Source organism: Pseudolysinimonas sp. (assembly GCF_057350545.1).
In genome coordinates this window covers 1-51322 of the sequence record NZ_JBMRCP010000103.1, presented here as the reverse complement: position 1 = coordinate 51322, position 51322 = coordinate 1, and the positions used below count along the sequence as shown (strand labels likewise).

57 protein-coding genes and 2 tRNA genes are annotated in these 51322 nt (G+C 71.3%); 21 read left to right on the top strand and 38 right to left on the bottom strand.

Features of this window, described 5'->3' with window-relative positions:
• The 4 genes from ACO1X9_RS14300 to ACO1X9_RS14285 all read right to left on the bottom strand — a co-directional run.
• On the bottom strand, positions 1–116 hold a 116-nt coding region (locus tag ACO1X9_RS14300; protein WP_486351517.1), incomplete at its 3' end, for a DUF3145 family protein.
• Between the two features lie 121 nt (positions 117–237).
• Positions 238–816, bottom strand: a complete 579-nt coding sequence (locus tag ACO1X9_RS14295) for a GNAT family N-acetyltransferase (protein ID WP_486351516.1) — start codon at positions 814–816, stop codon at positions 238–240.
• A gap of 43 nt (positions 817–859) precedes the next feature.
• Positions 860–2494, bottom strand: coding sequence for a bifunctional 3'-5' exonuclease/DNA polymerase (locus ACO1X9_RS14290; protein ID WP_486351515.1), 1635 nt, complete (start codon positions 2492–2494; stop codon positions 860–862).
• Between the two features lie 131 nt (positions 2495–2625).
• Positions 2626–3498 carry a DUF1684 domain-containing protein gene (locus ACO1X9_RS14285; protein ID WP_486351514.1) on the bottom strand — a complete coding sequence of 291 codons (873 nt, stop codon included), beginning with the start codon at positions 3496–3498 and terminating at the stop codon, positions 2626–2628.
• Positions 3499–3609: 111 nt separating this feature from the next.
• Between ACO1X9_RS14285 and ACO1X9_RS14280 the strand changes: the two genes are divergently transcribed.
• Entirely contained in the window at positions 3610–7332 is a 3723-nt protein-coding gene (locus ACO1X9_RS14280; RefSeq protein WP_486351513.1) for an SCO7613 C-terminal domain-containing membrane protein, read from the top strand.
• Between the two features lie 54 nt (positions 7333–7386).
• Here ACO1X9_RS14280 and ACO1X9_RS14275 read toward each other — a convergent pair whose 3' ends face one another.
• Positions 7387–8709, bottom strand: coding sequence for an HNH endonuclease signature motif containing protein (locus ACO1X9_RS14275; RefSeq protein WP_486351512.1), 1323 nt, complete (start codon positions 8707–8709; stop codon positions 7387–7389).
• Between the two features lie 148 nt (positions 8710–8857).
• Between ACO1X9_RS14275 and ACO1X9_RS14270 the strand changes: the two genes are divergently transcribed.
• Positions 8858–9298 (top strand): PGPGW domain-containing protein, encoded by a 441-nt coding sequence (locus ACO1X9_RS14270; RefSeq protein WP_486351511.1) that lies wholly within the window; start codon positions 8858–8860, stop codon positions 9296–9298.
• Between the two features lie 16 nt (positions 9299–9314).
• Here the strand turns inward: ACO1X9_RS14270 and ACO1X9_RS14265 are convergent, their stop codons facing one another.
• Entirely contained in the window at positions 9315–9530 is a 216-nt protein-coding gene (locus ACO1X9_RS14265; protein WP_486351510.1) for a hypothetical protein, read from the bottom strand.
• Positions 9531–9579: 49 nt separating this feature from the next.
• Between ACO1X9_RS14265 and ACO1X9_RS14260 the strand changes: the two genes are divergently transcribed.
• The 3 genes from ACO1X9_RS14260 (at position 9580) to ACO1X9_RS14250 (ending at position 11688) form a co-directional block, all read left to right on the top strand.
• Entirely contained in the window at positions 9580–10041 is a 462-nt protein-coding gene (locus ACO1X9_RS14260) for a MarR family winged helix-turn-helix transcriptional regulator (protein WP_486351509.1), read from the top strand.
• Positions 10042–10094: 53 nt separating this feature from the next.
• Positions 10095–11285 carry an LCP family protein gene (locus tag ACO1X9_RS14255; RefSeq protein WP_486351508.1) on the top strand — a complete coding sequence of 397 codons (1191 nt, stop codon included), beginning with the start codon at positions 10095–10097 and terminating at the stop codon, positions 11283–11285.
• Between the two features lie 64 nt (positions 11286–11349).
• Entirely contained in the window at positions 11350–11688 is a 339-nt protein-coding gene (locus ACO1X9_RS14250; protein WP_486351507.1) for a YciI family protein, read from the top strand.
• Between the two features lie 9 nt (positions 11689–11697).
• Here ACO1X9_RS14250 and ACO1X9_RS14245 read toward each other — a convergent pair whose 3' ends face one another.
• The gene (locus ACO1X9_RS14245; RefSeq protein WP_486351506.1) at positions 11698–12405 is read right to left on the bottom strand and encodes a hypothetical protein; all 708 of its coding nucleotides are present in this window, start codon (positions 12403–12405) and stop codon (positions 11698–11700) included.
• Between the two features lie 24 nt (positions 12406–12429).
• Positions 12430–12876 (bottom strand): DUF6326 family protein, encoded by a 447-nt coding sequence (locus ACO1X9_RS14240; RefSeq protein ID WP_486351505.1) that lies wholly within the window; start codon positions 12874–12876, stop codon positions 12430–12432.
• Between the two features lie 194 nt (positions 12877–13070).
• Between ACO1X9_RS14240 and ACO1X9_RS14235 the strand changes: the two genes are divergently transcribed.
• The 4 genes from ACO1X9_RS14235 (at position 13071) to ACO1X9_RS14220 (ending at position 16144) form a co-directional block, all read left to right on the top strand.
• Positions 13071–13703 (top strand): DUF2306 domain-containing protein, encoded by a 633-nt coding sequence (locus ACO1X9_RS14235; RefSeq protein WP_486351504.1) that lies wholly within the window; start codon positions 13071–13073, stop codon positions 13701–13703.
• Between the two features lie 20 nt (positions 13704–13723).
• A complete protein-coding gene (locus ACO1X9_RS14230) occupies positions 13724–14845 on the top strand; it encodes a sensor histidine kinase (protein ID WP_486351503.1) in 1122 nt (373 codons plus the stop codon).
• Positions 14833–15501 carry a response regulator gene (locus tag ACO1X9_RS14225; RefSeq protein WP_486351502.1) on the top strand — a complete coding sequence of 223 codons (669 nt, stop codon included), beginning with the start codon at positions 14833–14835 and terminating at the stop codon, positions 15499–15501. The genes ACO1X9_RS14230 and ACO1X9_RS14225 overlap by 13 nt, the downstream gene beginning before the upstream one ends.
• A gap of 109 nt (positions 15502–15610) precedes the next feature.
• Positions 15611–16144, top strand: a complete 534-nt coding sequence (locus tag ACO1X9_RS14220) for a hypothetical protein (RefSeq protein ID WP_486351501.1) — start codon at positions 15611–15613, stop codon at positions 16142–16144.
• Positions 16145–16150: 6 nt separating this feature from the next.
• On the opposite strand, the gene ACO1X9_RS14215 is transcribed toward ACO1X9_RS14220, so the two are convergent.
• From ACO1X9_RS14215 to ACO1X9_RS14205, 3 genes are all read right to left on the bottom strand, one after another.
• Positions 16151–16224, bottom strand: a tRNA-Ile gene (locus tag ACO1X9_RS14215).
• 40 nt (positions 16225–16264) lie between these two features.
• Complete coding sequence (locus tag ACO1X9_RS14210) at positions 16265–17437, bottom strand: glycosyltransferase (RefSeq protein WP_486351500.1); 1173 nt, start codon at positions 17435–17437, stop codon at positions 16265–16267.
• Between the two features lie 61 nt (positions 17438–17498).
• A complete protein-coding gene (locus ACO1X9_RS14205) occupies positions 17499–18428 on the bottom strand; it encodes a DMT family protein (RefSeq protein WP_486351499.1) in 930 nt (309 codons plus the stop codon).
• Between the two features lie 40 nt (positions 18429–18468).
• On the opposite strand from ACO1X9_RS14205, the gene def reads away from it, so the two are divergent.
• Together def and ACO1X9_RS14195 are read left to right on the top strand one after the other, a co-directional pair.
• The gene (gene def / locus ACO1X9_RS14200; RefSeq protein ID WP_486351498.1) at positions 18469–19035 is read left to right on the top strand and encodes a peptide deformylase; all 567 of its coding nucleotides are present in this window, start codon (positions 18469–18471) and stop codon (positions 19033–19035) included.
• Positions 19019–19957 carry an alpha/beta fold hydrolase gene (locus ACO1X9_RS14195; RefSeq protein ID WP_486351497.1) on the top strand — a complete coding sequence of 313 codons (939 nt, stop codon included), beginning with the start codon at positions 19019–19021 and terminating at the stop codon, positions 19955–19957. The genes def and ACO1X9_RS14195 overlap by 17 nt, the downstream gene beginning before the upstream one ends.
• A gap of 92 nt (positions 19958–20049) precedes the next feature.
• On the opposite strand, the gene ACO1X9_RS14190 is transcribed toward ACO1X9_RS14195, so the two are convergent.
• The 9 genes from ACO1X9_RS14190 to ACO1X9_RS14150 form a co-directional block, all read right to left on the bottom strand.
• Complete coding sequence (locus ACO1X9_RS14190) at positions 20050–20364, bottom strand: AzlD domain-containing protein (protein WP_486351496.1); 315 nt, start codon at positions 20362–20364, stop codon at positions 20050–20052.
• A complete protein-coding gene (locus ACO1X9_RS14185; RefSeq protein ID WP_486351495.1) occupies positions 20361–21095 on the bottom strand; it encodes an AzlC family ABC transporter permease in 735 nt (244 codons plus the stop codon). The genes ACO1X9_RS14190 and ACO1X9_RS14185 overlap by 4 nt, the downstream gene beginning before the upstream one ends.
• On the bottom strand, positions 21082–21510 hold the full coding sequence (locus tag ACO1X9_RS14180; RefSeq protein ID WP_486351494.1) for a response regulator: 429 nt from the start codon (positions 21508–21510) through the stop codon (positions 21082–21084). The genes ACO1X9_RS14185 and ACO1X9_RS14180 overlap by 14 nt, the downstream gene beginning before the upstream one ends.
• The gene (locus tag ACO1X9_RS14175) at positions 21507–22421 is read right to left on the bottom strand and encodes a sensor histidine kinase (protein WP_486351493.1); all 915 of its coding nucleotides are present in this window, start codon (positions 22419–22421) and stop codon (positions 21507–21509) included. Before ACO1X9_RS14175 ends, ACO1X9_RS14180 begins: the two co-directional genes overlap by 4 nt.
• Before the next feature lie 157 nt (positions 22422–22578).
• A complete protein-coding gene (locus ACO1X9_RS14170) occupies positions 22579–22884 on the bottom strand; it encodes an SHOCT domain-containing protein (protein WP_486351492.1) in 306 nt (101 codons plus the stop codon).
• A 128-nt stretch (positions 22885–23012) separates the two neighbouring features.
• Positions 23013–23678, bottom strand: a complete 666-nt coding sequence (locus ACO1X9_RS14165) for a response regulator (RefSeq protein ID WP_486351491.1) — start codon at positions 23676–23678, stop codon at positions 23013–23015.
• Positions 23675–24874: a sensor histidine kinase gene (locus ACO1X9_RS14160; RefSeq protein ID WP_486351490.1), complete on the bottom strand. Its 1200-nt coding sequence runs from the start codon at positions 24872–24874 to the stop codon at positions 23675–23677. The genes ACO1X9_RS14165 and ACO1X9_RS14160 overlap by 4 nt, the downstream gene beginning before the upstream one ends.
• Before the next feature lie 55 nt (positions 24875–24929).
• A complete protein-coding gene (locus tag ACO1X9_RS14155) occupies positions 24930–25289 on the bottom strand; it encodes a nuclear transport factor 2 family protein (RefSeq protein ID WP_486351489.1) in 360 nt (119 codons plus the stop codon).
• A 34-nt stretch (positions 25290–25323) separates the two neighbouring features.
• Positions 25324–26139: an alpha/beta fold hydrolase gene (locus ACO1X9_RS14150; RefSeq protein ID WP_486351488.1), complete on the bottom strand. Its 816-nt coding sequence runs from the start codon at positions 26137–26139 to the stop codon at positions 25324–25326.
• Positions 26140–26246: 107 nt separating this feature from the next.
• On the opposite strand from ACO1X9_RS14150, the gene ACO1X9_RS14145 reads away from it, so the two are divergent.
• Entirely contained in the window at positions 26247–26648 is a 402-nt protein-coding gene (locus ACO1X9_RS14145) for a hypothetical protein (RefSeq protein WP_486351487.1), read from the top strand.
• Between the two features lie 3 nt (positions 26649–26651).
• Here the strand turns inward: ACO1X9_RS14145 and ACO1X9_RS14140 are convergent, their stop codons facing one another.
• Positions 26652–27512, bottom strand: a complete 861-nt coding sequence (locus ACO1X9_RS14140; RefSeq protein WP_486351486.1) for a hypothetical protein — start codon at positions 27510–27512, stop codon at positions 26652–26654.
• On the bottom strand, positions 27509–28081 hold the full coding sequence (locus ACO1X9_RS14135; protein ID WP_486351485.1) for an RNA polymerase sigma factor: 573 nt from the start codon (positions 28079–28081) through the stop codon (positions 27509–27511). Before ACO1X9_RS14135 ends, ACO1X9_RS14140 begins: the two co-directional genes overlap by 4 nt.
• A gap of 570 nt (positions 28082–28651) precedes the next feature.
• On the opposite strand from ACO1X9_RS14135, the gene ACO1X9_RS14130 reads away from it, so the two are divergent.
• A complete protein-coding gene (locus tag ACO1X9_RS14130) occupies positions 28652–28903 on the top strand; it encodes a hypothetical protein (protein WP_486351484.1) in 252 nt (83 codons plus the stop codon).
• A gap of 21 nt (positions 28904–28924) precedes the next feature.
• Here the strand turns inward: ACO1X9_RS14130 and ACO1X9_RS14125 are convergent, their stop codons facing one another.
• The gene (locus ACO1X9_RS14125) at positions 28925–29503 is read right to left on the bottom strand and encodes a GNAT family N-acetyltransferase (protein ID WP_486351483.1); all 579 of its coding nucleotides are present in this window, start codon (positions 29501–29503) and stop codon (positions 28925–28927) included.
• A 59-nt stretch (positions 29504–29562) separates the two neighbouring features.
• On the opposite strand from ACO1X9_RS14125, the gene ACO1X9_RS14120 reads away from it, so the two are divergent.
• On the top strand, positions 29563–30324 hold the full coding sequence (locus tag ACO1X9_RS14120) for a hypothetical protein (RefSeq protein WP_486351482.1): 762 nt from the start codon (positions 29563–29565) through the stop codon (positions 30322–30324).
• A gap of 62 nt (positions 30325–30386) precedes the next feature.
• Here the strand turns inward: ACO1X9_RS14120 and ACO1X9_RS14115 are convergent.
• The 9 genes from ACO1X9_RS14115 to ACO1X9_RS14075 all read right to left on the bottom strand — a co-directional run bounded on the left by ACO1X9_RS14115 (position 30387) and on the right by ACO1X9_RS14075 (position 38156).
• Positions 30387–30459 (bottom strand) — tRNA-Asn (locus tag ACO1X9_RS14115).
• Between the two features lie 51 nt (positions 30460–30510).
• Positions 30511–31290, bottom strand: a complete 780-nt coding sequence (locus ACO1X9_RS14110; protein WP_486351481.1) for an ATP-binding cassette domain-containing protein — start codon at positions 31288–31290, stop codon at positions 30511–30513.
• A gap of 16 nt (positions 31291–31306) precedes the next feature.
• Positions 31307–32893, bottom strand: a complete 1587-nt coding sequence (locus ACO1X9_RS14105; RefSeq protein WP_486351480.1) for an ABC transporter substrate-binding protein — start codon at positions 32891–32893, stop codon at positions 31307–31309.
• Between the two features lie 93 nt (positions 32894–32986).
• Positions 32987–34846, bottom strand: a complete 1860-nt coding sequence (gene dnaG, locus ACO1X9_RS14100; RefSeq protein WP_486351479.1) for a DNA primase — start codon at positions 34844–34846, stop codon at positions 32987–32989.
• A gap of 10 nt (positions 34847–34856) precedes the next feature.
• Positions 34857–35819 (bottom strand): bifunctional riboflavin kinase/FAD synthetase, encoded by a 963-nt coding sequence (locus ACO1X9_RS14095; protein ID WP_486351478.1) that lies wholly within the window; start codon positions 35817–35819, stop codon positions 34857–34859.
• Positions 35819–36256 carry a hypothetical protein gene (locus tag ACO1X9_RS14090; protein ID WP_486351477.1) on the bottom strand — a complete coding sequence of 146 codons (438 nt, stop codon included), beginning with the start codon at positions 36254–36256 and terminating at the stop codon, positions 35819–35821. Before ACO1X9_RS14090 ends, ACO1X9_RS14095 begins: the two co-directional genes overlap by 1 nt.
• A 42-nt stretch (positions 36257–36298) precedes the next feature.
• Entirely contained in the window at positions 36299–36667 is a 369-nt protein-coding gene (locus ACO1X9_RS14085) for a hypothetical protein (RefSeq protein WP_486351476.1), read from the bottom strand.
• Positions 36664–37566, bottom strand: coding sequence for a tRNA pseudouridine(55) synthase TruB (gene truB, locus ACO1X9_RS14080; protein ID WP_486351475.1), 903 nt, complete (start codon positions 37564–37566; stop codon positions 36664–36666). Before truB ends, ACO1X9_RS14085 begins: the two co-directional genes overlap by 4 nt.
• Positions 37566–38156: a TetR/AcrR family transcriptional regulator gene (locus ACO1X9_RS14075; RefSeq protein WP_486351474.1), complete on the bottom strand. Its 591-nt coding sequence runs from the start codon at positions 38154–38156 to the stop codon at positions 37566–37568. The genes truB and ACO1X9_RS14075 overlap by 1 nt, the downstream gene beginning before the upstream one ends.
• 73 nt (positions 38157–38229) lie before the next feature.
• Here ACO1X9_RS14075 and ACO1X9_RS14070 point away from each other — a divergent pair, with 73 nt between their 5' ends.
• Together ACO1X9_RS14070 and ACO1X9_RS14065 are read left to right on the top strand one after the other, a co-directional pair.
• The gene (locus ACO1X9_RS14070) at positions 38230–39681 is read left to right on the top strand and encodes an MFS transporter (RefSeq protein WP_486351473.1); all 1452 of its coding nucleotides are present in this window, start codon (positions 38230–38232) and stop codon (positions 39679–39681) included.
• A 64-nt stretch (positions 39682–39745) separates the two neighbouring features.
• Positions 39746–40744 carry a ketopantoate reductase family protein gene (locus ACO1X9_RS14065; protein ID WP_486351472.1) on the top strand — a complete coding sequence of 333 codons (999 nt, stop codon included), beginning with the start codon at positions 39746–39748 and terminating at the stop codon, positions 40742–40744.
• Here the strand turns inward: ACO1X9_RS14065 and ACO1X9_RS14060 are convergent.
• Positions 40719–41291 (bottom strand): ArsR/SmtB family transcription factor, encoded by a 573-nt coding sequence (locus ACO1X9_RS14060; protein WP_486351471.1) that lies wholly within the window; start codon positions 41289–41291, stop codon positions 40719–40721. The genes ACO1X9_RS14065 and ACO1X9_RS14060 overlap by 26 nt on opposite strands.
• Before the next feature lie 68 nt (positions 41292–41359).
• Here ACO1X9_RS14060 and ACO1X9_RS14055 point away from each other — a divergent pair, with 68 nt between their 5' ends.
• Positions 41360–42685, top strand: coding sequence for an MFS transporter (locus tag ACO1X9_RS14055; protein WP_486351470.1), 1326 nt, complete (start codon positions 41360–41362; stop codon positions 42683–42685).
• Here ACO1X9_RS14055 and ACO1X9_RS14050 read toward each other — a convergent pair.
• Complete coding sequence (locus ACO1X9_RS14050) at positions 42682–43389, bottom strand: nucleoside/nucleotide kinase family protein (protein ID WP_486351469.1); 708 nt, start codon at positions 43387–43389, stop codon at positions 42682–42684. The genes ACO1X9_RS14055 and ACO1X9_RS14050 overlap by 4 nt on opposite strands.
• A 43-nt stretch (positions 43390–43432) precedes the next feature.
• Here ACO1X9_RS14050 and ACO1X9_RS14045 point away from each other — a divergent pair, with 43 nt between their 5' ends.
• From ACO1X9_RS14045 to ACO1X9_RS14030, 4 genes are read left to right on the top strand one after another with little or no spacing between them, the layout of a single operon-like run.
• A complete protein-coding gene (locus tag ACO1X9_RS14045) occupies positions 43433–44296 on the top strand; it encodes an HhH-GPD family protein (protein ID WP_486351468.1) in 864 nt (287 codons plus the stop codon).
• Between the two features lie 37 nt (positions 44297–44333).
• Complete coding sequence (locus ACO1X9_RS14040) at positions 44334–45734, top strand: RNB domain-containing ribonuclease (RefSeq protein WP_486351467.1); 1401 nt, start codon at positions 44334–44336, stop codon at positions 45732–45734.
• Between the two features lie 14 nt (positions 45735–45748).
• Positions 45749–46609 carry an Fpg/Nei family DNA glycosylase gene (locus ACO1X9_RS14035; RefSeq protein WP_486351466.1) on the top strand — a complete coding sequence of 287 codons (861 nt, stop codon included), beginning with the start codon at positions 45749–45751 and terminating at the stop codon, positions 46607–46609.
• A gap of 7 nt (positions 46610–46616) precedes the next feature.
• A complete protein-coding gene (locus ACO1X9_RS14030; RefSeq protein WP_486351465.1) occupies positions 46617–47267 on the top strand; it encodes a hypothetical protein in 651 nt (216 codons plus the stop codon).
• Positions 47268–47351: 84 nt separating this feature from the next.
• Here ACO1X9_RS14030 and ACO1X9_RS14025 read toward each other — a convergent pair whose 3' ends face one another.
• The 4 genes from ACO1X9_RS14025 to infB form a co-directional block, all read right to left on the bottom strand.
• Entirely contained in the window at positions 47352–47987 is a 636-nt protein-coding gene (locus ACO1X9_RS14025; protein WP_486351464.1) for a TetR/AcrR family transcriptional regulator, read from the bottom strand.
• Positions 47988–48009: 22 nt separating this feature from the next.
• Positions 48010–49056 (bottom strand): LLM class flavin-dependent oxidoreductase, encoded by a 1047-nt coding sequence (locus ACO1X9_RS14020; RefSeq protein WP_486351463.1) that lies wholly within the window; start codon positions 49054–49056, stop codon positions 48010–48012.
• 83 nt (positions 49057–49139) lie between these two features.
• Positions 49140–49625: a 30S ribosome-binding factor RbfA gene (rbfA, locus tag ACO1X9_RS14015; protein WP_486351462.1), complete on the bottom strand. Its 486-nt coding sequence runs from the start codon at positions 49623–49625 to the stop codon at positions 49140–49142.
• A 159-nt stretch (positions 49626–49784) separates the two neighbouring features.
• A partial coding sequence (infB, locus tag ACO1X9_RS14010; protein ID WP_486351461.1) for a translation initiation factor IF-2 occupies positions 49785–51322 on the bottom strand: 1538 nt, incomplete at its 5' end.

The following is a 51322-nucleotide window of genomic DNA, read 5'->3' as shown; positions in this document are numbered from 1 at the left end:
CCGAGGGCGCGACCCGCAGCCCACTCGACGTGGGGGCGCAGCGCGCTGGGCGCGGAGTGGATGTAGACCACTCCGCGTGCGATCTTCGATTGCACAGCAGCCACTTCTCTCTCCATTCGTCAGGATGCGACTTCCCCATCGACCTGTCGAATGATTCGAGATAGCTAGGGCTGATTATGCCCGAGACACCCGTGTAATCACAAGGATGTGATTCGCGTCGTCAGAGTCTCGGCGCTCTCACAGTTCCCGCGCGACGACCGCCCGGGCCGGGGTAGGCCGGGCGACGACCTCGAAGCCGGCATCCTCGAACGTCGAGAGCGCACCGTGGTAGAGCTCGTTCGACGACCGCTTTCCCGCGGCGAGATCGAACGGGTAGGCCTCCACCACGCGCGCTCCCCCGGCCCGCGCCGCGTCGACCGCCGCCGCGAGCAGCTCGCCGGCGATCCCCTCTCCGCGATACTCGCGGCGCACCGAGAAGCACGTGACCGCCCAGACCGACGGATCGTCGAGCGGCTCTCGTGACCCCGAGCCGACGATCTTCGACGCGACGATGCGCTCCTGCGGCGGACGCGGACCGACCCGCACCCAACCGGCCGGTTCGCCGTCGACGTAGGCGAGCAGCCCCGGTGCCGGATCGCCGGCCTCCACCTCGGCGCGGAGCCGCGCGCGCTTCTCGTCGACCGAGATCGACGACCACTCCTTCGCGCGGATGAGCTGCCACATGCACTGGCACGACGGCCCGTCGCCCCCACCGTGCAGCACGGTCTGGAGGTCGTCGAAACGGCTCGCATCGACGGGGACGATCTCAGGGCTCATGCGCGCCTCACTTGGCATCTCGGATCTACTTGGCATCTCGGATCTACTTGGCATCCGAGTACCTCTCCACGATCGAGACCGAGACCGCGAACTCCACCGGCACCTGCCCGAACAGCAGCCGGCCCGCCTCGGCGGCGGCCTCGCGCATCGCCGCGGCGACCTCCTCGGCGAGGTGCTCCGGCGTGTGCACGATGAGCTCGTCGTGCAGGAAGAACACGAGGTGCGGCTTCTGCGTGAGCGACCCGCCCTCGAGCCCCCAGAGGCGTCGTCGCAGCGACCCCATCCAGCACAGCGCCCACTCGGCGGCGGTGCCCTGCACGACGAAGTTGCGCGTGAACCGTCCCCACGCGGCGGCGCGCTGCTGGGTGCGGACACGTTGCACCGCCGACGCGGTCTCGTCGTGCCCGAAGCCGACCCCGGGAGGCGACGAGCGTCCGAGCCAGGTCGACACGACATCCCCGTGCTCTCCCGCCCGCGCCGCGGCCTCGACGTAGTTCATGGCCGCGGGGAACGCCCTCTCGATGCGCGGCTTCATGCGTCCGCTCTCGCCGGTCGTGCCGCCGTAGATCGCGCCGAGCATCCCGTACTTCGCCTGCGACCGGGTCTCGACGGCGCCCGCGTCGACCATCCCCTGATACATGTCGGCCGCCTGCCCCGCCCGCGCCATCGCCCGATCCCCCGACATCGCGGCGAGCACGCGGGGCTCGAGCTGCGACGCATCGGCGACGACGAATTTCCACCCCGGGTCGGGCACGACCGCCGACCGCACCTGTTTCGGCAGCTGCAGCGCTCCTCCGCCGTCGGACGCCCAGCGTCCCGTGACGACGCCGCCCGGCACGTAGACGGGGCGGAAGCGGCCGTCGTGCACCCACTCGTCGAGCCAGTGCCAGCCGTTCGCCGACAGCAGCCGCGACAGCGACTTGTACTCGAGCAACGGCTCGACCGCGGGGTGGTCGATCTCCTTGAGCTCCCACTTGCTCGTCGACTCGACCCGCATGCCGGCGTTCTGCAGCGTCTTCAGCAGGTCCTGCTGCGAGTCGGGGTTGAGCGTCGGGGCGTCGAGCAGTTCGCGCAGCCGGGCCGCGAGCCGCTCGAGCTTCGCGGGACGGCCGTTCGGGATGCGCGGGCCGAGGATCTCGGTGAGCACGCGGTCGTGCTCCTCGCGGCTCCACGGCAGCCCGGTGAAGCGCATCTCGGCCGCGACGAGCGACCCGAGGCTCTCGGCGGCGAGCAGCAGTGCGAGCTTGCCTCCGTCGTCGGCGCCGGCCACGGCATCCCGTTGCCTCCGCCACTCGGCGACGGGATCGTCGTCGTCGGGCGGCGGGTCGAGGTCGAACAACGCGTCGGATGCCGCCACGGCTCGGGAGGGGGCCGGTGCGTCCCAGGCATCCCGGTCGGCGGTCGCGAGGGCCGAGCCGCGCGTCGCCACCGCGTTGCGCAGGATGGTGCGGCACAGCCGGAGGTCGAGGCAGCGCTCGAGCCGCACTCCCGCCGCGAGCAGCTCGGGGTACCAGCGGGAGCTGTCGCTCCACACCCACCGGGGCCTGTCGGGTTCGCGCGCGGCGACCCAGGCGGGAAGGTCAGTCGGCGGGAGCGTCGTCGACCCCACGGTCTCACCGTCGTCGGTCAGCTCGGTCGCGACGACCCCGGAGGAGGTCCACTGCAGCGCGATGAGCACGCCCTCAGTCTGCCCCGCACGTGCGACGCCGGGTCGGAGGTGCCGACTGCACCGATTCGCGTCGAGACCGCGGAATCACGCAAGTGCGCTCGACGCGAATCGGTGCACTCGAGCCCCCGCGGCACCACCGCTCAGTGCAGCAGCGAGCCGTCCTTCGCGAGCACGTTCTTCTCGCCGGCCTCGATCGAGATGCCGAAACGGTTCTGCTTCGGCGGCAGCGGGCAGTTGAACGCGTACGAGAAGGCGCAGGGCGGCAGGATGGCGCGGTTGAAGTCGAGCGTGATCGTGCCGTCGGGGTTGGGCGCGAGGAACAGGAAACGCCCGACGCTGTAGGTGGAGTCGCCGTTCGTCGCGTCGGCGAACACGAGCTGCAGCGCGCGACCCGCCTTGAAGGCGGCGAGGTCGTAGTCGACGCCGTCGCGCGAGAAGCGGATGCTGCCGGGGATGACCTCCTCGCGCGGCGAGTGGGCGCCGTTCTCCTCGTCTTTGAGGTGCTCGAAGCCGAGCGTCGTGCCCTCGGGGTTCTCCTCCCACGCGGCGGTGACGATCCACGACGGGTCGTACGGGAAGGCGTCGATACCGCCGAAGTTCTGGATGGCCTCGGAGTTCGCATCCCACACGCGGAGCGCGTAGCCGCCGCCCGCCTGCGTGATGACGGCGCCCTTCACGGTGTCGCTGAAGACCACCTCGGACGGGTTCGGGTCGTCTTTGCCGCGCACGACCGCCTCGCCGTCGACGAGCACACCGTCGACGTGGATGCCGTCGGCCTCGGTGGCGATGACGCGCAGCCCCGATTCGCCCTCGGGGAGAGGCGCCCAACGACCGGGGACACCCCAGATCGGCTGCTCGGCATCGACGATCTGCGTGTTGGTGAGCGCGAGGCTGCCGAGGGGCTGCACGACGGCGAGCTCGCGGCGTTCGTGGAAGTAGGCGAGCTGCTCCTCGGCGGTCTTCTCGGTCGGCGCCGTGGTCTTCTCGGCCGGGTCCGTCGGGCTCGTCGTCATGTCGTCCATCCTCACGCAGGTCACTCACGTACAACCCGGGCGACACGGGCGAATTCCCCACACCGCCGCGGAAGGAGCGGATTCGGACCCGAGTATCCCTAGACTCCGGCCATGGCGTGGAGCGATGCGGCGGCCAACTACCTGCGCGGTTCGACCTCGTGCCCCCGGTGCGAGCGCGGACCGGTGGGCCCGGAGCACTGCCCGTTCTGCGGCGCGATGCTCGTCGGCGAGGTCGCCGACGAGCTGAAGGCGGTGTCGGCCGAGGCGGCCGAGCTGCTCACGCGTCGCCAGGAGATCATCGGGCGCCTGACCACGAAGGCCGCGCTCGCGCCGCCGCCGACGGGGATTCCGGCGGCCGCTGCGGCCTCTCCGGTCGGCACCGTCGCCGCACCCGCGCCCGTGGTCGCTCCCGGCCCCGCCCTCGCTCCCGCGCCGGCCGTCAACTCGACGGTGAGCCTGCAGTCGGTGCTCGCGGTGGCCGCTGCGGCGCTCATCGCGATCGCCATGCTCGTCTTCCGATTCTCGAACACCGGCACCGACCTCTCGATCCGGCAGCTCGTCATCGCGGGCGTCACGATCGTGTTCCTCGGCTTCGCCTGGTTGCTCGCGCGCATGAAGCTGACCTTCTCGGCCGAGGCGGTCGGCGTCGTCGCGATGGTCTTCGTCGCGCTCGACGTCTGGGCTGTCTCCGAGAACGGTCCCGACAGCGTGAGCCCGTGGGCATCCGCCGCCGTCTCGACACTCGTCGCGGCCGTGCTCACGCTCGCGATCGCCCTGCTCGTGCGGTTGCGCACGTGGCTCTGGATCGGGCTCGTCGCCCTCATCTTCGTGCCGGCGTTCTTCGGTTACGCCGTCGACGGACCGTGGTCGGCGGTCGGCGGACACGTCGGCGCGGTCGCCGTCGCGCTGCTCGGCTTCGAGATCGTGCAGCGGATGTCGCCGCGCTTCGGCAGCCCGCTGCGGGCCGACCGCGTCACCGTCGTCATCGCGGCCGCGGTCTTCGGCGGCATCGCCCTGCTCGGGCTGCTCGGCGTGAACGTGCCCGAGCACACCCCGCGCGTGCTCGGGTCGGCCCTCGTCGTGGCCGTGCTCGCGGTGCTCGCCGGGTTCGGTGCACGCACGCTCGCCCCGCGGGCGTGGAGCGCCGCGGCCGGAGTGCTCGCGACGTCGGCGGCAGGTCTCGTCGCGCTCGCGGGTGAGTTGGATGACGAGGCGTGGCGCCTCGTGCTCGTCCCCGCCGTGACGGCGGTCGCACTCGCCGTGATCGCCGTCGTGCCGTGGCCGGCCGCGTTGCGACGTGTGCCGCTGCGCGTCGGTGCGCTTATCGTCGCCCTCGCCGCCGCGACCCCCGCCCTCGTCATCGGACTCACCCAGCTGCTCTCGCCGCTCCCGCCGTTCATGAACCCCGTCGTGTGGAATCCTGATGCGGCCGAGCCGGCGCCCTTCTGGCTCGCGCCGATGGAAGACACCTGGTCGCTGTGGCCGGCCACCGTGAGTCTCGCCGCGATCCTCGGCATCGTCGCCGCCGTGGCCGGGGTGCTCGCCCTCGCCTTCGCGGTGCGGCGCGAGAACGGCGTGTGGCGCGGGTGGCTCGTATTCGCCGCCTGGCTCGGCGCGGCGGCGCTCCTGGCGGCGCCCGCGTGGTCGGCGCTGTCCCGCCCCGGTCAGGTCGTCGCCGGCATCGCCCTCGCCCTCGGCATCGGCCTCGCGCTGCTGGTGGTTCCGCGGCTGAAGACCGCGTCGTGGTCGTTCCGCACGCCGCTCCTGGTGGCCGCGCACGGCATCCTGCTCTATCTCGTCGCGATCTCGTGGGGCGACGAACGGCTCACGGTCGCCGCCGGTGCGGCGGTCGTCGTCGTGCTCGGTGTGCTCGCCATGACGGTCGCCGCGGGCGTGCGCCCGGTGTACGTCGCCGTCGGGTACGCGTACGCGCTCGTGCTGTTCGCCCGCGGACTCGACCTGCTCGGCGTCGACCTGATCCCCGTCATCGCGTACACGACCACGGTGGCGTCGCTGTTCGCCCTCGCCGTCACCCTCGTGCGGCGCGTGCGCCCGCCGCTCTGGTACGCCGTTCTCGTCGTCACGTCGGTGCCGTTCCTCGTCGGCATCGCGACGGTCATCGCCGAGCGCACGTGGGAGACGGCTCTCGCGAACGCCGCCATCTTCGCCCTCTCGCTCACCCTCACCCTGACGCGCCGCCCGGGACTCACGAGGTTCGTGCGCAGCGGGGCTGCGGCCCTGCTGCTGCCGTCGCTCGCGGTCGTCGTCGTGAACGTCATTCCGCGCATCATCGAGACGAACATCGTGCCCGCGTGGAACGGCGCCGGCGGCGCGCCCGTCACGCTGCCGGTCATCGCGACACTCGTCGCCCTCGTGCTGCCGACCACCCCGCTCGTCGCGGGCTGGCTGCGGCGGGGCGAGGTCCCCGAGCAGGATGCCGCGTCGGCGCGGCTCTGGATCGAGATCTCGGCTTTCGTCACCGGCGCGCTCGCGGCGCTCCTGTCGCTCGTGCTCGAGACGCCCGACCTCAGTACGTCGCTCATCGTCTTCGTGATCCTCGGCATCGGGTCGGCGTCGGCGAGCATCTTCGCGAAGCGCCGGTACGGATGGTGGGTCGCTGCGGCCTCCTGGACGGCGGCGCTCTGGTGCGTCTGGGGTCTCGCCGGCATCACCGACGTCGAGCCGTACGTGTACCCGCCGGCGATCGCCGCCGTCGTCATCGGCGTCGTGCTCACCCTCCGCCGCCGCAACGGCGCCGCCCTCGTCGCGCCGGGGCTCGCGATCGCGATCGCCACGTCGCTCATCGTGCTCGCGATCACCGGATCGGGGCCGGATGCGCTGCTGCCGTGGCGTGCCCTCGCGCTGCTGGCGGCATCCCTCGTGCTGCTGCTCCTCGGAAGCGCTCTCGGCCGCACCGACGGGGCACGACTCGCGGTGCTGCGGGTGCCCGCCCTCGTCGCGTCGATGGGGGCCGCGGCTGCCGGCAGCATCCAGGCGGTGCGGTACGCCACGGAGCGCGACGGCCTCGGCCTCGCGCATCCCGACGACGTCGTGTGGCCGGTGCTCGCGTTCAGCGTCACGGCGGCCGTGCTCGCCGCGTCGGCGGCCAGGTCGCTGCGCCCGACGCATCGGTGGCTGCAGACGCCGGCGCTCGTCTACCTCGTGGTCGGCCCGATCGCGGCCGTGGCGCCCGGGGTGGCGCCGATGTGGATGCTGTGGGCCCTCACGCTCGTGCTGCTCGGCATCATGCTCGTCACGGTGCTCGCCGCCCTGCGCGGGCCGACGATCATGCCGCCGACGTGGATCGTCTTCGCGGCGGCGTGGTGCACGGCGGTCGCCGGCTGGAGCGTGCGCGACCTCAACGTCGAGTGGTTCTCGCTGCCGCTCGGTCTCGCGTTGCTCGGCGCCGGTGTGCTCGTGCTGCGGCACGGCCCCGTGTCGACGCCCGGCACCCTCGCGTCGTGGCCCGTCGGCTTCACCCGCTCGTGGTCGGTGCTCGCGCCCGGCATCGTCGTGACCGTTCTGCCGTCGGTGCTCGCGACCGGAACGAACCCGGCGACGTGGCGCGCGATCCTCGTGATCGGTCTCGCCCTCGTCGCGCTCCTCGTCGGCGCGATCGGCCGGTACGCGGCGCCGTTCGTGTTGAGCCTCGTCACGTTCGGGGTCGAGTTCGCGGTCATCCTGTTCCAGCTCGCGATCGGGCGCGACATCGACCCGGTCGTGATCTGGGTGGCGTCGCTGACGGCGGGCGCGATCCTGTTCTTCGTCGCGATCTTCTTCGAGCGCCGGTCGCGCGCGGGTGCCGAGGGCGCGCGCATGCGCGACCTGCGGTAGCGGGACGCGTATGCGCGACCGGCGGTAGCGGGAGACTCGGGACGGATCTGACTGCTAGAACGGCGGCGGATCGGAGTCGCAGACGAATCCGGTCGGACTCGTCCAGGTGAAGACGCCGTCGGCTCTCTGCTCGACCCGCCACTTCGAGGCGTGCTTGCGGGTGTGATGTCGTTCCGACAGGTGACCGAGGTTGGGGCCGCTGGTGGGTCCGCCACGTGCCCAGTCGATCGTGTGGTCGAGGTCGCACCGCTTGGCCGGGATGCCGCAGCCCGGCGACCGGCAGGTGCCGTCGCGCAGCTCGAGCCAGCGCTTGAGGCCGGCGGGCGGGCGATAGGACGTGCGATCGACGTCGAGCACGGCGCTCGACACGGGATGAGTGAGGATGCGCTGGAACGACGGTGCGTGCGCACACATGTCACGGGCCGTGGCGTCGTCGATCGGGATGCGTCCGTCGAGCATCGCGGGAGCACCGGAGCCGCCGGAGCCGCCGGAGCCGCCGAGAAGCGTCAGCACGGGCACGAGTACTCCCACCTGCACGCGAGGCTCGGTCGCCGGGTCATTCCGGCCGGTGAGGATGTCACCGGTGACGTCGGCCCGGAGCTGATCGAGGGTGCGCGTCTCGCCCTCCCGCCCGGCGAGCCGGCGCGCGAGGGCGTCGACGCGCTGCCAGGCGATCTCGACGTCGGCCGCCCCCATGCGCACGCCGAACTCCGCCATGGCGTCGCGGTCGTGCTCGCACCAGACGGAGCGCGTCTCGCGCGCCGCCTCGTGGCGCTCGGTGAGCGCGATCGGATGCACACGCTCGCGGAACACCCGAAGCCGCTCGCGGAATCGTGCCGGCACGAGAGAGGCGAGCTCGAGGGCACGGGCGTCGACGAGGGCATCCGCGTCGACGTGCCGCGGCAACGAGTCGAGCGTCTGCGCGGCGGCTCGCGCGTTCGCGGGCGAGAACTCGCCCTCCCGGAACGCGGCCCACGACCGCGGTGCGCGCGTCTGCAAGGTCTCGGCCTGATGGGCGAGCGCCGCGACCGTCGTCTCGCTCAGGGAGAGCCGCGCCGCGAGGTCGCCGATCGCCGCGTCGATGGCGATCGCGAGGTCGCGCGGCGTCGGCTCATCGCGGAGGTTGACGTAGACCTCGGGGTGTCGACGGGCCTCCGCGAGTACCTCGCGGATCGCGGCCTGCTGCTCGGCGGCGGCCCGGTTCGCCTGCCGGGTCGCGAACTCGGCGCGGGCCAGCTGCCACTCGACGCGGTCGTCGGCGGAGGGCGTGTACTCGTGCGTCGCCGCGTACTCGTCCGCGTACTCGTGCGCCGCCGCGTACTCGTGCGCGTGCGCGTGCGCCGCCGCGAGCAGTGCCGAATCCCCGAGTGCCTCCATGCCCTCACACCATCGACCGCCACCGACATCCCCGCCGGTTATCCCCCGCCGCGACGCCCTCGCGACCGCATCGTTACCTTTCTGTGATCTGACGAGTCCGGGAGACCACTCCAAGCATCCCCGCAGCCGACGGCGATACGGTCGCGAGATGACCGACGCCCCCCTTCGCTACGACGCCGACGCCCCTCTTCCCGACGACGCCCCGACCCCCTCACCTGCCGCAACCTCGACCGCGGCGCGTGCCGGTGCTGCCCTCGGCCGTGCGGCGAGCTCCGCTCTCGTCGGCGGGCGGGCCGTGATCCGCAAGAACCCGACGGCGAACAAGGCCTATCGCACGGGCGTCGGCGTCGTCGGCGGCACGACCGTCGCTCTCGGCGTGGTCATGATGCCGCTCCCCGGCCCCGGATCGCTCATCGCCCTCGGTGGGCTCGGCATCCTCGGCACCGAGTTCGAGGGCGCGAAGAAGGTCAACGAGAAGGCCACGCGCGTCGTGAAGAAGGCGGCCGGGGCGGCGAAGGATGCCCTCGCCCGACGTCGTGCGAACCAGGCGGCGCAACGGGCGTCGGCCGACGGCCCGACGACGGCGTAGGTCGAGGAGGGCCCGGTCAGGCGGCGTCGACCGGACAGTGCAACCGGGTCGCGGTCGACCAGTCGCCGGCGCGCTCGACGTCATGCTCGAGCATGGAGCGGCCGCACAGCGGACACGGGCGTCCGACACTGGACGCGCGCGGGGGCTCGTCGCGCGACCCGAGCTCGGCCGGGCCCATGTACGGGTACAGCGCACGATTCAGCCGATCCCACCAGCGGACGCGATCATCCATATCGTTAGCGTACTGACTATTTCCTTCGCCCACTAACTATCCTGGAGACGTGACCTCGACCACCGCGACCTCGTCCGCCGTCGACCCGCTCGCCCTCGACCGCCAGGTGTGCTTCGCGCTCGCGGCGGCATCCCGCAGCGTCATCGCGCTCTACCGCCCCGTGCTCGAGCCGCTCGGGCTCACCCACCCGCAGTACCTCGTGATGCTCGCACTCTGGGAGCGCAGCCCGCGCCGCGCCGGCGACCTCGCCGACGAGCTGCTGCTCGAACCCGCGACGCTGTCCCCTCTGCTGCGGCGACTCGAGACCGCCGGGCTCGTCGAGCTCGCGCGCGACGCGACGGATGCCCGCGCCCTCGCGGTCTCGCTCACCGCGGCGGGTGCCGACCTACGTGCGAAGGCCCTCGCCGTGCCGGGTCAGGTCGTCGAACGGCTCGGGATGCCGATCACCGACCTCGAGCACGCGCGCGACGTGCTCACCGCGCTCCTGGAGGCATCCCGCGCGGCGCGGTGAGTGCTCAGATTCTCCCCAGGCGGCATCCAGGGCTCGGGACGTAGGGTCAAGCGATGTCCAGCCCCGCGCGCCACGGCCGCCTCACCCGCAGCGGACCGTTGAAGACGGTTCTGGTCGCCGTCGCGTCGACCCTCGCCGTCGTGTTCGTCGCGACCGCATCCGTCGCCGGGATCGCCGCGTGGCAGCTCGCCTCGAGCTTCGAGCCGGGCGTCGACATCCAGGCCGACGGCGAGTCGATCGTCTACGCCGGCCCGATCGATCGGCCCGTCAACATCCTGATCGTCGGCAGCGACAGCGGCGAAGGCAACCCCGCCTACGGCGAACGCGGCGAGAACCTCAACGACGTCAACATCCTGCTGCACCTCTCCCCCGTGTCGAACAGCGCCGTCGCCGTGAGCTTCCAGCGCGACATGTTCGTGCCGATCGCGGGATGCACCGAGGGGAATCCCGGTACGCGCAAGCTCAACGAGGCGCTCTACTACGGCGGGCTCGCGTGCGCCGTGACCACGGTCGAGGCACTCACCGGGCTCGAGATCGGCTACGCCGCGAAGATCGAGTTCGACGGCGTCATCGCGATGTCGTCGGCCGTCGGGGGCGTCGAGGTGTGCGTCGCCGAGCCGATCCGCGACAGCCAGATCGGACTCTCGCTCGACGAGGGCGTGCACAACCTCGAGGGATGGAACGCACTCCAGTTCCTGCGCAGCCGCTACGGGGTCGGCGACGGCTCCGACACGACCCGCGTGAGCAACCAGCAGCTCTTCCTCTCGGCGCTCATCCGTAAGATCAAGGCCGAGGGCGTGCTCACGAACCCGCTCACCGTGTACTCGCTCGCGCAGGCCGCGGCGAAGAACATGCAGCTCAGCACGTCGCTCAGCTCTCTCCACGCGATGGCGTCGATGGCGTTCGCACTCAAAGACATCCCGCTCGCGAACATCGCGTTCGTCAGCTACCCCGCCGGCGAGACGACGATGGGCGGGGTCGGCGGGGTCGCTCCTCGGCGAGCCGAGGCCCAAGTGCTCATGGATGCTCTCGCCGCCGACGCCCGCGTCGTCGTGACGGGCGACCCCGGGGGCGGCGCGCAGGCGGGTGAGGATGTCGTCGAGACCCCGGCGCCCGACCCGAGCGGATCGCCTTCGGCCACCGCGTCGACGCCGCCCGACGAGACACCGGTCGTCACGCTACCGCCGTCGATCAACGGTCAGGGTGCCGCCGAGCAGACCTGCACGATCGGCAACAACTACTAGCGGCCGCGGCCGCCGCCGGGCTACGGCACTTGTGAGCGTCGGCGGTTCGCGCCACGATCACGGGATGACCAAGTACCTCATCTCGTTCCCGGCCGAAGCCATGCAGCTCAGCGACGACGAGTTCGTGCAGGCCGGCATCGACTCTCGCGCCGTCGTCGCCGAGGCGAAGGCCGCCGGCGTCTGGGTGTTCGGCGGCGGGATCGACGAGTCGGTGGAGCCGGTGCTCGTGGCGGGCGACGGAACGGTGACGGCGGGCACCTACCCGGGCTCGCACCTGAACGGCGGGTGGACGGTGCTCGAGGTGGCTGACCGCGCTGCGGCCGAAGAGTGGGCGCGCAAGATCGCCGTCGCCTGCCGGTGCTCGCAGGAGCTGCGGGAGTTCATGTACGACCCGGAGAGCTGACCCGGGCCCTCACCGCCAGAAACGGATCCACTCCGCGTCGGCGAGCGATGCCTCGAGGAGGCGGGCGAGTTCGATGTCGCGCGGGCCGATCGTCCACGGGGATTGCGTCGAGCCGCTCCCGCTGAGCCAGAACCCCACGGTGGCCGTCTCGGGGTTCCAGGTGACCCGCACGTGCTCGTCGGCGCCCGCGTCGGGCACGGTCCACGCCGCCCCGAGGCGGCGGATGCCGGCACGCTCCAGCCCTTCCTCGATGAGGCGGGGGTCCGTGGCGACGGCGGTGGCCTCGAGACGGTCGCCGTCGTCGCGTCCCGCTCGACGCAGGCGGAAATGCTCGAGCCTGCCGAGCGCGTCTTCCTCGTGGCGCGGCAGGTTCAGGCCGTCGACACCGTCGCCCGTGGCCGCGTCGACCTCCGGGGGCAGGATGATCCACTCCCCCGAGCCCAGGTCGGCGACCGAGTAGCGCTGCCCCGCCGCGAACGGGCGGGTCACGCGCGAGGTGCGCCGATCGACGACGACGGGAGGCAGCCGATGCGCGAACGAGTCGGACGAGAACCCCGACGCGAAGGCCGCGCTGGTCGGGTGGAAGATCCAGAACCCGGGCGTCTCGATGGCAGGTCCGGGCAGGATCTCGACGCCGAGGAGCTCGCCGTCGTGCACGAGTTCCTGGCGCGCGAGAAGCTCCGCCTCATCGCGCGCCAGGAACGACCTCTCAGCCATGTCGCCGACTGTATCGGCGGCGAGCTACGCCCTGGAAACCTCGCGAGGCCAGGTCGCGGCGGCGCGCAGGATGTAGGCCAGGATCAGCACCTCGACGCCGATGGTGAGGGCGTAGTAGACGGCGTAGTCCGGGGTCGCTCCGGCTGCGTTGAACACCATGATCGGGATGTACAGCGACGCGATGACGAGGTTCGTCACGCGGTTCGCACGCGCCGGTAGCGCCATCGAGAGCACCACCATGAGGGCCGGGATCGCGATGACGACGAAGAAGATGCTCATCAACGTGCCGCTGATGTCGAACGCGAAGATGAAGCCTCCCCGGATCTCGTCGATCTCTCCCGGCTGGTAGAGGTGGAAGTAGTCGATGTAGATGACGAGGAACATGAGGCTCGTCCAGGCGGCAGCGAGCTTTGCTTGCACAGAGATCGCGCCGGTGGCGAGAGGGTTCCGGGTGTTCGTTCGGTTGGTCATGACTCGATCGTCGACGTCATCCCAGCGCCGGTCATCGGCGCTTCGGCCGGAATCCGATCGGCCGAAAGTACGGTTCCGATCCCATACCCCGCACCGATGCCGGCGGCGTGCGTTCCCGACACGATCGAGAGATGACCGCACCGACGACATCCGTCCGCCCGCCGACGCAACCCCGTTCGCCGAGGCAGCGCAGGGTGAAGAGCGGATGGCTCGCGATCACGGGCCTGCTGCTGCTCAGCGCGATCCCGGTGGTGGGAGGCGCGTTCAGCCTGACCGAGGGTCACTCGGGCGGCGCGAGCAGCTCGCCGCTGTCACCTGTGCCGACGATCGTGCACGTCGTGGCGATGAGCACGTACTGCCTGCTCGGCGCCTTCCAGTTCTCGCCGGCACTGCGACTCCGCAGTCGGTGGCATCGCACGGTCGGGCGCGTGCTCATCCCCGGCGGATTCCTCGCCGCACTGTCCAGCATCTGGCTGGCCGTCTCCTTCGACGGCCCCACCGCGGAGTTCCCGCAGGCCATGGTGCGACTCGGCTTCGCCGTCATCCTGATGGTCTTCCTCGTACTGGGAACGTGGGCGATCACGCGTCGCGACTTCGCCGCGCACGGGGCCTGGATGACGCGTGCCTACGCGATCGCCGTCTCCGGGGGAACCCAGGCTCTCGTCTTCATCGTGTGGGCTCTGCCCTTCGGTGAGGTCGACGCGGCCGGGGAAGCCCCGCTCGCCGCCACCGCGTTCGCGCTCAACATCGTCGTCGCCGAGTTGATCATCCTGCGACGGCGCCGGGCTTCGCGGGCATCCGGACCCGCAGCTGCGGTCGCACGCTGATGCACTCGTATCATGAGCGCGTGACCGGTCTGCTGCGTTCCGCATGGACCGCGCCGGCCGCCGTGCCCGCTCCCCCGAGGCGCGTGTGGCGGGACTGGGCGCTCGTGGGGCTCGTCGCGGTGCTCACCGTGCTCGAGGCGGCGCTCCGCACCGATCTCTCCCAGCCGCTCGTGGCCGCGCTCTTCGTGCTCGCCGCGGTTCCGACGCTGCTGTGGCGGCGCACGCGGCCGCTGCTCATGCTCCTGCTGAGCTCGGCCGCGCTGGCGTCGGCGACGCTCTTGCTCGGCGACTCCGTGCTCTATACGAGCGCCGTCGGCGTCGTGTTGATGTACTCGCTGTTCCGGTGGGCCGACGGTCGCGGGCTCGTGGTCGGCACCGGCTTCGTGCTCGCCAATCTGGCCGTGTCGGCGCTCACGGGGACTCCGCTCGGCGAACTCGTCGCGCAGGCCGCCTTCGCCGCCGGCGTGATCGGGCTCGGCCTCGCCTTCCGTTTCCGCGCCCGGGCCCGGCTGCGGGAACTGGATGGCGCCCGCCTGCTCGAGCGCGAGATGCTCGCGCGCGACCTGCACGACACGGTCGCCCACCACGTCTCGGCCATCGCGATCAGGGCTCAGGCCGGGCTGGCCGTGGTCGAGGTGAAACCGGATGCCGCCCGCGACGCTCTGCGCGTGATCGAGGCGGAGGCATCCACGACTCTGGCCGAGATGCGCTCGATGGTGCGCGTGCTGCGGGTCGGCGACGCGCCGGAGTTGTCACCTGCCCGCACGCTCGCCGACATCCGGGGGCTCGCGACCGAGGAGCTCAGCCCGTGCGTCAACGTGCGGGTCGAGGGCGACACCGACAGCATCCCGCCGACGGTCGCCGCCGCCGTCTACCGGATGGCGCAGGAGTCGGCCACGAACGCGCGACGACATGCCCGCGGCGCCTCCGTCATCGACGTGGTCGTCGAGGCGGATGCCGCCGGAGTGCGGCTGAGGGTCACCGACGACGGCGAGGCGGTGCCGATTGCGCCGCCCGGCTACGGCATCACCGGGATGGTCGAGCGCGCCGCCCTGCTCGGCGGCACGTGCCAGGCGGGGCGGGCGCCCGGCGGCGGGTGGGTCGTGACCGCGGTGCTGCCCCGGGTTGGATGGTCACCGTGACGATCGGCGTGCTCATCGCCGACGACCAGGAACTCGTGCGCACCGGGCTCAGCATGATGCTCGACGCCCAGCCCGACATCGAGGTCGTGGGCCAGGCATCCGACGGCCACGAGGCCGTGGCGCTGGCTCGCAGCCTGCGGCCCGACGTCTGCCTGTTCGACATCCGGATGCCCGGGCAAGACGGCCTGGAGGCGACGCGGGTGCTCGCCGGGCCGGGCGTGCCCGACCCGATGGCGGTCGTCATCATCACGACCTTCGACCTCGACGAGTACGTGTTTGCAGCGCTGCGTGCTGGGGCGAAGGGCTTCCTGCTCAAGGATGCCGGGGCGGCGCTGCTCTCTCAGGCCGTGCGGGCAGCTGCTGCGGGCGACGCCCTGATTGCGCCCAACGTCACAGTGAGGCTGCTCGAGGCGTTCGCGTCTGCCGCGCCGGCCGGGGTGCCTGCCGGGCCGGTCGAGCCGCTCACCGAGCGGGAGGAGCAGGTGCTTGCGGCCGTCGCGCGGGGGTTGAGCAACGGGGAGATCGCGAGTGAGCTGTACATCACGCTCAGTACCGTGAAGACGCATGTCGCGAGTTTGATGACGAAGCTGGGGGTGCGCAATCGGGTTGAGATCGCGATCTGGGCGCACGAAATGGGGCGCTCGCGCCCCCGCTGAAGGAGTAGGGCGGACGGGACTTGAACCCGTGACCGGTGGAGTCTGAGAGTGGCGTTCCACCGCAACTCTGAGGACTCCTCCGCGCGATTCGCCTTGCTATCGTGTGGCCATGTTCCTCGACGGCCTGGACGACGACGTCGAAGCCATCCGGGCCGCCCGCGCCCGTGAGTCAGTCGCTGCCGAACAGGCGAAGCGCGAGGCGCATGCCGCAGCCGAAGCCCTCGATGCACAAGCCCGACCGCTGTTGCTCGCCGTGGTCGATGAGCTCGAGCAACGCGGAATTCGCCCGCGCGACATCACGACGCGGACCCGGGTGCTCCATCTGTGGGAGCTGACCGCGACCATCGACGACCACTCGGCGACCGTGCTGCTGACGACCCGCGGCGAGCTCCCGGTTCTCGGCCATCGGTGGACGACTGTGAACAAGAACAAGTTAGGGACTGTCCGGGAAGACCACGCCGCGCTGCTCCCCTACAAGTGGCCGATGCTGCAGCTGGCTGACGGTCGTCCCGCGATCTCGCTGACGAAGCGGTTTGCCGACACGCATTCAACGCTGCTCGTGTCCCTCGAAGCGTTCCTCCGCGCCGCGGTGGTTCACCAGGTGCTGAACGCACCGAAGACCCGCCGCCCGAAATCGCGGTGACTCCTGTAGGGCGGACGGGACTTGAACCCGTGACCGACGGATTATGAGTCCGCTGCTCTAACCGGCTGAGCTACCGCCCCGTACTGCTGCTCGGTGACCGGTTCGGGCACCGACGTACTGCTAGTCGGTGACCGGGTCGGTCACCGGTTCACCACGGTACAGCGCCTCGAAGGTGTCGGTCGTCGCCTCGAGGCTGTGCTTCGCGACGATCTTCTCCGACGCCTTCTTCATCTCCGCGTACTTCTCCGGAGAGGCGGTGAGCACGGTGGTGAGGTGGCGGGCGAACTCGGTGATGTTGCCCGGGTCGTAGAGGTAGCCGTTCTTTCCCTGACGCACGAGGTGGGGCAGCGCCATGGCGTTCGCGGCGACGACGGGCAGGGCGGAGGCCATGGCCTCCATCGCGGCGATGCACTGCAGCTCGGCGCGGGACGGCATCGCGAAGACGGCGCCGTTCGTCAGGATGTCGCGCAGGGCTTCGTCGGAGATGCGGCCGTGGAAGGTGACGCGGTCGGCGATGTTGAGGTCGCGCGCCATCCGCTCGAGACGGTGGCGGTCTTCGCCGTCGCCGATGATCTCCACGTGGGCGCCGAGCGAGGCATCGAGCTTCGCCGCCGCCTGGATGAGCTCGTGGATGCTCTTCTCCTCGTCGAGACGTCCGACGAAGATGATGCGGTTGCCCTCGCGCGGCTCGTAGGAGGGCACGTAGTTGGAGGCGTCGAGGCCGTTGGAGATCGAGTGCACGCCGGTGAGGCCGGTCATCTGCTCGAAGTAGTCCGACGAGCGCTTCGTCGGCGTCGTGACCTCGTCGGCCATCGCGTAGACGTCGCGCGCGACCTTCCACTGCGTGCGGATCAGCCAGCGCAGCATCGGCGGCGGGAAGATCGTCACGTGCTGGGCGATGTTCTCGGCCATCGAGTGGTTCGTGCCGATGAGGCGCACGCCGTTCGCCTTCGCCGCAGGCGCGAGGCCCCCGCCGATGATGATGTGCGACTGGAAGTGCACGACATCCGGCTTCAGTCTCTCGACCAGCTTGCGGCCGTTCGCCTTCGCGCGCCACGGAAGCGCGAACCGCAGCCACGGGTGCGGCAGCCAGCGCCAGCTCAGCAGCCGGTGCACAGTCAGCTCGACGCCGTCGTGCACCTCAGGGCCGGAACTCGCGGGGCCGGTCGCGGAGGGGGCGACGACGTGCACGTCATGGCCGCGCTTCTGCAGCGACACGGCGAGGCGTTTGGTGAACGACGCAGACCCGTTGATGTCGGGTGCGAAAGTGTCGGCACCGATCAGAATTCGCACTCGCCGAGCCTATTCCAGGCCGGGCGACCCATCCCGCAGGCGAAGCGGTGGGTCTGACCCGTCACCGGTGGGTCTGGGGGTGGTGCTTCGCGAGCTGGAACACCCCGTAGACGGCGATCGCCGCCGCGAGGGCCCACACCGGGATGACCCACAGCGGCGCCTGGGACGCCTCACCGAGCACCGCGATGCCGATCGCGACCGCGATGAGCGGGTCGACGACGGTGAGACCCGCGATCACGAGGTCGGGAGAGCCGAGGGAGTAGGCCGTCTGCACGAAGTAGGCGCCGAGGGCGGCAGCGGCGAGGAGCGCGACGACGCAGACGATCGTGAGCCACTCGAAGTCGACCTTGCCGGCGAACACGTTGCCGAGGCGGTTGATGACGACCTTCGCGAGCGTCGCGACGAACCCGTACAGCACGCCGGCCGAGACGATGTAGAACAGGGCGCCCGCGCGCTTGCGGGCGAACGCGAACGTGAGCCCGAGGATCACGACGACCCCGCCGAGGATGCTGAGGATGATCACGAGCTGCGGCTCGCGGATGACCTGCTCCTGAGCGACGAACGCCGCGACGGTGACGAAGAGGGCGATACCGGCGACGCAGAAGCCGACGGCGCGCATCACGGCCCCCTCGAGCTTCAGCTTGTTGACGCGGGCGTTGACGATCGTCGTGATGACGAGCGCGACGACGCCGATCGGCTGCACGACGATGAGCGGCGCGAAGGTGAGGCTGCCGAGCTGGAACAGGATCGCGAGCCCGAGCATCACGGAGCCGATCACCCACGACGGGCGGGCGAGCAGCAGCGCGATCTGCTTGACGCTCAGGCCCGCCTTCGCGCCCGATCCGTGCCGCTGCTCCACGAGTTCGACACCCCGGTGCTGGAACTGCGCACCGAGCGCGAGGAACACCGCGCCGACGAGGGCGATGAGGATGCCGAGAACCGGGATTCCGCCGATCGCACTCTGCGAGGCAAGGTCGTCCAGCACGTCCACCCCGGAAATCTAGCGGACGACGGCTGGATATCCTGGCCGAATGGCCGTTCGTCCGATTCGCATCACCGGCGATCCGGTGCTCCACTCCCCCACCGCGCCGGTCGGCGAGATCGACGAATCCGTGCGCGAGCTCGTCGCCGACATGGAGGAGACGATGGCGGCCGCCCCCGGCGTCGGTCTCGCCGCACCGCAGGTCGGGGTGCCGCTGCGCCTCTTCGTGTGGTCGTGGATCGACGAGGACGGCATCCACCATCGAGGCACGGCGATCAACCCGTCGCTGCTCATCGCGCCCCTCGCGGTGGGCGAGCTCGACGACGACGAGGAGTCGGAGGGCTGCCTCTCGATCCCCGGCGAGCGGTTCCCGCTGCGGCGCTCGGTGGAAGCCGTGCTCACCGCGACCGACCTCGACGGGAAGCCGTTCGAGGTGCGTGCGACCGGATGGCTGGCCCGCATCTTCCAGCACGAGTACGACCACCTCGACGGCGTGCTCTACGCCGACCGCCTCGAGCACCCGCACGACAAGGGCGTCGCGAAGGCGATCCGCAAGAGGAGCTGGGGCAAGCCGGGCGCGTCGTGGATGCCGGGAGTGGATGACCTCGATGCGTGAGGGGCTCTTCACCACGAGCGATGGCGCGGAGCTCTACTGGGAGGAGTCGGGCAACCCCGACGCGCCGGCCCTCGTCTGGCTGCACGGCGGCCCCGGCTCCGGGCTCGGTGCGGGCGGCTACAAGCGGCGCCCCGATCCCGACCGCTGGCGCATCCTCGGCTTCGACCAGCGCGGCTGCGGGCGCAGCACCCCGCTCGTCGACGGCCCCGGGCCGGCGCTGAATGCCCTCACGACCCCGCGGATGATCGCCGACCTCGAGGAGCTGCGCGAGCACCTCGGCGTCGAGCGCTGGCTCGTCGCCGGTGGATCGTGGGGCTCCACCTACGCCCTCGCCTACGCCCAGCAGCATCCCGAGCGCGTCAGCGCCCTCGTGCTCGCCGCCGTCACGACGACGAGCCGCGTCGAAGTCGACTGGATCACCGAGGCCGTCGGGAGGATCTTCCCGCGCGAATGGGAGCAGTTCGCCGCGGCGTCCGGTCGCGAGCCGGGTGAGCGCGTGGTCGAGGCGTACGACCGGCTGCTGCGGCATCCCGACCCCGCTGTGCGCACCGACGCCGCGCTCGCGTGGTGCCGCTGGGAAGACGTACACGTGTCGCTCGCCCCGGGATGGCAGCCGGATCCGCGCTACGCCGACCCCGCGTTCGCCGTGCCGTTCGCGACGCAGGTGGTGAACTCGTGGGCGCACGACGCGTTCCTCGGGCCCCGCGGCATCCTCGACCGCCTCGACGCGATCGCGCACATTCCGGCGGTGCTCATCCATGGGCGGCTCGACGTGAGCGGACCGCTCGCGACCGCGTGGGAGCTGCACCGCGGGCTGCCGCACAGCCGGCTCGTCGTGGTCGAAGACGAGGGCCACGGCGGCGCGTCGATGAGCGACGAGCTCGAGCGCGCTTACGCCTTGCTGCGTTCGGTGGTCGAGTAGCCCCGCAGGGGCGTGTCGACTCGGTGGTCGAGTAGCCCCGCAGGGGCGTGCCGACTCGGTGGTCGAGTAGCCCCGCAGGGGCGTGTCGAGACCTAGCTCATCCATCCCAACAGCCGCAGCCCGGCGGCGACGAGCGCGGCCACGACGATCACGACGATGAACGGCACGCGCAGGGCGAACAGGATGCCGGCGACGACCACCGCGGGAACGCGCGCGTCGAGCACGAGGCCACCCGCGCGCTCGAACGTCTGCGTCACGACGAGCGCCGCGAGCAGCCCGACCGTCGTGAGGTTGGCGACCCGGGCGGGCGTCGGGCGTTCCATGAACGACTGGGGCACGAGGTAGCCGACGACCTTGAGGCCGAGCACGGCGGCCGACGCGAGCAGCACGATGTTCCAGACGGTCACTGCGGGGTCTCCCCCGGCTCGACGACCTGGCGCCCGAGCACGTTGGTGAGCCCGACGACGATCGCGACGACCGCGGCGGCGAGCACCGGGATGCCGGGCGGCAGCCACGGGATCAGCACCGCGGCGACGGCCGCAGCCGCGATCGCGACGGCGACGGGCTGACGGGAGCGCAGGCGCGGCCAGAGCAGCCCGAGGAACGCGGCCGCGGCCGCCGCGTCGAGCCCGTACTGCCGCACGTCGCCGACGAGGTCGCCGAGCAGGGCGCCGGCGAGGGTCGTGAGGTTCCAGCCGAGGTAGATGCCGAGACCGGTCACCCAGAAGCCGATCCGCTGCGTGCGAAGAGTGGGCTGCGCGGTGGCGACAGCCGTCGACTCGTCGATCGTGAACGGGGCCGCGAGCAGTCGCCGCCACCACGGGCCGCCGATGATCGGACCCATGCGCATCGAATAGAGCGAGTTGCGCATCCCGAGCAGTGCCGCGCTCGCAATCGCCGCGGGACCGGCCGCGGTGCCGCCCGAGGCGAGCACGCCGACGAGGGCGAACTGCGAGCCGCCCGAGAACATCAGCAGGCTCAGCACGCAGGTCTGCCAGACGTCGAGTCCCGCGGCGACGGAGAGCGCCCCGAACGAGACCCCGTAGGCTGCCACGGCGAGTGCGACGCTGACACTCGCGCGCACGGCGGCGGCCGACTCACGTCGTTCGACCGCCGCGGGCGCCTCAGAACTCGTCACGGGCGAGCGCCGCGGCCCGCAGCGCCTCGAAGAGAGCCTCCGGCTCGGCATCCTTGTAGAGCACGGCGTAGGCACCGACGCGCGCCGCCTCGGGCACGTGATCGTCGAGGTCGACGCCGGTGACGAGGATGACGCGCGGCACCGGTCCGAGTGCGCGCACGCGCTCATCGGCGACCAGGTGCTCGGTGGCCGCGAGACCGTTGAGCCGGGGCATCTGGATGTCCATGAGCACGACGTCGACGGGATGCTCGCGCACGAAGCGCAGCGCTTCGTTGCCGTCACCGGCCTCGCCGACGACGTCGAAGTCGGGCTGCGAGCCGAGCAGCAGCGACCAGCCCTCGCGCTGCCACAGCGAGTCGTCGACGAGGAGGATGCGCACCGGCGGTCGCGGGGTGCGGGCGGCCCGCGTGCTCACTCCGTGCCCAGACGCACGCCGTCGATGCCGTTGTGCAGGGCCGGGAAGATCGCGGTGACGGTGAACCCGACCCCCGGGGTGACGACGGCGTTGAGCATGCCGCCGTAGAGTTCCGCGCGCTCGCGCATCTCGGTGAGACCCCGACCCGTCGGAGTCTGCGTGAGCGCCGCGAGGTCGTCGTCTTGCGAGGTGACCCGGTCGCGGGCGACCTCGTCGGGGTCGAGTCCGTCGCGACGAGACGCCGATCGTGCCCCGTCATCGGACACGACGACCTCGAGGCCCTCGTCGTTCCACCCGAAGCTCACGAGCACCTCGGTGCCCTCCCCGCCGTGCGCGAGGGCGTTGGCGAGCGCCTCCTCGAGGATGCGGTAGATCGCGAGCTCGGCGCCCTGCTTGAGGTCGATGCGCTCCCCGGTCTCGCGGAACTCGACGCTCAGGCCGGCATCCCGCATGACCTTCAACAGGTCGCGGACGGTCGCGAGTCGCGGCTGGGGACCGGCCGCCGCCTCGCCCTCGCGCGCGAGAGCCATCACGCGACGGAGGTCGGCGAGCGTGTGCCGGGCCGTGTCGGCGATGACCGACGCGCTGCGCGCCGCGACCGCAGGGTCGGTCGAGGCGGCGTAGCGGGCGCCGTCGGCGTTGCTGATGATCACCGAGACCGAGTGCACGACGAGCTCGTGCAGCTCGCGCACGATGCGCAGCCGGCTGGTCTGCTCGGCGAGCGTGAGCTCGAGGTCGAGACGCTCGCGCTCGGCCGCGGTGCGGTCGAACTCGTTGCGGTCCGCGGCACGGCGCGCCCGGCGCCAGAGCACGAGCAGTACGAGCGCGACGACGACGAGCGCCCCCGCCACGCCGGCGAGCACGATCGTGATGACGTCGAAACCCTCGACATCCAAGGTGAGCTCGTCCATCGAAGTGCCTCCCGTTCCGCGGCGATGCTGGTCACCACGGCCCCGACCGATCAGTTTATCCCTCCCTCGTCAGACATCCGGACGGCCGACGGCCCGGACGCCCGCGGGGTGCGGACGGCCGGGCCGTGAGGGTGCCGAGGTCGACGGGCCGGCGGGACTAGCGAGCCGGCGGGGCGGGCGGAGTGCTGCGCAGCACCTCGAGGCGCGCGCGGTACTCCTTCTCGTCGATGTCGCCGTTCGCGTAACGCTGGGCGAGGGTCGCCTCAGCGCTGCCTGCGGCCTGCGCGGCGTGCCACGCGTGCGGCCCGCCGCCCCACATGGCGCGGCGACGACGGCCGAAGATCGCGAACAGGATCGCGAAGACGGCGATCCAGAACAGCGGGACGAGGAAGAACAGCCAGCCGAACCCCGGGCCGCCCCAGGGGTGCGCGACGGCGGCGGTGAGGGCGAGAGCGGTGAACACGAGTCACTCCGTTTCCGTGGAACCCGGGATGGGCTCCGCTGACACCAATCTCGTCGTGCGGCGCTCGGGGCGAATCCGCCGCCGGGAGCGACCCGACTACTCCCCCGGGAGTGCTCGGTGAGGGGCGGCTACTCCGACCCGGGGGTGACGAGGCCGGTCTCGTACGCGATGACGACGAGCTGCACGCGGTCGCGGGCGAGGAGCTTCGACATGATGCGCGAGACGTGCGTCTTCGCCGTGAGCGGGCTCAGGTAGAGCCGCCCGCCGATCTCGTCGTTCGTGAGGCCCTGCCCGACGAGGGTGAGCACCTCGCGCTCGCGATCGGTGAGGTTCTGCAACCGCGAGGCGTCGGGGGCGTCGCGGAGCCCCGTCGCGACGCGTTCGAGCAGCCGGCGCGTGACGCTCGGGCTGAGCAGCGCCTCCCCGCCCGCGACGACCCGCACGGCGCGGATGAGCTCGACCGGTTCGGTGTCCTTCACGAGGAATCCGCTCGCGCCCGCCCGGATCGCCTGTGCGACGTACTCGTCGAGCTCGAACGTCGTCACGACGACGACCCGCGTGCCGGCGAGAGCGGAATCGGCCACGATCTGCTCAGTCGCCCACAGACCGTCGCCGTCCGGCATCCGGATGTCCATGAGCACGACGTCGGGCTTCTCGCGCTTCACGAGCGCGACCGCTTCGCGACCCGTCGCCGCCTCGCCGACGACCTCGAGGTCGGGTTCGGCGCTCAGCAGGCTCGAGAAGCCGCCGCGGATGAGGTGCTGGTCGTCGGCGAGCGCGACGCGGATGGTCATGGATGTTCCTTCGGGATGGTGGCGGCGACCCGGAAGCCGCCGTCGGGCGCCGGGCCGGCCGTCAGGTGGCCGCCGAGCAGCTCGGCGCGCTCGCGCATCCCGAGCAGTCCGCGTCCGCCCGTCTCGCTCGCGAGGGCCGTCGGGCCGGAGCCGTCGTGGACGACATCGACGTGGAAGTCGCTGTCGTCGGACCACAGCCGCACGGTCACGTGACGGGCGTCGGCGTGACGCGTGACGTTGGTGAGCGACTCCTGCACGATGCGGAACAGCGCGAGCTGCACGGGTTTCGGGGCGCCCTCGATGCGATCGTCGAGCGTCACCTCGACTCCGCGGATACCCGCGATGAGCGCGGGAAGTCGATCGAGGCTCGGCTCGGGCACGAGGGGTGCGTCGCCGCTCCCGTCCGACCTCAAGGCACCGAGGACGGCACGCACCTCATCCAGTGCCGTCTTCGACGTCTCCTTGATGCTCGCGAGCGCCTCCGCCGCTTTGTCGGGCTGCCGCTCCATGAGGTGCAGTCCGACGCCCGCCTGCACGTTGATCTGGCTGAGCGAATGGGCGAGCACGTCGTGCAGCTCGCGGGCGATGCGCACGCGCTCCGCCTGCACTTCGCTCTGCTCCCGCTGCGTGGCGAGGCGGCGGTACTCGGCGAAGCGCTCGCGTCGGCCGCGGATGCCCTCGCCGAGGCCGAAGACGATGAGGATGCCGAGGGTCGTCGCGGCGATGCGCCCCGGCGTCCACTGCTCGAGACCCGTCCAGATGGCGAGCGTGATGCCCACGATCCAGCACGCGCCGACACTCACCCACGCCCAGACCCGGGCGCCGCGCACGATCGCGCCGACGATCGCGAAGGCGAGGGCGATGTACGGCGGACCGCCGTGCGGGCTCACGAAAAGGTCGGCGGCACCGGCGAGAGCGGTGACAGCGACCACCGGACCGGGGAACCGCCGCGCCGCGATGAGGGCGAGGGGGCCGACGATCGCGAGCCCGACGAGCACCGCGTTCTCGGCCGGACGGAGATCGCCCGTGCGGATCGTCCAGAGCGCCACGAGCACCTGCACGAGGAACGCCATCACGACGGGAATCCACAGCGTGGCCCAGCGCGGCATCCGCCAGTCGGGCGGAGGCGGGCCGTGCCACCCGCCTCCGTGAGTCCAGTCGAGGTGCGGCCCGGAGAAACGCGAGGGCCGGTGCATTCCCCGATGCTACGGCCGAGGCGTTACGCCCCGGGGAGTAACTTCGGTCGGTGGGTCAGCCCGCGACGGTCTGCTGGTACACCGCGAGGCGCCACGCCCCGTCGACGCGTCGGTAGACGCTCGTCATGGCGGCGACGAAGGGCTTCTCACCGTCGCGGTGAGCCTCGCCGCGGTACACGAGGGCGGCGGCATCCTCACCGAGGTCGACGACGCGCTCGTCGGAGAGCTCGAAGCGTGACCACGACGGCGCCTCCGCGAGGGATGCGACGACGGCATCCCGATCCATCGTCATGCCGCCCGCGAGCACCATCAGGCCGTCGTCGGTGAGGAGGTCGCCGTAGAAGGTCGCGCCCGTGCCGTCGCACAGGGAGTCCCAGCCGCGCCGCTCGAGGTCGAGGAGTTCGTCGATCAGCATGACCGCATTGTCGCGAACCGCGCTCCGAGAACGCTCAGAGGCCGTGGCGGGTGAGCCAGTCACGCAGTCGACGCGTGAAGGCCTCCGGCTGCTCGGCGCTCGGGATGTGGGCGGCACCTTCGAACACGTGGTGCTCCGACCCCGGGGCGGCGTCGGCGAGAGCGCGCGTGTTGGCGATCTCGGTCGAGAGATCTTCATCGCCGACCGTGAACAGCAGCGGGATGCCGAGCGTCGCATAGCGATCCCAGGCCGGCGGGTCGAGAGGGGTCGGTGTCGGCGACTCCGACTCCCGCGGCAGGTTCGCCAGGTTGTCGGCGTAACCGACCGCGAGGAACACAGGATCGACGTCGGCGGTGGTGCGGCGTGGTCCGACCCACCAGAGCTCGACCTCGCGCCGCAACGCCGCCTCGGCATCGCCCGCGTCGTAGAGAGCCTCGATCTCCTCGTCGATCGCCAACTCTTCCGGCGTCCCGTCGGCGGAGGGCATCCCGGAGGCGGCCGAGCCGACGGTCATGACGCCCGCGACCCGGTCGGGGAACTCGACCGCGGTGTCGAGGGCGATCGTGCCGCCGCGCGATGCGCCGACGAGGGTCGCCCGCTCGACGCCCGCGGCATCCAACACGGCGATCGCATCGGAACGGTTCGAGAACGGAACGTCCTGCGACTCGGTGCGCCCGAAGCCGCGCAGGTCGTAACGGATGACGCGGTGATCGCGGAGGAGATCGCGCCACTGCGGCTCCCACATCGCGGAGGTCGCGACGCCCGCGTGCAACAGGAGAATCGCGGGTGCGTCGTCGGGTCCGGCGACCTCGTAGTGGATGCGGGCGCCGTCATGTTCGAGGAAAGGCATGTCAGCAGCCTAGGAACGCCACTCTGACGCGTCACCCCGTTGCGAAGCGATGTGATCGGCGTGCAATGTCACCGTGCAACGTCGTCGGGAGGCGGCAGACTGCGGGCATGGCCCGCTACGTCATCGATGCGCCCGTGGCGCTGCGGCTCGCCGCGGAGCCGTCCGCGCTCCACGCCGCCCATCAGCTCGTCGCCCCGAACTCGCTGCGGTCGGAGGCGATGTCGATCCTCTACCGCGACGTGCGGGCGGGTGTGCGGTCGCGCGACGACGCCCGGGCGCTGCTCGACCCGCTCACCGCGCTGAAGGTGCGTCTGCTCGGCGACCGCGTCTCGCGCGGCACGGCGTGGCGCATCGCCGAGGAACTCGGGTGGGAGGACATCCACGAGGCCGAGTACCTTGCCGTGACTCGGTTGCAGGCCGATGCGTTCGTGACCCTCGACCCGGAGCGTGCGCGTCGGGCGGAGGGCGTCGTGCCGCTCGCGCCGTTCGAAGCGCTCGCGCGGACGTGAACCTCACTGCCCCAGACTGACGTAGAACCACCCGATCTGCGTGACGCCGTCGGACTCGTAGACGGGAACCGGGTAGCCGTCGGGATACTGCTCGCGCAGCTCGGCGACGTACTCCATGTACTCCCCCGCCTCCTCTGGATTCTGCGGCGCGGGGTAGCCGACGTGAGCGATCTCCTCGTCGTAGGCGTAGCCCTCGACCATGTTGCCCTCGTCGTCCCACCCGATCACCGCGACGAGTGTCGGCGATCCCGCGCCGTTCGACGTGCCGTACGTGTCGCCTGCGGCGTTGGTCGCCCACTCCGTTCCGCGCACGATCGCGAACTCGTAGTCGACGACGGTGCGCATCCCAGGATCGGCGACGATGTGCAGGGTCGGGTCGTCGGGCAGCTCGAGATCGAGCCACGCGACGTCGCCGACGTCGGCCGGGGCGCACGACATCGACGGCGTGTTGGTCGGATCGAAGCCGAAGCCGACGGTTCCCGCGGCGAGGCACGCGATCCGCAGCCGGATGTGGGTCGCATCCTGCGGCCGTTCGCCGAGCTCGATCGCCGCCGTACCGTCGACGGTCTGCGTGACCGGGTCGCCCAGCAGCGTCACCTGCGGAGCGCCGGGGATCACGCCGTCGGCGCCGGCGAGGCTCGAGCCGGGCTGATCGAGGTCGAGGTCGAGGTCGGGACGGTCGATCCATCCGGACGCCCACGCGCCGCTCGTGATCGCCGCTCCGGCGAGCACGCCGACGACGCCGATGCCGAGTCGGGCGACCCAGCGGGAGACTCCACCGGGACGCGGGGACTGCGAGGCCCGACGGGTCAGAGCATCCCGGATCGCGTCGGAGCGGGCGGGGTCGAACTCGGGCACGGTCATGACGTGCTCCCTTCCTCGAGCCGGAGTGCGGCGGGCGACCAGGCGTCGCGTACCCGGGCGCGGGCACGCGACAGACGCACCTTCGCCGCGTCGGTACGGATGCCGAGCACCTGAGCGGCATCGGCGATGCTCAGGTCTTCGATGACGACGAGCGCGAGGATGTCACGGTGCACGGCGGGCAGACCGCGCACGACCGCGACCAGGGAACGCTCCTCGCGGAGGGCGGCCACGCGGTCGAGGGAGGTTTCAGCGTGGTCTGCGGCGTCGGCCGGGGGCGGCAGTGCCGCGAGGAACGCCCGGTGACGCTGCAGCCCGCGGTTCGCGTTGCGGCCGAGGTTGTAGACGGTCGCGAGCAGCCAGGGCAGCACCGACCCGTCGACGACGCGCACCGCCTCGCGGCGTCGCCACAACTCGAGGAACGCACCGGCGACCAGATCCTCGGCGTCGGTGCGCGTCTCCGCGATTCTCAGCGCCGTGCGGAAGACGCGGTCGCGGTGGAGGTCCCAGAGGCGCGCGAAGGCAGCCCCGTCGCCGGCGCGACTCGCACGCCAGGTCACGACCTCATCCATCTCGCCCACACTCAGGGATGTCCGCATCCCCGCGCAAGGTAACCGCGGGCGCGGTCGGTGGAGACGCGAGGGCTACACTCGCCGGATGACGGATCAGGACGTCATCGATGACGGCAATGCCGACGAGCTGACGCGGCTGAAGCACGCCGCGTTCTCGCGGGGCGCGACCGACGCCGACCGCCGGAGGCTGTCGGCCTACCTCGCGGTGCGAGATACCGCGCCGACCGTCACGGAGCCGGCCCCCGAACCGTCCGTCCGCGTGGACCCGTGGCCCCCGCGACGCAGGGTGATTGCGGCCGCCGTCGTCGCCGCATTGGTCGTCGCGGGGGCGCTCGGGTGGGTCGTGCAGTCGGCAGATCGCACGCCCGTCACCGCGCCCTCCCGCACCCCGGCCCCGACGTCAGGTTCGGAGACATCCTCCGACTCCGGCTCCGACTCGGACTCCGACGTCGCCGACGAGTCGTCCGTACTTGCGGTGTTCGCGCGGCCCGCGACGGATTCCGACGAACCACTCGGTGACGTGGAGGAGCGCCTCAGTCTCGCGGGCCCCAGACGCGACGGATCACCGAGGTGGAGGGCATCCCGGTGTTCGCCGTCGTCGGGCTCCGCACCGACCTGCCGGACGAGCTCACCGAGAGCCTCGGCGTCGAGCAGCCGATCATGGTGTGCCTCTACTCGGACACCGAACCAGACCCGGAGTACGGCTATCCGTGCGTCTTCGTCGAACAAGTCGACAACGGCTACGTGTCGCTCCACCTGCCGAGTCACGTCGTGCACTGGGGAATGTCGGACGCCGAGCCGCTCGTCTTCGCGCGGGGCTGACCCGCCCCTGTTGTAACGCCTTCAGGCTGGCGCGACCGTCGTGCGCATGACGGTCTTGTTCTTGCCGATCCGCCGCTCGAAGGTGAAGCCCGCCTTCTCGAAGATGCCGGGCGTGACGTTGTGCAGGAACGACGCCGACACCCGCTTGCCCGGCTCGACGATGTTCGGGAACGACACCACCTCGCCCCCGCCTGCCTGCGCGATGAGGTCGAGCGCGCCCTGCAGCACCTGAAGGGTCACGCCCTTGCGGCGGTAGTCGCGGTCGACGAAGAAGCACGTGATGCGCCACGGCGCCTGGTGCGTCTCCCCTGCGTCGAACTGCTTGCGGTGGTAGATGTTCGGCAGGTCGGTCGGCGAGCCGTACTTGCACCACGCGATCGCCTGCTCCCCGTCGAACAGGAGCGCGGCGTGGGCGACATCTTCGTCGATGAGCCGTTGCTGATAGGTGGGCCCGTCGTGCTCGGACTTGACGGTGTCGGGCGTGTCGCCGTGGAAGTAACTGCAGTAGCAACCGCCCCACACCCCGTTGTGCTTCTCGGCGAGGGCGAGCCACGCCGGGTAGGTCTCGAGTGTCAGCGGTTTGACGACGTAGTCGTTCATGCGTGCATCCTGCACCCGCCCACCGTCAGTCGTCGAGGCCACGTGGCTACACTCGGCTCATGACGGACCAGGGGCCCGATCAGTCGGAGCGTTCGCGGCTGGAGCGCGCTGCCTACGCTCGCGGCGCCTCGGCCGAGGACGTCCAGCGGCTGGCTGACTATCAGGCCGCACGCGACGTCAGGAGGGCCGACGCCGACCCCGAACGGCCCGTCGATCACGGGATCGAACCGGAGCCGAGCGCGCCCGTCGACAGCCGGGACGAGGCGAGGGTGCCGCCACGTTCGCGACGCAGCGCACTCGTGCTGCTCGGCATCGGCGCCCTCGTCGGCGTCCTCGTCACGAGTGGAGTTACGTGGGGTGCCGTCGCGTTCGGCCCGTCCGACCGCGACACCGGATCGTCTGCGAACCCGACACCGAACGCGACCGAGCCGCTCACTCCAGAGACCGAGGATTCGCTCGCGATCTTCACCCGGCCCGACCTCGATCCCGGCCAGACCGAGACCTCGGAGCGCGCAGCGCTGGCGCTCGGGTTGCTGCAGCCCGAGACCCGGACCATCGGCATGTTCTCGGAGGGTGCCGAGGACGGCGCGGCCGAGGCATCCGCGCGCACCATGATCTTCGTCGGTAGCGGCGAATCGGAGTCGGGTTACCTCATCTGCCTCTTCACCGATCACCCCGGGACGTACTCGTGCGTCAGCGCCGCAGACTTCGCCCGCAAGGGCCTCGCCCTCCGCGTGAACAACATGCTGTGGCAGTGGGGCCCGATCGGAGGCATCGACATCTCGATCCTCTACGAGCCCGCTTCCGCCGCGCTGCCCTAGCTCGCCTCGGGCGCCCGCTCATGCGAAAGGCCCGGAATCGCGAGGACTCCGGGCCTTGTCAGCTCCCCGGCTTGGACTCGAACCAAGAACCTATCGGTTAACAGCCGATTGCTCTGCCAATTGAGCTACCGAGGATCGTCGTGGAGACAACCGCTAAAGACTAGCAAATCCTCGGGGGTGCGGATGTCACCGCGCCGTCGCGGCGAGGGCCTCCACGTAGGGGTGCAGCGGGTTCTCGAGAACCTCGTCGACGTGGCCGTAGCCGACGAACATCCCCTCGTGCATGACGGCGATCTGCTCGGTCATCGTGCGCAGCTCGCGCAGGTCGTGACCGATGACGAGGGCGGAGAACGCGCGCTCGCGCTGGAGATCGGCGATGACGGTGAGGATGCGGCCGCGCACGAGCACGTCGACGCCCATCGTCGGGTCGTCGGCGACGAGGAGGTTGGGCTCGAGGATGAGCGCGCGGGCCAGGGCGATGCGCTGCCGCTGACCGCGGGAGAGCTCGTGCGGCATCTTCGCCATGACTCCGAGCGGAAGCCGCACGGCATCCACGAGCTGGGCGACGAGCACGCCCGCCGTGTGGCGGTCGTACTTCTCGTCGCGCTGGTAGATCGGGGCGGCGACGTTCTCGCCGACGGTGAGGTGCGGCTCGAGGGTGGAACCGCCGTCCTGCGGCAGGTAGCCGACCTTGAGCATGAGCTTGTCGCGCCGCCGCGGCGACAGGTCGCGGATCTCGCGGCCGAGCACCTGCAGCCGGCCGCCGATGATGTGCGGCGCCTCGCGCTCCCCCGGCACCGCCTGCGCCGCGACGGCGCGCGCGAGGGTCGACTTGCCCGACCCGGCCTCGCCGACGACACCGAGGATGCCGTCGAGCGGGAGCTCGAACGAGACCCCGCTCACCGCGATGTCGTCGTCGCCGTAGCCGAGAGTCAGGTCTTCGGCACGGACCGCGACACCAGTCATGCCCTCACGCTACCGTTCAGCGCCGCAGCCGAGAGAGGTCGAGCGCATGCGCGTCGTCGAGCTCGAAGCCGGAGATCGTCGAACGCGCGAAGACGACCCGCACGCCCTGGGTGATCGGGATGGCGGGCAGCTGAGCCGCGATCGTGTTCTGCGTCTCGAGCGCCGTCGCGGCCCGCACCTCGGGGTCGAGCTCGGTGATCTGGCGAGTGAGCAGACCGTCGACCGTCGCGTCGACGTAGCCGGGGGTGAGCGTGCTCGACGAGCGGAACGGCGCGAGGTAGTCCTGGGGATCCGCGTCGGCCGGCAGCAGGCTCGTGAACATCGCCTGCACCTCGCCGGCGAGCAGTGCCGCGCTGAGTTCTTCGGCATCCGCCTCGACGACGGTCACGGAGAACAGGCCGCTGTCGTCGAGCTGGGCGGCGATCGCTTCGACCTCCTGACTTCCCGGGAAGCCGACCTCCGCGACGTCGACATGGATGGTGAGGTCGACCGGCTCGACGATACCGGCGGCAGCGAGGATCGCTGTCGCCGCGTCGACGTCGGGTCCGCCGTCTTTGTCGCCGCGGAGAGCGGAGAACACGTCGGTCGCTCCGGGGATGCCGACGGGCAGGTAGCCGGTGAGCGGCTCGACCCAGTCGGCTCCGAGGTCGTCGGCGAGCGCCTCGCGGTCGATCACGTCGGCGACCGCGCCTCGCACCGCGAGAGCGATGTTCGCGTCAGGGGTCTCGGTGCGCGTGCCGTAGGGCATGTGCGCGAAGTCGAACGCGAGGAGCCGCGTTCGACCCGACGCGGCGCGCGACATCTCGAGATCGTCATCGTCGGAGAGCGACTCGAGCGACGCCCCGTCCAACTGCCCCGTGATCGCATCGATCGTGCCGTCGCGCAGCTGCAGCGCGAGCGCCGCGCTCTCCCCCGGATGCACCTCGACGCTCGTGAACGCCGCGCGGTCGCCGCCGAACCCTCGATACGGGGTCAGCAGGAGCACCTCGCCGCGCAGCGTGCTGAGCGTGAACGCCCCGCCGAACGGCTCGGCGTCGAGGATGTCCTCGTCGGGAGTGAGTTCATCGGCGAAGAAGGCCTCCTCGTCGAGCACGAGCCCCGCCGGGCCGGCGAGCACGAACGGGAACCTCGAGTCGACCACCGTGTCGAAGCGGAACTCGATCGTCGTCTCGTCGACGAGATCGACCGAGTCGAGGCTCTGCAACTGCCGCCACGCGCCGTCGTCGGACTGCAGTGCCAGCTGACGCTCGATGCTGAACTTCACGTCGGAGCTCGTGAGGGCGTCGCCGTTCGCGAACTCGAGGTCCGGCTTGAGCACGACCGTGTACACCCCGTCCGCGGTCCACTCCGCCGACTCGGCGATCGCCGTCACCGGCTCGTCCTCGTCGGGGTCGATCGTCAGCAGCGACGGATAGATCTGCGACAGGAACGCGTACGAACCGACGGTGGCGCTCGCGGCGGGGTCGAGTGGCGGGATGTCACCCGACCAACCCAGACGGATCGGGCTCGACGCTCCGGACCCACCCGCACAGGCGGTGAGGGTCGCCGCCAGGATGACGGCGACGACGGCGGCGATCGCGCGCCTCGGCGTGCTCCGGCTCATCGGGACTCCTCGGGGTAGTGCCCCGAGACACGGGTGTGGGGCCTATCAGTCATAACACAGGCGCCCTGCGGCGCACCCCGGAAGCCTGGGAACTCAGCGCCCGAGCAGGCGTCGTCGCTCGGTCTCGAGCTCGGCGAGCTCCATCTGGATCGCGCGGGCGCGCGCCAGGTCGCCCTCGGCCGCGGCGCGCTGCGACGATCCCTGCAATTCGAACTTGCGGCGCCCGAGGTCGACGGCGACGAGTTCCGCGACCTGCGCGCGCGCCCACTTCTCGACGTTCGCCTCGCGCTCAGGGATGGGGGCGATGCCGAGCTGCGAGACGAGCCCCGCGAAGCGCGACGGCACGGCTTCCGCCACCGTCGTCACCCAGTCAGGGCGCTCGCAGTGCTCCACCGTCTCGATCGCCCCGTCGCGCACGACGGCGAGCACCGAGTTGCGCATGCGCACCGTGCCCGCGCGTTCGATGAGCTCGCGGCCCACGGCATCCGGTCGCTGCAGGATCGCGATGAGGGCGTCGCGCTCCATGCGGGTCTCGATGTCGACCGGCAGGTCGAGCAGGCTGAGCTCTCGCTCGACCGGCTCCCCCTCGACGCGCAGCTCCGGCACGGGCGGGGCGTTCGACGATCCGCGCACCGCGCGCGACACCTCGGCGGGGTCCATGCCGAGCCAGCCGGCGACGTTGCGGGCGTAGCCGCTCCGGAGCGCCTGGTCGCGGATGCCGGCGAGCACCGGCGCGGACGCCCGCATCGCGGCGACCCGTCCCTCGACGGTCTCGAGGTCGAAGCGGGCGAGCACGCGCTTGATCATGAACTCGAACATCGGCTGGCGGTTGGCGATGAGGGTGCGCACCGCCTCGTCGCCGCGCTGCGTGCGCAGGTCGCTCGGGTCGAGTCCGTCGGGGGCGACCGCGACGAAGGTCTGCGCCGCGAAGCGCTGCTCCTCCTGGAACGCGCGGCTCGCGGCCTTCTGCCCGGCCTCGTCGGGATCGAAGGTGAACACCACCTCGCCCGTGCGTCCCGTGTCGGCGTTGTCGACATCCCCCAACACGCGACGGATGACCTTGATGTGGTCGACGCCGAAGCTCGTACCGCACGTGGCGACCGCCGTCGTCACGCCCGACAGGTGGCACGCCATGACGTCCGTGTAGCCCTCCACGACGACGACCTGCTTGCCCTTCGCGATGTCGCGGCGGGCGAGGTCGAGCCCGTAAAGCACCTGGCCCTTGTGGTAGACGAGCGTCTCGGGGGTGTTGAGGTACTTGGGGCCCTTGTCTTCGTCGTCGCCCAGGAGCTTGCGGGCGCCGAAGCCGACCGTCTGGCCGGTGACGTCGCGGATCGGCCAGATGAGCCGGCCGCGGAACCTGTCGTACGCGTTGCCGCGATCGCCCGTGCTGAGCAGGCCCGAGGCGGTGAGCTCCTCGTCCTTGAAACCCTGTTTCTTGAGGGCGTCGCCGAGGGCGTTGAACGACTTGGGTGCGAACCCGATGCCGAAGTGCGCGGCGTCGGCCGCCGTGAAGCCGCGCGCGCCGAGGAAGTCGCGGCCGACCTGCGCCGCGGGCGTCGCGAGCTGCTCCTGGAACCACTTCTCGGCGGCCGCGTTGGCGGCGAGCAGCCGCGCCCGGTTGCCGTGGTCGCTCGCCTGCCCGCCGTCTTCGTAGTGCAACTCGTAGCCGAGGCGCCCGGCGAGCCGCTCGACGGCTTCGGCGAACGTGACGTGGTCCATCTTCTGCAGGAACGAGAAGACGTCACCCCCTTCGCCGCAGCCGAAGCAGTGGTAGAGCCCCACCTGCGGCCGCACGTGGAAGCTCGGGCTGCGCTCCTCGTGGAACGGACAGAGGCCCTTCATCGAGCCCACGCCGGCCGACTTGAGTGTCACGAAGTCGCCGACGATGTCGGCGATGTTGGTGCGGGCCCTGACCTCGTCGATGTCGCTTCGACGAATGAGCCCGGCCATGGGTCAGAGTCTAGGAGCGCGGCGGCGCGTCCGCCGGAGTCGCCTCGTCGCTGAGGATGGCCCGGATGCGCACGACGTCGTCGGCGAGGGCCGCGGCGAGCGACTCGAGCCCGTCGAACGCCACCATGCCCCTCAGGTACTCGACGAACTCGAGCACGATCGGCTTGTCGTAGGCGTCGACGGCGGCGTCGATGAGATGCGCCTCGGTGCGTCGCGCCGGGATGCCCTCGAACGTCGGGTTGTTGCCGATCGACACGGCGGCGCCGTACCGCTGCCCGTCGAGGTACGCCCACGCGGCGTAGACGCCGTCGGCCGGCAGGAAGCCCTCGATGTCGGGATCGAGGTTCGCCGTGGGGAAGCCGAGCTCGCGCCCGATCGCGTCGCCGTGCACGACCGTCGACCGCACGGAGGGGAGGCGTCCGAGCAGCGCGGCCGCCTCGCGCACGCGACCCGCGGCGAGGTGCTCGCGGATGCGGGTCGACGACACCCGCTCCCCGTCGACCGACACGTCGTCGAGCAGCGCGACGTCGAACCCGCGCGACTCCCCGAGCTCCCGCAGGGTGTCGATCGTTCCGGCGCCCTTGAATCCGAACCGGAAGTCGCGTCCGGCGAGCACGAGCTTCGCGTCGAGCGCCCCGACGAGCACCTGGTCGACGAAGTCGGCGGGAGAGAGCTCGCTCAGTTCGCGCGTGAACTCGAGCTCGAGGGTCGCGGCCACGCCCTCGTCGCCGAGGAGCGCCGCGCGCTGGGCGTTGGAGGCGAGGGAGACGGGGCACGCCTCCGGGCGGAACAGGGCCATCGGATGCCGGTCGAACGTCACGACGACCGGTGCGAGTCCGCGGGCGGCGGCGAGCGACTCGAGCTGCGCGATCACCCCGCGGTGACCGACGTGCACACCGTCGAACTTGCCGATCGTCACCGCGCTCGGGCCGAAGCCCTTCGGAACGGCGCGGAGGCCGGCGAAGAGGTCCATCAGGCCGCGACCGGCACGCGGCGACTGCCGCGCGCGAGGTAGAGCAGGCCGATGACGGGTAGCGCGAGCGGCACGCACAGGTAGCCGGCCCCGAAGAGCGCCCACACGGTGCCCTCGCGGCCGAACGCCCGGTCGAGCAGTTCGACGTCGCCGAGACCGATCAGGGCGGGCGCCGCGATGCTCACGACGCCGATCGCGAGCACGCCGAGCAGCTCGAAGCCGATCGCGATCCAGGCGAGGCGATCCCACCCGAACGCGAGGGCGAGGGTCGCGACGAGGTAGACGACGGCGGCGACCGCCGACAGCGAGAAGGCGACGGGCGCCTCGTCGAAGCGGTCGACGATCTGGAACGCCGAACGGCCGGTCGCGGCGATCGCGAGCACGGCGTAGACGGCGACGAGGATGCGGCCGGGGCCGCGCAGACGACGGGAAGACATCGGACCCAAGACTATTGCTCCCCGATCGGGCGTGCTCCCCGATCAGGCGAGCTGGACGTTCCAGATCTGGTTCATGCGGTACGCCATGACCGCGATGGCGAGACCGGCGACTCCGAGCACGACCGTGCTCCACCGGCTGCGGTCGGTGAGCGCCCAGGCGATCGCCGCGGGCGGCATGAGGCACGCCGTCACGAGGTAGACCCAAAACTCGCCGAGGTTTCCCGTCGCGTGGTTGCCGGTGGCCGGGGCGACGAGGGCGATGACGACCTGCGCGAGCAGCAGCGCCTCGACGACGACGACGCCCAGGATCGTGACGTCGGACGGCTTCCGGCCGACGAGCCCGAGCACGACGCCGAGCAGACCGACGAGGACCGCGACGGCGATGAGCACGATCGTGAAGACGTCGATCACGGCAGGACCTCCGAGGTCGGGAAGTTGACGAGTACGCGGGCGTTCCCATCCTGCACCGCCACGAGGCCGGCGAGTCGCCCGTCGGGCGCGATCGCCGCGACGACGGGCGCGTCGGCGGCGTCAGGGCGCACGCGCTTGCCGTGCGCGAGGGCGACGGACTGCTCGGGCGTGAGGTCGGCGACCGGGAACAGCTCCCGCGCGACGGTCGCGGGCTCGAGCATCCGGTCGGCGAGGTCGTCGACTTCGACCGCCACGGCGTCCTCGACCCCGAACGGGCCGACCTTCGTGCGCCGGAGCGCCGTGAGGTGACCGCCGACGCCGAGCGCCGCCCCGAGGTCGCGCGCGAGCGCGCGCACGTAGGTGCCCGATGAGACGGACACCCGCACGTCGAGGTCGACGAGCGCGCCCTCGCGTCGGGTGTCGAGCACCTCGAACTCGGAGACCGTCACGCGACGCGGCGTCAACTCGACCTCTTCACCCGCCCGGGCGCGATCGTACGAGCGACGCCCGTCGACCTTGATCGCACTGAACGTGCTCGGCACCTGGTCGAGCTCGCCCGTGAGCGACGCCACGGCATCCCGGATCGCGTCGTCGCCGACCCCAGACGCGTCGGCCGAGGCCGTGACGTCACCTTCGGCGTCGTCGGTCGTCGTCGCCTGGCCGAGCCGGATCGTCGCGGTGTACTCCTTGCCGAGCCCGACGAGGTAGGTGAGCAGGCGGGTGGAGCTGTCGACCCCGAGGACCATGAGCCCCGTCGCCATCGGGTCGAGGGTGCCCGCGTGTCCGACCTTGCGGGTGCCGAGGGCGCGACGTGTGCGCCCGACGAGGTCGTGGCTCGTGGGCCCCTGCGGCTTATCGAGCAGCAGGATGCCGGAGCGGCTCGCCGAGGACGACGCCATCAGGGTTGGGCCATCCGACGCAGGAGCTCCGACTTCGTCGGCGCGACGCACTCGACGAGTTCGCGCGCGTCGGCATCGTCTTCGAGGGCCATGTGGATGCCGGCGAGCGTGTTGAGCAGCATCCCCTGCGCGAGGAAGTCGCGCGCCTCCTCGGCGCTGAAGCCCCCGCGGGTGCGGAGCAGCCGGTACACGTCGAGGAATCCCCGACGTGCCGCCGTGCCGACCGCGGGGTCGGAGCCGAGCACGAACGCGTGCATGAGGCTCAGCAGGAGGCCCCGGTCGGTGAGCAGCTCGCTGTACGCCGCGCCGATGCGCGACGGCAGGTCGTCGCCGCCTTCCTCGATCACGGCGCCGAACGTGTGCAGCAGCCGGCCGAGGGCGCGCTCGAGCACCGCGAGGAAGAGCGCCTCCTTGGTGCCGAACATCCGCACGACGTAGGGCTGGCTGACGCCGGCCGCCTTCGCGATCCCGTCGGTCGTGGCGCCGAAGTAACCGCGTTCGCCGAACACGGCGGTCGCCGCCTCGAGCACGAGCTCGCGCCGGTCCTCGGCACGCATGCGCGGGATGGGATCGGGCCTCGGGATGCTCACGCTTGACAGGGTATCGGATGATTACCTAATCTCCAGGTAATCATCCAATTACTTATCTCGAGAACGGATTCCGATGTCCCCCACCACCGCCGCGCTCACCGCGTCGAAGCGCGTGCCCTTCGCTCTCGCGCTCGCCGCCACCGGCATCCCCATGTTCATGGCGACGCTCGACAACCTCGTCATGACGAACGCTCTCCCCGTCATCCACACCGAGCTCGGTGCGACGGTCGAAGAGCTGCAGTGGTTCATCAACGCGTACACGCTCTCGTTCGCGAGCCTCATCCTCTTCGCGGTCGCGCTCGGCGACCGTCTCGGGCGTCGCACGATCTTCGTCGCGGGCATCGTCGTCTTCACGATCGCCTCCGTGCTCGCCGCGCTCAGCACCGACCCGACGCAGCTCATCGTCGCCCGAGCGGTACAGGGCCTCGGCGGGGCCGCGATCATGCCGCTCTCCCTCTCCCTGCTCGCCGGCGCGGTCGAGCCGCGCCGACGTCCGCTCGCGATCGGCGTGTGGGGCGGCATCGCGGGGCTCGGTGTCGCCGCCGGGCCGCTCATCGGCGGCGCGGTCGTCGAAGGGTGGAGCTGGCAGGCGATCTTCTGGATCAACGTGCCCGTCGGCATCCTCGCCCTCCCCCTCGCGCTGCTCGTGCTGCCGAACACGCGCGGCGCGCGGCTCCGCCTCGACATCCCGGGCGTGCTGCTCGTCGGACTCGGCGTGCTCGGCCTCGTCTACGGCATCGTGCGCGGCAACGAGGCGGGCTGGGACTCGCTCGAGGTGGTCGGCTCGCTCGTGGCCGGGGTCGCCCTCGTCGCGGCGTTCCTCTGGCGCGAGGCACGCACGGCGGCCCCTCTGCTGCCGCTGCGGCTGTTCCGCGACCGCAGCTTCAGCGTCGCCAACGTCGTCGGCTTCGGGTTCTCGTTCGGGATGTTCGGTGCGGTCTTCATCCTCATCCAGTTCCTGCAGGTCGTGCAGGGCTCGTCGCCGCTCGAGGCCGCCATCCAGACCACGCCGTGGACGATGGCGCCGATGGTCGTCGCACCGCTCGCCGGCTTCATCGCGCCACGCGTCGGCACGCGGGTGCTCATCGTCGCCGGACTCGCCCTGCAGGGCGCGGGACTCAGCTGGCTCGCCCTCACGATGTCGGCCGAGGTCGCCTACACGACGATGCTGCCGGCGTTCATCGCCGCCGGGATCGGCATGGGCCTCGTCTTCGCCCCGTCGTCGACCGCCGTGCTCGCGAACATCGCCGAGGCCGACACCGCGAAGGCGAGCGGCACCAACTCGACGCTGCGCGAGATCGGCGTCGCCCTCGGCATCGCGGTCATGACGGCGGTGTTCACCGGAGCGGGCGGGCAGCTCACCCCCACCGGGTACGTGGATGCGGCCGTGCCGGCGGTCGCCGTGGGCGCCGCGGTGCTGCTCGCGACGGCGCTCGTCGCGCTGCGCCTGCCCGCCGGCCGGGCCGCGCGCACGATCGACCACGTCAAGGAAGAACGGCGCGCCGACGACCTCGTCTCCGCGTAGTCGGGTCGGTCCCGACCGGATCTCCTTGATTTGGTCGGGACCTCCCCACGCTTAGGCTCGCAGCATGCGCGTGGCCGTGATCGGAGCGGGGGCGGTGGGAGGCCTCCTCGCCGCCCTCCTCGATCGTGCGGGACACGATGTCACGGTGACCGCACGCGGCGAGCATCTCGCCGCGATCCGCGCCGACGGGATCCTGCTCGACGGCGGCTACGGGTCGCACGTCGCCCGCGTCGCGGCGGGCGAGACGCTCGACGCCGCCCCCGAGCTCGCGCTCCTGGCCACGAAGGCCCAGGACGCGGAGGCCGCCTTGCGGGCGAACGCCGCAGTTCTCGCGGGCGTGCCGCTGCTCGTCGTGCAGAACGGCCTCGGCGGCATCCAGGTGGCCCGCTCGGTGCTTCCGGACGCACCGCTGCTCGGCGGGCTCGCGCTCTTCGCGAGCTCCTACCTCTCCCCCGGGCGGATCACCGTGACGGCCGCGCTCCCGCTCGTCGTGGGAGCCGCGACGGGCACACCGCGCGACGTGCTCGACCGGGTGGCCGGCATCCTGCGCGAGGCGCTGCCGATCGAGGTCGTCGACAGCCTCGAGGGCGCGCAGTGGACGAAGCTGCTCGTCAACCACGTCAACGCGCTCCCCGCCATCACGGGCCTGAGCGTGCAGCAGACCGTCGCCGACCCGCGGCTGCGGCACGTGCTCGCGTCGTCGCTGCGCGAGACGGTGCGGATCGCGAATCGCATCGGCATCCGGTTCACGGGGCTGCAGGGCATCCCGGGGTGGATCCTGCCGTGGCTCGGCCGCGGGCCGCTCGCCCTCGCCGAGCGACTCCCCCTCCTGCTCGCGCGGCGCATGGGCGACGTGCCGAACCCCGGGTCGACGCTGCAGAGCCTGCGCCGCGGGCAACTGACCGAGATCGACTTCCTCAACGGCGCCGTCGTGCGCGTCGCGGAGGAGCACGGACTCGACGCGCCGATCAACGCCGCACTCGTCGAGCTCGTGCACGAGGTCGAGCGCACGGGCGAATTCCTCCCGCCCGAGCAGGTCACGGCGCGGGTGCCCCGGGGCTAGCGCCCGAGCGCTTCTCGGGATGCAGCGCCGCGAAGAACGACACGGGACGCGCATAAGCCGGAATCGGGCGGGCGCGGAAGCGCTCGATGAGGGCGGTGAGTTCGTCGCCGAACTCGCGCTCCCCCTCCTCGTCGAGCAGGAACCCCATGCGCCAGCTGTGGATGTCGTCGGCGGGCAGGCCGTCGATCTCGTCGAGGAAGGCGCGCACGAGCACCGCCGAGATCCCGGGCACGTGCGTGCGCCAGGAGACCCCGGTGGCGCGGTAGGGCACCTCGCGCGCCCCTCGGGTGCCGCGGCGGGGCTCGTCCGCTGCCAGAAGCCCGACGTCGACGAGCGTGCGCACGTGGTGGAGCGCCGATCCGGGGTTCAGGCCGAACTCGGCGGCGATCTCGCGATTGGTACGCGGCTCGTGGAGGCAGAACCGCAGGATGCGCATCCGCAGCGCGGAGCCGAGAGCCCGCGCGCGGCGATCGAGGAGCACCGCGTCGGCTCCGGCGCCGTCGTCGCGCGTGCCGGGGTCGACCGGGACGGGTTCGGGCACGGCCATGGGGCCAGGATACCGACCGCCTTCGTTAGTGATTGATATTTCCCAATGACTAGGTGCAGACTGACCTCATGTCCGACCCCGTCACCACGGAACCCGCCCCCGGCGACGATCCCGCCGCTCTCGCGGCCGACACCCCCGCACGCACCTCGCTCTGGCGGCACCGCGGGTTCCTGTCCCTGTGGGCGGGCGAGACGACGAGCCAGTTCGGCGCGCAGCTCGGGTTCCTCGCCATCCCCGTGCTCGCCATCCGGGTGCTCTCCGCCAGCGAGTTCGAGATCGGGCTGCTGAACGCCCTGCAGACGGCGGCGTTCCTCGTCATCGGGTTGCCGGCCGGGGCCTGGATCGACCGCTGGCTCAAGCGGCGGGTGATGATCCTCGCCGACGTCGTGCGCGCGGTCGCGCTCGCCCTCCTGCCGGTGTTCTGGTTCGCGGGCGTGCTCGACTTCGTGCACCTCCTCGTGATCGCGACCATCGTCGGCGTCGCGACCGTGTTCTTCGACGTCTCGTACCAGAGCTACATCCCCGTGCTCGTGCCGCGCGACGCGATCGGCGACGCCAACTCGAAGCTCGAGAGCACCGCGCAGGTGGCGCGGGTCGGCGGGCCGGCGATCGCGGGCGGCCTGCTCGCGGTGCTCCAGGCGCCGCTCCTGCTCGTCGGCACCGCCGCGACCTACGTCGTCTCGTTCATCGCCCTCCTCACCATCCGCGACACGGAGGTGCCGAAGCCGCGGGCCGACCGTCGGCCGCTCGTGACCGAGATCCGCGAAGGTGTGGCCTTCGTCGTGCGCGAGCCGCTGCTGCGCAGGATCGTGTTGACGACGGGAGTCGGCAACTTCTTCCAGACGATCGCGATGACGATGCTCCCCGTGCTGGTGCTGCGCGAGCTCGGACTCAGCCCCGCCGTGCTGGGGATCGCGACGTCGATCGGAGCGGTGGCCGGCATCCTCGGAGCGCTCTCCGCGGCGCGGATCGCCCGGGTGCTCGGCGAGGGCACCGTCATCCCGGTGTCGGCCGTCGTGCTCGGGGCGGCGCTCCTGCTCGCCCCGCTCATGGCCGTCGTGCCCGCGGTCGCCATCCCCCTGCTCATCGCCGCGGAGCTGCTGCTGAGCATCTCGGTGCTCGTCTACAACATCACGCAGGTGAGCTTCCGGCAGCGCATCTGCCCGCCGGAGCTGCTCGGGCGCATGAACGCGTCGATCCGCTTCTTCGTCTGGGGCGTCATGCCGATCGGTGCCCTCGTGTCGGGCGTGCTCGCGACCACGATCGGCATCGTGCCGACCATGTGGATCGGGGCTGTCGGCGGCCTGCTCGCGGCGGGATTCGTCGTGTTCTCGCCGCTGCTCGGGATGCGCACGCTGCCGGAGACCGCGACGCCCCCGCGCCCCGCTCCCTAGAGCGGCGCGGGCGCGACCGAGCAGAAGTCGGCGAAGCGCCGCTTCGGGTGCTCGGGATCGGTGTTGTCGACGATCGCGTCGGCGGTCGTGTTCGGGTGCGCGTCGCGCACGTAGAGCGCCTGCGCGCCGGAGTAACGGAGGTTCGACTCCGCCTTCGGCGAGGGGTCGGCACCGTCGCGCGCGACCATGCGGGCGAGACGCACCTTCGCGGTCGCGTCGAGCCAGAGCGACCAGTTCCACACGCCGCGCAGCTCGAACCGGTTGAGGAACACGCCGTCGACGATGAGGATGGCGTCGGCCGGCCCGGTCACCCAGGTGGCCTCCACCGGCATGTCCCGAGCGAGGTCGAACCCGCGCAGCTGGAACCCGGTGGAACCGCCCATCCGGAACGGCTCGAGCAACACGCGTCGGAACAGCGAGTAGTCGAACGCGTCGCGGTAGTAGCCCTCGGCGGAGTGGCGGCCGGCACGATGGCGCAGCTCGCGAGGCTGGTGGAAGTCGTCGATCGACGCCCGGAACACGGCGTGCCCGGCGCGCTCGAAGGCCAACGCGAGGTCGTCGGCGAACGTCGTCTTGCCCCCGCCGTCCGGTCCGTCGACGGCGATCGCCGTGCGGCCGTGAGCGTAATGGTGCGCGTACTCGGTGACGAGCGACTCGAGCAGCTCGCGGCGTGCCGGAGCGATCCTCGACCAGGGCGTGCTCACGGTCCCAGCCTAGGCTCCTCGGCCCGACAACTAGTGTCGTGGGGTGCACCTCGGAGAGCGGATCGCGGACTGGTACGCGACCGGGCACCGCGACCTCCCGTGGCGCCGCCCCGGCTTCCCGGCGTGGGGAACGCTCGTGAGCGAGTTCATGCTGCAGCAGACGCCCGTGGCGCGCGTCATCCCGGCGCTCGAGCGGTGGCTCGCCCGATGGCCGACGCCCGCCGACCTCGCCGCCGCTCCGCCGGGGGATGCCGTGCGGGCGTGGGAGCGACTCGGCTACCCGCGCCGCGCCCTGCGCCTGCACGGCGCGGCGACGGCGATCGCCGACCGGCACGGCAACGAGGTCCCGGCGTCGGTCGACGACCTCCTCGAGCTGCCGGGGGTCGGGCCCTACACGGCGCGCGCCGTCGCGGCTTTCGCCTACGGCATCCGCACCCCCGTCGTCGACACCAACGTGCGCCGCGTGCTCGCGCGGGCGCTGCGCGGTCAGGGGGAGGCGGGACCACCCCGCACCGTCGCCGACCTGCTCGAGATGGAGGCTGTGCTGCCGTCCGACCCCGTGCCGGCCCGGCTCGTCAACGCGGGGACGATGGAGCTCGGGCAGACCGTGTGCACGGCGCGTTCGCCGCGCTGCGAGGTCTGCCCGATCGCCGACCTGTGCGCGTGGCGGGCGACGGGGTATCCGCCGTACGAGGGTGCGCGGTCGCCGGTGCAGGCGAAGTACGAGGGCTCCGACCGCCAGGTGCGCGGACTCGTGCTGCGCGAGCTGCGGGCGAGCGACACCCCGGTGCCCGCGGCGGTCATCGGGGGGCTGTGGCCGGATGCCGGGCAGCTCGCGCGCGCCGTCGACGGACTGCTGCGGGACGGTCTCATCGTCCGCGACGACGACGAGTACGGCCTGCCCTGAGCCGCCCGCGGACGGGGCGCGAGCCTAGGCTGAACACGTGCCTGCCGTCCCGCTCCGTGTCGCCCGAGCGGCCGCGGAGGCCGAACTCTCCGAGGCCCTCGCCGCACTACGCACCGAGTTGGAACTGCCCTCGGGCTTCCCTGCCGACGTCGAGGCCGAGGCTGTCCGTGCCGTCGAACGCTACGAGCTGCCCGACGAAGACCTCACGGCGCTCGGATTCGTCACGATCGACCCCGCGGGCGCGACCGACCTCGACCAGGCCCTCGCGATCGAACGCGACGGATCGGGTTGGCGGGTGTTCTACGCGATCGCCGACCTGGCTGCCTTCGTCGAACCGGGCGGCGCGATCGACGTCGAGGCGCGCCGCCGCGGTGTCACCGTTTACGCGGCGGACGGCCGCATCCCGTTGCACCCACCGGTGATCAGCGAGGACGCCGCGTCCCTCCTGCCCGGCGAGCTGCGCGGCGCCCACGTCTGGGAGTTCGCGCTCGACTCCTCGGGCCGCGCGACCTCGACCCGGGTGCGCCGCGCGCGGGTGCGCAGTCGCCGCCAGTGGTCGTACGAGGACGCGCAGGATGCTCTCGACCGAGAGCCGCAGCTCGGGATGCTGCGCGACGTCGGTGAGGCACGACTCGCGCTCGAGACGGAACGCGGCGGGGCGAGCCTCGCGATCCCCGAGATCCTGGTCGAGCGCGACGAGCGCGGATACCGGCTCGAGAGACGCACGCTCTCCCCCGTCGAGTCGTGGAACGCGCAGCTCTCGCTGCTGACGGGCATGGAGGCCGCGCGCCTCATGCTCGAGGGGGGTGTCGGCATCCTGCGCACCATGCCGGCCGCGGAGCCCGACGCGATCCGCCGCTTCCGCACGCAGACGCGCGCGCTCGGCACGCCGTGGCACGAGGACGAGCGCTACGGCGACTACCTGCGCCGGCTCGCCCTCGACGACCCGCGGCAGCTCGCCATCCGGCACGCCGCCGCCTCGCTCTTCCGCGGTGCCACGTACCGCGCGTTCGACGGCGCGCCACCCGCCGAATCCGAACAGGCCGCCATCGGCGCCCCCTACGCACACGTGACCGCTCCCCTGCGCCGCCTCGTCGACCGCTTCGGCCTCGCGGTGTGCGAGGCGCTGTGCGTCGGCGACGAGGTGCCCGCCTGGGTGCGTGCCGCGCTGCCCGAACTGCCGTCGCGCATGGGACGCGCCGCCAACATCTCGGGTCGACTCGATCGCCGCACCCTCGACACCGTCGAAGCCGCCGTGCTGGCCCCGCACGTCGGCGAGGAATTCGACGCGGTCGCGATCAGCGAGTCGACCCTCCAGCTCCTCGACCCCGCCGTCGAGGCCCCGTGCGACGGGCCGCTCACCTCCGGAGCGACCCTGCGGGTGCGGCTCGAGGCGGCGGAGATCGCGACGGGCACCGTGCGGTTCCGAGGCGTCTGAGGGAGACTGCTGGCATGCCGGAGTTGCCCGAGGTTCACGCGCTCGTCGCCGATCTGCGCGGGCGGCTCATCGGGCAGCGGATCGCCCGGCTCGACGTCGTCGCCTTCGCGGCGCTCAAGACCTACGACCCGCCGGTCGCGGCGCTCGAGGGGCAGACCGTCACGGGTGTCGAGCGGCACGGCAAGTTCCTCGACATCGACGCCGGGGGTCTCCACCTCGTCGTGCACCTCGCCCGCGCGGGCTGGCTGCGCTGGCGCGAGAAGGCGCCGCTCGCCACGGTCAAACGGGGCGCCGGACCGATCGCCGCACGGCTCATCCTCGACGACGGCTCGGGTTTCGACCTCACCGAAGCCGGCACCAAGAAGTCGCTCGCGATCCACGTCACGCGCGACCCGCAGTCGGTGGAACGCGTCGCGACCCTCGGCCCCGACCCGCTCGCCGATGCCTTCACCGAAGAGGTGTTCGCCGGCATCCTCGCCGCCGCGGGCCGCTCGCAGATCAAGGGCGTGCTGCGCGATCAGCGGCTCATCGCGGGCATCGGCAACGCGTACTCCGACGAGATCCTGCACGTCGCGAAGATGTCGCCGTTCAAGCCGGCCTCGATGGAGCCGGCCGACGTGCACGTGCTCTACGACGCGGTGCAGTCGACGCTGCGGGATGCCGTGGCACGATCCGAGGGACTCGCGGCGTCGGAGCTCAAGGGCGAGAAGAAGTCGAACCTGCGCGTGCACGGGCGGTTCGGGCAGCCCTGCCCGGTCTGCGGCGACACGGTCAAGCAGGTCATCTACGCCGACTCGACGTTCCAGTACTGCCCGACGTGCCAGACCGGCGGCAAGCCGCTCGCCGACCGCGTGCTCAGCCGTCTGCTGAAGTGAGCGAGGCGTGAAGCCGCCGGAGTGCGTGGTGTGCGGGGAGGATGCCCAGCCGCCCGACTCGCTCGTGCGCTTCCGCTCACGCCCCGAGGACCTCGCGTGGCGCGAGCGCGTCGAGCGCGACGGACTCGTCGGTCATCCGCCCGACACCGGGTGGCTGTGCGCCGCCCATCTCGAGGCGGGGCGTGCGCTCGCGCCGGACGAGACCCTCGCCGACGCGGTCGCTCTCCTGCGCGCCCCGCGCGGTGACGGCGCGATCCGACCCGTCGCGATCTCCGACTTCGGCGCGCGGCTGCGGGCCCTCGCCCCTCGCATCGCGGCGGCACTCGAGGTGGTGCCTCCCGCACTCGATGCGCGAGAGACGCGCCACTGGCATCCGATGGATGGCGCGGTCGCCCCGGACTGCCCGTTCACCGACGACATCGTGTGGACTCCCGCCGAGTCGCCGCTGAGCTACACGAGCACCCGCGCCTGGTGGGCCGAGGGCGCCCTGGCACAGGCGAGCGAGTCGCTCATCATCCGCACGTCCGACGTGTCGGCGAGCATCTCGGGTCACATCCCCGCCGACGGGTCGACCGAGCTCGTGAGCGAGCTGACGATGAGCGGCGTCGTGCCGCCCGCCGTCGCCGCGCTCGTCGCGTCCGAGTTCCCCGCCGCCTGACGGCTCGGTACCCGGCCATCCAGATCTCCGCAGTCCAGAGCTCGGCCGTCCGGAGCTCGGCGCGGGCCTGCCGTCGCCGTGCTCTCAGCGGGCCGCGGTGGCGATCGCCCGCTCGATCCCGACCATGAGCAGCTCGAGCACGAAGTCGAACTCGGCGCGATGGTCGTGAGTGGCCGACGCGAGCGTCACCGCGAGGTTCGGGTACGACTCGGCACCGGCCGGGAGGTGATCGAGCTCGTATCCGCCGTGCGCCGAACGAAGGGCGAGCTCCTGGAGCGTGAAGGCGAAGACGTGCACCTCGACCGCATGGAGGGCGTCGTGGGCGAGCTGCGGCGAGCATCCCGCCGAGAGCAGCGTGCCGAGGACGCCGTCGGCGAACCGCAGTCGCGCCGGGCTGCTCGCCGCTCGGCTCATCGCCAGTTCGGGTGCCCAGGGATGCGTCACGAGCACGGCGTGCGCACCTCGCACCTGCTCCCCGAGGCGGTCGCGCCAGTCGCCACCGATCGACGGGACGGGGAAGGCGGCGACGACCTCGTCGACCATGCCCTCGAGCAGCTCGTCCTTGTGCGTGACGTGGCGGTAGAGCGACATCGCCTCGACCCCGAGCTGCTCGCCGACGCGCCGCATGCTCACCGCGTCGAGCCCGTCGACGTCGGCGATCGCGACCGCGGCGCGGAGGATGCGTTCGCGACTCAGCGGAGCGCGCCCGGACTTGGCCATGCGCGGAGCTTACACCCGAAACTTACGCAGTAAGCGGAGCGAGCAGTTCGAGCGTGCGCTCGCGTCCGAGCGTCCGATCCGCGGGCTCCTCGGCCCGAGATCCGGCGCCCGGCGAGACCATGACCTCATCGACGCCGAACGACGCGGCCAGGGCGGCGATCCTCCCCCGTGCGGGCTCGGCCGCATCCACGATCCACCTCTCGAGCATCCCGTCGATCGCCTGACGCGTGGCGGCATCCTGCGCCTCGAGGGCCGCATCCTCGACGGTGTCGATCGCGCGCAGGGGCTTGCCGGTGCGCAGGCGGGAGAAGTTGAGCAGCGCGGGGAGCGCGCGGGCTGCTGCCTCCTCGGCCGTGTCGGCGACGACCGCGTTGACGGTGAGGAAGGTGCGCGGAGCGGCGAGGGCCTCCGACGGCACGAACTCGCGACGGTAGACCTCGAGCGCGCGCTCCGTCCCCTCCCCCGAGAAGTGGTGGGCGAAGACGTACGGCAGGCCGAGCTTCGCCGCGAGGTGGGCCGAGTAGTCGCTCGAGCCGAGCAGCCACACCTCGGGAATCCCGGCCGCCGCGGGCGTCGCCTTCACCTCGTAGTCGCGCAGTCCGTCGGCGGTGCGGATCGTGAGCTGGGCGCCGTCGCCGGACAGCGCTCGGATGTCGCGTATGTTCTCCTCGAAACGGTCGACGTCGCTCGTCGGTCCGCTCGACCGCAGCAGGTGCGTGATGACCGGGTCGGAGCCCGGGGCACGGCCGAGCCCGAGGTCGATGCGTCCGGGCGCGAACGCCTCGAGGGTCGCGAACTGCTCGGCGACCGTGAAGGGCGCGTGATTGGGCAGCATGACGCCGCCCGACCCGACCCGGATGCGCTCCGTGCGCGCCGCGACCGCCGCGATGAGCACGGGCGGTGCCGTCGACGCGACGGCCGGCATGTTGTGGTGCTCGGCGAACCAATAGCGCTCGAAGCCGAGGCGGTCGGCGAGCTGCGCGAGCGCGACGGAGGCGGCGACCGCCTGGGCGGAGGTCTGACCCGCGCGCACCGGCACGAGGTCGAGGACGGAGAGCTGAAGAGGCATCCCTGAGGTCAACGCCGCGCGGCGCCGTGGGATTCCGAGGGTCTCGACACGCCGGCCGCGCCGGCTACTCGACCACCGAGACTCTAGGCCTTGTCGTCGTCGTCGTCGTCGTCTTCGTCGTCTTCGTCGTCTTCGTCGTCTTCGTCGAAGTCACGCGGCTTGACGTACGGGTCTTCGTCGCCGGCGTAGGTCGCGTTCGCCGCGGCGGCGCGTGCCTCGTTGTCGCGCTCCGAGGCCTCGCGCAGGAGTGCCTCGATCGACGCCGCGTTCTCGGGGATCGCGTCGGCGATGAACTCGAGCGACGGGGTGAGCCGCGTGTTGAGGTTCTTGCCCACCTCGGTGCGCAGCAGCCCCGTGGCGGCCTTGAGCGCCGCGGCGGAGTCCGCCCGCTCCTCCTCCGACCCGTAGACCGTGAAGAACACGCTCGCGTGCTGCAGGTCGCCCGTGACGCGTACATCCGTGATCGTCACGAAGCCGAGTCGCGGATCCCGCAACCCCTTCTCAAGACGCTGCGCGATCACTTCCTTGATGCGATCCGCGACCTTCGCCGCGCGATCTCCTTGAGCCATGAGTGCCTCCAAGCAAGCTGAGGATGGAAAGACGGGGAACGCTGCACCTCCACCGGCAGTGAAACCAGAGTGGGGTCCCCGCCGTTTCACCGGAGTGAATCGGGGTAGGGGTCCCCGCTCTCTTCACTCCGGTGAAGCGGCGGGGACCCCACGGCCGGGCTACACCCGGACCTTCTCCTTCATTTCAATGGTCTCGATCTCGTCGCCGATCTGGATGTCGTTGAACTTGCCGAGGCCGATACCGGCTTCGAAGTCCGTCTTGACCTCGGTGACGTCGTCTTTGAACCGGCGCAGCGAGTCGATGGCGAGGTTGTCGCCGATGACCACGCCGTCGCGGATGACGCGCGCCTTGGCGTTGCGCGTGATCGTGCCGGAGCGGACGATGACACCGGCGATGTTGCCGGCCTTGGAGGAGCGGAACACCTCGCGGATCTCGGCGACACCCGACTGCACCTCTTCGAACTCGGGCTTGAGCATGCCCTTGAGCGAGTTCTCGATGTCTTCGAGTGCGGCGTAGATGACCGAGTAGAACCGCACGTCGATGCCTTCGCGCTGTGCACGCTCACGCGCCTTCACGTCGGGGCGGACGTTGAATCCGATCACGATCGCGTTGTCGATCGTGGCCAGGTCGATGTCCGACTCGGTGACGGCACCCACACCGCGGTGCAGGATGCGCAGCTGGACGCTGTCGTCGATCTCGATCTTCATGAGCGACTCCTCGAGTGCCTCGACGGCACCGGAGACGTCACCCTTGATGATGAGGTTGAGCGACTCGACCTTGCCCTCTTCGAGAGCGCGGGTGAAGTCCTCGAGCGAGATGCGCTTGCGGGCCTTCGCCAGCTGGGCGTTGCGCTCGACGGCTTCGCGCTTCTCGGCGATCTGCCGAGCCGTGCGGTCGTCTTCGGTCACGATGAACGTGTCGCCCGCTCGCGGAACCCGCGAGAGTCCCTGCACGAGCACGGGACGCGACGGGTAGGCCTCGTCGACCTGCTCGCCGTTCTCGTCGTGCATGGCCCGGACGCGTCCGTACGCCGTGCCGGCGACGATCGGGTCGCCGACGCGCAGCGTTCCGTTCTGGATGAGCACGGTCGCGACGGCGCCACGACCCTTGTCGAGCTTCGCCTCGATCGCGACACCGCGGGCGTCGCGGGTCGGGTTCGCCACGAGGTCGAGGCCGGCGTCCGCGGTGAGGAGCACGGCATCCAACAGCTCGGTGATGCCCTTCTTCTGCAGAGCGGACACGTCGACGAACATCGTGTCGCCACCGAACTCTTCGGCGACGAGGCCGTACTCGGTGAGCTGCTGACGCACCTTGGCGGGGTTGGCCCCCTCCTTGTCGACCTTGTTGACGGCGACGACGATCGGCGCTCCGGCGGCCTGGGCGTGGTTGAGCGCCTCGACCGTCTGCGGCATGATGCCGTCGTCTGCCGCGACCACGAGGATCGCGATGTCGGTCACGTTGGCACCACGGGCACGCATGGCGGTGAACGCCTCGTGGCCCGGGGTGTCGATGAAGGTGATGGCGCGCTCGATGCCCTCGTGCTCGGTCCAGACCTGGTACGCACCGATGTGCTGCGTGATGCCGCCGGCCTCGCCCGCGACGACGTTCGCCTCGCGGATCGCGTCGAGCAGTCGGGTCTTTCCGTGGTCGACGTGGCCCATGACGGTGACGACCGGCGGACGGATCTCGAGGTCGT

What these genes read in the sequence shown, in the direction of transcription:
- ACO1X9_RS14295 (WP_486351516.1), bottom strand. Translation starts at nt 816, where the DNA reads ATGAGCCCTGAGATCGTCCCCGTCGATGCGAGCCGTTTCGACGACCTC.
- ACO1X9_RS14285 (WP_486351514.1), bottom strand. Translation starts at nt 3,498, where the DNA reads ATGACGACGAGCCCGACGGACCCGGCCGAGAAGACCACGGCGCCGACC.
- ACO1X9_RS14280 (WP_486351513.1), top strand. Translation starts at nt 3,610, where the DNA reads ATGGCGTGGAGCGATGCGGCGGCCAACTACCTGCGCGGTTCGACCTCG.
- ACO1X9_RS14275 (WP_486351512.1), bottom strand. Translation starts at nt 8,709, where the DNA reads ATGGAGGCACTCGGGGATTCGGCACTGCTCGCGGCGGCGCACGCGCAC.
- ACO1X9_RS14270 (WP_486351511.1), top strand. Translation starts at nt 8,858, where the DNA reads ATGACCGACGCCCCCCTTCGCTACGACGCCGACGCCCCTCTTCCCGAC.
- ACO1X9_RS14265 (WP_486351510.1), bottom strand. Translation starts at nt 9,530, where the DNA reads ATGGATGATCGCGTCCGCTGGTGGGATCGGCTGAATCGTGCGCTGTAC.
- ACO1X9_RS14255 (WP_486351508.1), top strand. Translation starts at nt 10,095, where the DNA reads ATGTCCAGCCCCGCGCGCCACGGCCGCCTCACCCGCAGCGGACCGTTG.
- ACO1X9_RS14250 (WP_486351507.1), top strand. Translation starts at nt 11,350, where the DNA reads ATGACCAAGTACCTCATCTCGTTCCCGGCCGAAGCCATGCAGCTCAGC.
- ACO1X9_RS14245 (WP_486351506.1), bottom strand. Translation starts at nt 12,405, where the DNA reads ATGGCTGAGAGGTCGTTCCTGGCGCGCGATGAGGCGGAGCTTCTCGCG.
- ACO1X9_RS14240 (WP_486351505.1), bottom strand. Translation starts at nt 12,876, where the DNA reads ATGACCAACCGAACGAACACCCGGAACCCTCTCGCCACCGGCGCGATC.
- ACO1X9_RS14225 (WP_486351502.1), top strand. Translation starts at nt 14,833, where the DNA reads ATGGTCACCGTGACGATCGGCGTGCTCATCGCCGACGACCAGGAACTC.
- ACO1X9_RS14220 (WP_486351501.1), top strand. Translation starts at nt 15,611, where the DNA reads ATGTTCCTCGACGGCCTGGACGACGACGTCGAAGCCATCCGGGCCGCC.
- def (WP_486351498.1), top strand. Translation starts at nt 18,469, where the DNA reads ATGGCCGTTCGTCCGATTCGCATCACCGGCGATCCGGTGCTCCACTCC.
- ACO1X9_RS14195 (WP_486351497.1), top strand. Translation starts at nt 19,019, where the DNA reads ATGACCTCGATGCGTGAGGGGCTCTTCACCACGAGCGATGGCGCGGAG.
- ACO1X9_RS14175 (WP_486351493.1), bottom strand. Translation starts at nt 22,421, where the DNA reads ATGGACGAGCTCACCTTGGATGTCGAGGGTTTCGACGTCATCACGATC.
- ACO1X9_RS14165 (WP_486351491.1), bottom strand. Translation starts at nt 23,678, where the DNA reads ATGACCATCCGCGTCGCGCTCGCCGACGACCAGCACCTCATCCGCGGC.
- ACO1X9_RS14160 (WP_486351490.1), bottom strand. Translation starts at nt 24,874, where the DNA reads ATGCACCGGCCCTCGCGTTTCTCCGGGCCGCACCTCGACTGGACTCAC.
- ACO1X9_RS14155 (WP_486351489.1), bottom strand. Translation starts at nt 25,289, where the DNA reads ATGCTGATCGACGAACTCCTCGACCTCGAGCGGCGCGGCTGGGACTCC.
- ACO1X9_RS14150 (WP_486351488.1), bottom strand. Translation starts at nt 26,139, where the DNA reads ATGCCTTTCCTCGAACATGACGGCGCCCGCATCCACTACGAGGTCGCC.
- ACO1X9_RS14145 (WP_486351487.1), top strand. Translation starts at nt 26,247, where the DNA reads ATGGCCCGCTACGTCATCGATGCGCCCGTGGCGCTGCGGCTCGCCGCG.
- ACO1X9_RS14140 (WP_486351486.1), bottom strand. Translation starts at nt 27,512, where the DNA reads ATGACCGTGCCCGAGTTCGACCCCGCCCGCTCCGACGCGATCCGGGAT.
- ACO1X9_RS14135 (WP_486351485.1), bottom strand. Translation starts at nt 28,081, where the DNA reads ATGGATGAGGTCGTGACCTGGCGTGCGAGTCGCGCCGGCGACGGGGCT.
- ACO1X9_RS14125 (WP_486351483.1), bottom strand. Translation starts at nt 29,503, where the DNA reads ATGAACGACTACGTCGTCAAACCGCTGACACTCGAGACCTACCCGGCG.
- ACO1X9_RS14120 (WP_486351482.1), top strand. Translation starts at nt 29,563, where the DNA reads ATGACGGACCAGGGGCCCGATCAGTCGGAGCGTTCGCGGCTGGAGCGC.
- ACO1X9_RS14110 (WP_486351481.1), bottom strand. Translation starts at nt 31,290, where the DNA reads ATGACTGGTGTCGCGGTCCGTGCCGAAGACCTGACTCTCGGCTACGGC.
- ACO1X9_RS14105 (WP_486351480.1), bottom strand. Translation starts at nt 32,893, where the DNA reads ATGAGCCGGAGCACGCCGAGGCGCGCGATCGCCGCCGTCGTCGCCGTC.
- dnaG (WP_486351479.1), bottom strand. Translation starts at nt 34,846, where the DNA reads ATGGCCGGGCTCATTCGTCGAAGCGACATCGACGAGGTCAGGGCCCGC.
- ACO1X9_RS14095 (WP_486351478.1), bottom strand. Translation starts at nt 35,819, where the DNA reads ATGGACCTCTTCGCCGGCCTCCGCGCCGTTCCGAAGGGCTTCGGCCCG.
- ACO1X9_RS14090 (WP_486351477.1), bottom strand. Translation starts at nt 36,256, where the DNA reads ATGTCTTCCCGTCGTCTGCGCGGCCCCGGCCGCATCCTCGTCGCCGTC.
- truB (WP_486351475.1), bottom strand. Translation starts at nt 37,566, where the DNA reads ATGGCGTCGTCCTCGGCGAGCCGCTCCGGCATCCTGCTGCTCGATAAG.
- ACO1X9_RS14070 (WP_486351473.1), top strand. Translation starts at nt 38,230, where the DNA reads ATGTCCCCCACCACCGCCGCGCTCACCGCGTCGAAGCGCGTGCCCTTC.
- ACO1X9_RS14065 (WP_486351472.1), top strand. Translation starts at nt 39,746, where the DNA reads ATGCGCGTGGCCGTGATCGGAGCGGGGGCGGTGGGAGGCCTCCTCGCC.
- ACO1X9_RS14060 (WP_486351471.1), bottom strand. Translation starts at nt 41,291, where the DNA reads ATGGCCGTGCCCGAACCCGTCCCGGTCGACCCCGGCACGCGCGACGAC.
- ACO1X9_RS14055 (WP_486351470.1), top strand. Translation starts at nt 41,360, where the DNA reads ATGTCCGACCCCGTCACCACGGAACCCGCCCCCGGCGACGATCCCGCC.
- ACO1X9_RS14035 (WP_486351466.1), top strand. Translation starts at nt 45,749, where the DNA reads ATGCCGGAGTTGCCCGAGGTTCACGCGCTCGTCGCCGATCTGCGCGGG.
- ACO1X9_RS14025 (WP_486351464.1), bottom strand. Translation starts at nt 47,987, where the DNA reads ATGGCCAAGTCCGGGCGCGCTCCGCTGAGTCGCGAACGCATCCTCCGC.
- ACO1X9_RS14020 (WP_486351463.1), bottom strand. Translation starts at nt 49,056, where the DNA reads ATGCCTCTTCAGCTCTCCGTCCTCGACCTCGTGCCGGTGCGCGCGGGT.
- rbfA (WP_486351462.1), bottom strand. Translation starts at nt 49,625, where the DNA reads ATGGCTCAAGGAGATCGCGCGGCGAAGGTCGCGGATCGCATCAAGGAA.